The organism is Promicromonospora sp. Populi (assembly GCF_041081105.1).
Classification (GTDB): Bacteria; Actinomycetota; Actinomycetes; order Actinomycetales; family Cellulomonadaceae; genus Promicromonospora.
The window spans coordinates 2452249-2509622 of the sequence record NZ_CP163528.1; the positions used below are offsets into that span (position 1 = coordinate 2452249).

Below are 57374 nucleotides of genomic sequence, written 5' to 3' on the forward strand. Positions count from 1 at the left end.
AAAGGCCCAGGGCCTGCTCGACGAAGCCGAGAAGGAAGTCCTCGGTGTGCTGACCTCGGATCAACGTCAGGTCCTCTTCGAGTCGGTCGGCGTACTCCTGGGCCTGACCCCGGTGCCGCGGGCGAGCTGAGTAGCCCGCCCGCGGACCGAACAGGCTTTCCCTGTCGGAGAGCGAGGTGGCGCGTCAGCCCCTGGCCACCTCGCTCTCGGCCACGTCGCTCTCCGCCACCTCGCTCTCGGCCGGGATCACCGGCTCTCCCGAGCGCGCCGGCGCTCGCCCGCCGAGCAGGCGGAGGATCCGCCCGCGCCCGGCCCAGTCGGTCGCCCCGCCGACGACGCCGTCCGGCCGCACCCAGACGATCGTCGGCCGTCCCGCTGTGCCCGCTGTAGCTGCTGTGCCCGCTGTGCTTGTTGTGCCTGCTGTGCTTGTTGCGCCCGCTCCGGGCGGGTCGGTGACGAGCACACCAGCGGGCGCCTCGCGGATCAGGGCGTCACGCTGCTGCGCCGTCAGGCCGGAGACGACCAGACGGTGCCGCACGGCGCAGCCAAGGTCGTCGCGCGGCGGCACGGGCAGACCGCTCCACCGCCCCACGGCCGGCAGGCCGATTCCCTGGGGTACCTGCCCCTCGACCAGGGCGGGACTGTTGCGCAGCCCGAGGTCGAGCTGCGCGAGCCGGCCGACGGCCGCTCCCTGGAACCGCGCCTTGCCGCCCACGGTCCGCAGGAGGGCGTCCCGCAGCGTGCGCAGCACCGGGTTGGCCACGAGCCACAGCTTGGTCTGCGCGTCGGCCTGCTGGACCGCGCGCTGCGCGGCCGGCCTGCGCTCGGCCTCGTACCCGTCGACCACCGCGGCGTCCGCTCCCCCGAATGCGGCGGCGAGCCGCCAGGCAAGGTCGAAACCGTCCTGGACCGCGGTGTTGAGCCCCTGGCCGCCGGCAGGCGAGTGCCCGTGCGCGGCATCACCCGCCAGCAGGACCGGGCCGCTGCGGAACTGCTTGGCGACCCGCGAGTGGACCCGGAAGCGGCTCGCCCAGCGGACATCGCTGATCGTCGCCGTCGGCTGGCGCAGCCGCAGCGCCGCCAGCGCGTCGTCGAAGACGGTGTCGGGTGTGCCCTCCGGCGGGATCTCACGGTCCGCGAAGACCCGGTGGGTCCCGTCCGGCAGCGGTACGACGACGAGCACCCCGCTCGGCCCCAGGTCATAGCGCGCCTCGTCGACCGGCAGGTCCGGGCTGACGACCCGGCCGTCGACCAGGAGGAACTCCCGGGTGAACGTCCGGCCCTCCATCTCCACCCCGGCGGCCGCACGGACGACGCTGCGCGACCCGTCGGCGCCGACCAGCCACCGGGCCGCGACCTCCGTCGTCGCGCTCGTCGTGCTGGAGCCTGTCGTGCTGGAGCCTGTCGTGCTGGAGCCCGTCGTGCTGGAGCCTGTCGTGCCGAAACCTGTTGTATCGGCGACCTGGACCACCGCGCGGTCCTCGTCGAGGCGCACCTCGGTGACCCGGTGGTTCCACCGCACGTCCACCCCCAGCGCCGTCGCGCGGCTCAGGAGCAGCCGGACCACTACGGGCTGCGGCAGGCAGACGGGGCGCGTGAACCGGGTCCCCGCCAGCCCACCGAACGGGACGGTGAACAGCGGGCGGGTAACGGACGAGTAGCGCGCCCGCTGCAGGACCAGGCCCTCCTGCAGGACGTCGTCCCCGACGCCCAGACGGTCGAGCACCTCCAGGCAGCCGGCCCACAGCACGAGGGCGCGGGGCTGGTCGTCGGGTCCCGGCCGCGCGTCGTACACCCGCACGGGCACACCCTGCAGCGCGAGCGTGCAGGCCGCGACCAGGCCGGCCGGGCCCGCGCCGACTATGACGACCGGCAGCGTGCTGACCGGCTGTGCACTGAACGGCGGCGCGGTCATGACGCGCCCTCGGCGACCGGCGCCGCACCCGTGGCGAGCAGCGCCTCGATCTCCGGCAGGGAGGCGTCCGCGCGCGTCCACACGACGGCGCTGAACCCGAGGTCGCGGGCGGCCGCGCAGTTCTCCTCGAGGTCGTCGACCATCAGGCACTCCGAGGCGGGCTTGCCGAGGCGCTCCAGGAGCCTGCGGTAGATCTCCGGGTCAGGCTTGCGCACCTGCTCCCGGCTGGAGTCGACCACCACGTCGAACAGGGCGTCGGCGTCGACCTGCGCGCGCCAGCGCGGCTCCCACTCCCGCACGTTGTTCGTGAGCAGCGCCGTGGTGTACCCGCGCTCGCGGAAGCCGGCGATGGCGTCGGTCACCGCGGTCTCCGTGCGCCGCCCCTTGAACCACCACTCGCCGAACGGCTTGCCCTCGAGGCGGTCGAGCGTGCCCTCGGGCAGGTAGGTGGCGAGCCGCTTGATCATCTCGTCCTCGGTGATGGCGGCCACCTCGAGCTGGGCCATCGGCTCCGCCCGGTGCTCGTACGCGGAGGCGCCCATGGCTTCCCGCAGCTGCAGCGGCGAGATGCCCACCGCCTTGCAGAAGAGGTAGAACGTCTCCTCGAGCGGGTTCGTCAGCACGCCGCCGTAGTCGAAGACGAGCGTGCTGATCCTCTGGCCGCTGAACTGGTCGCTGATCATGCTGTGACTCCCATCGTGAGGTCGATCTGGGCTGCGACCCTGCCGGCGTGCAGGATCGAAGTGCGGGTGGAGCACGCGACGATCGCGCCACGCGTGGTCAGCTCGGCGACCTGGGTGACGACCTGCGTGGGGAGGTCCAGCTCGACGAAGGCGTCGAACGAACCCGTGCACGCGAGGACGACGAGGTCGGACGGTTGCAGGCCGTGGGAGAGCGACACGGCCGCCGCGGCCGACTGGCGCGCGGCCTCGAGCAGGAGGTTGCCCGGTGCATGGTCGAGGGGATGGTCGAACAGGTAGGGGTGACGGGTGTCGACATGGAGCCAGGACTCCGCCCGACGCTCGCCGGCCGAAGATGGGACCAGGGACACCTGGCTCACCACGACGTTGCGCGGGTCCCGCCGGCCGACAGTCCGGGGGTCGGCGCGCGCCGACGGCTGCGCAGATGTCTGTGCCGACGGCTGTGCCGACGGCTGCGGGGACGGCTGCGGGGACGGCAGGAGCGGCTCGGCGGCGCTCAGGGTCTCGCGCCGGCCGAGCCCGCGCAGGCTCTTCCACTCCGCGGGGGTCATGACCATGAGCGACCCCCGCCCGGTGAGCGCCGCCCGGCCGTCGACCAGGATCTGCCCGGTGAACTCGACGCCGGTCACCCTGCCGCCGATCGTCCGGCGCGCCTCGAGAGCGGTGCCGACCTCCAGGTGCGCCTGCCGGTCCCCGACCCGCAGGGCGTCGGCGTCGTCGATCTGCACGTCGAGGTCTCGGAAGAGGAACGCGAGACCCAGCGGAACCCCGAGGTGCAGGTGCGAGACGCAGACGGCGGCCTGCCGGACGGTCTCGACCAGGAGGGAGAAGTCGAGGACGGGCCCCTCCTGCATGAGGTGGCCTCGTGGCAGCTGAGCTGCCACCCGGTACGTCCCTTCGGTATCGGACGTGTCGGTGACGAAGACCTCGGCGACGGCCGTGCGGTGCACGTACTCGCGGGCGACGGTCGCGGCGTAGCTGAGGCTCATGAGGCCACCGCCCCCGGCGTCGTGCAGACGGGCGCGACGAGCTCTGGCTCGGGGGACGGAAGCCTTGGCGCGTCGCCGTGGGCGGCCCCGACAACCGATGCAGCTGAGGCAACCGAGGCAACCGAGGCAGCCGGAATGTTCAGGGCGCCCGGCCGCAGGCCGTAGCCCAGCTCGCGCAGCCGGTGCGACACGTCCAGGAGGGACGCGTTCAGGCTGGTCCCCCGGCGCATCGACACAAGGCTGGTGACGCGCGCGGCATGCCCCGCGAGCGACTGCTCGGCCACCATCGACAGCGTGGCCTGGGGCCCGAGCTCCAGCAGGACGTCGTGCCCCCTGCCCGACGCCGTACGGATCGCGTCCCGGAACCGGACCGGGCGGATCACCGTGTCGGCCCAGAACGAGGCGTCCAGCGCGGCGACGGGCACCCGCCCGCCGACTGCGCTCGACACGATGTGCCCGTTGCCCCGCGGCGGCGGGACGTCGGCGAGCGCCTCGACGATCGGCCGGCGCATGACGGCCGCCCGCGGCGAGTGCAGCGCGTGCCGCACGCGGAGCGGGAGCCACCAGCCGCCCGCGGCGCGGACGTCCGCGCCGAGTGCGTCGACGGCGTCGTCGCTCCCGGCGACCACAACGACCGCCGGTGCGTTGACGGCGGCGACGTGGACGTCTCCGCCGCGCGCGACCAGCCGGTCGACCGTGTGCGGGTCGAGGCCCGCGACGGCCATGGTGCCGGTGCCGTCGAACCGCTGGACCGCCTCGGCCCGCCGGACCACGATCGTGAGCGCCTGCTCGATGCTCAGCGCGCCGACGGCGTGCGCCGCCGCGACCTCCCCGAGCGAGTAGCCCACGACCTCGTCAGGGATGACGCCGCGACGTCGCCAGAGGTCGGTGAGGCAGGCCTGGATGGTGAAGATCGCCGTCTGGGCGGCGACGGCCTCACCCACCTCGGGCGGCGCCTCGTCGGTGCTCAGGTGCTCCAGCAGCGACCACCCGGTGAGTTCGCGCACGGTCGCCTCGCACCGGTGCAGCGTGGGCCAGACCCCGGGCTCGGACAGGAGCGTCCGCCCCATGCCCGGCCACTGCGACCCGTAGCCGCTGTAGACGAAGGTGAGCCGGCTGCGGGCCCGGTGCCGGATCATGCGCGCTCACCGCCGATCGCCCGGTTGGCGACCTGGCCATTCGTGAGGCTGTTCGCGAGCGCGTCGAGGTCGTCGTCGGGCGACCCTTCGGCGAGCTCGCTGGGCAGGAGTCCGCTGGACAGATGGTCGGCGAGCCGCCGGACCGTCGGGTGGTCGAAGACGACGGTCGCCGGAATCTCGCGCCCGAGCCGTCGCTCCAGCTCGCTGCGCAGCTCGACGACCATGAAGGACGTCAGGCCGAGGTCGAAGAGCGACGCGTCGGGATCGAGCTGGTCGGGCCGGTCGAGGCCGAGGGCCGGGGCGAGCCGCTCCTGGAGGAGCTCGAGCACCTCGACCGAGCTCGTCAGGGGCGCCTCGTCCGCCGGGAGCGCGAGGATGCGGTCGGCCGCTTCCGGGAGCACGACGGCGGGGTAGGCGTCCGGCTGCGCGGGGGGCCACGCCGCGGTCGCGGGGGTGCCGTGCGGTTCATGATTAGCTGGGTGATCGCTCGGATGATTGGTCGGGCGATCGCTCGGTCGACCGTTCAGCTGATCGCTCGGTCCGGCCGGGCCAGCGGGTCCGGCCGGACCGGCCGGGTGGACGGCGGCGGGCGGCGCGACGGCGGGTGCTTGTGCCGGTGCCAGTGCCTGTGCCGGTGCCGGTGCCTCGGGCAGCCAGTAGTCCCGGCCCTGGAACGGGTAGGTCGGCAGCTGCGGCACGTGTGCCGGGCGCGGGGTCACCGCGCTCCAGTCCACGTGGCCGCCCTCCCGCCAGTACTGCGCGTACGCCTCCCGCAACGCCCGAGCCGGCCCCGTCGTCGAGACCGATGCCAGCCCGCGCATGGGACGCCCTCTCTGCGCCTTTCCACGTGTGCCGCTCTGCGACCCGCCTTGCATCCCGCTCTGTACCCCGCTCTGCGACCCGCTCTGTGCCTCTCCCCCGGCCTCGTTCCGGTCGAGGAGCGGGAGCAGGCCGCCCGGACCGAGCTCTAGGACCACCCGAGCTCCGGCGGCGCGGGCGGCGCCGAGCGCCGCGCCGAACTGCACGGGCTCGCGCGTATGCCGGACCCAGTAGTCGCTGGTGGCCACCTCGGGGCCGACGAGCTCACCGGTCGCGTCGGAGACCATCGGGACGGCGGGCAACCGGAGCTGTACTCGATCGAAGGCCGCCCGGAGACCGTCGAGCACCGGGTCCATGTGGTGCGAATGGAACGCGCGATTAACGCCGAGCCGGATGCCCCGCACGTCGCGGCGCGCCATCGTCTCCAGCACCTCGGCGACGCCGTCCGGGTCCCCCGACACGACGGTGTCGTGCGGGCTGTTGTGCACCGCCACCTCGACGGCGCCGGAGACCAGCGGCCCCAGGCCCGCGAGGTCCTCCGGGCGGCAGCGCAACAGCACCATGGCGCCCTCGGGCGCGTCGTCGGCCATGAGCCGACCACGCTCGGTGACGAGCCGGTAGCCGTCCTCAACCGAGAACACACCCGCGAGTGCCGCCGCCGCGTACGCGCCCACGCTGTGTCCCAGCACCATGGAGGGCTCCACGCCGGCCGAGCGCCACCAGGCGCCCAGTGCGACCGCGGCCGCGTACAGGGCCGGCTGGGTGACGTGGGTGGAGGCAAGGGCCTCAGTGGCGGACCGGTCGTTCGTGACGAGCACGGACAGCGGCAGCTCGGCCGGTCCGCCGAGGCTGTCGATCACCTCGGTGATCACAGGGACGCGCCCGTAGAGACCGGCGAGGCAGCCTGCGACGGGCAGGCCGTGCCCCGGGGCCAGGAACGCGACCCGGGGCGGCGAGCCGACGACGCGGTTGAGGTCGCCGTCGCCGATCGCGACGCGGAGCAGCCCGCTGAGCAGCTCGGGGCCGGACTCCGCGACGACCGCCGACCGGACTGCCAGGTCGGCCCGCCCGGCCCCCGCGGCCCACGCGAAGCCGCGCAGACGTTCGGCGTCGGACGTCCCGTCGGCGAGGGACACCGAGACCCGCTCGGCGAGGCGCACGGCGGTCGCCCGCACGGCGGCGTCGTCAGCCCCGCTGAGCTTGACCACTACGGGTTCCGGGGTGTCGGCCGGGGTGTCCGCCGTCGACAGCGCCGGGGTGCCGGTAGCGACGCCGGCGCTGGACCGCGCCGGAGGGCTCTGGACCACTACGTGCGCGTTCGTGCCGCCGAAGCCGAACGACGAGACGCCCGCCACGCGCACCGGGTCCGCCCAGCGCACGCTGTTGCCCGGCACCGTCACGCCGAGCTCGTCCCACGCGATGTGCGGGCTGGGCGTCGTGAGGTTGAGGTGCCGGGGAATCATGCCGCGCTCGACGGCGAGCAGCACCTTGACAAGGCCGGCGATGCCCGCGGCGGCCTCCAGGTGCCCGATGTTGGTCTTGACCGAGCCGATGGGCAGCGGGCGCGGCCGGTCGGCCGTGCCGAGGGCCGCGGCGAGCGCCCGGACCTCGATCGGGTCGCCGAGCGGCGTCCCGGTCCCGTGCGCCTCGACGTACCCGACCTCGTCGGACGTGACCCGCGCGGCGTCCAGCGCCGCCCGGACCACTGCCTGCTGGGCGTTGCCGCTCGGTGCGGTGAGCCCGTTGCTCCGGCCGTCCTGGTTCACGGCGGAGCCGCGGATCACCCCCACCACACGGTCGTCGGGCCCGACGTCGGACAAACGACGCAGCACCACTACACCGCACCCGTCGCCCCGCACGTACCCGTCGGCGGAGGCGTCGAACGCCTTGCACGCCCCCTCCGGGGAGAGCATCCGGCCCTGGGAGAGCGCCACCGTCGAGTCGGGGGTGAGCACGAGGTTGACCCCGCCGACCAGGGCGGAGTCGACCTCGCCGGACCGCAGGCTCTGCACCGCGAGGTGCGCGGCGACGAGCGACGACGAGCAGGCGGTATCGACGACAAGGCTGGGCCCGGTCAGCCCGAAGGTGTAGGAGATCCGGTTGGCGCCGAAGTTCCCGGCGCTTCCCGTGGCCGTGTACGCATCGATCTGCGCGAGGTCGCCCGAGCGCAGGGTCAGCCGCTCGTAGTCGGACCCGCTCATCCCGACGAACACGCCGGTCCGGCTGCCCCGGAGGGAGTCGGGTGCGATGCCCGCGTCCTCCAGCGCCTCCCAGGCCGTCTCGAGCAGCAGGCGGTGCTGCGGATCGATCTTGACCGCCTCGGCGTCAGGGATGCCGAACAGGCCGGCGTCGAACCGCCGTATCCCGCCCAGGGCGCCGAGGTGTCGGGAGTAGGTACGGCCGGGCGCGCCGGGGAGGGGGTCGAAGACGGAACCGAGGTCCCACCGGTCCTCCGGCACGTCGACGACGCCGGACCGCCCCTGGACGAGGAGGTCCCAGAACGCCTCGGGTCCCTGTACCCCGCCAGGGAAGCGGCAGCCGATGCCGATGACCGCTATGGGCTCGGTGCGCGGGTCGGTGTGTGTGCCTGAGTGTGTGCCTGAGTGTGTGCCTGAGTCTGTGCCTGTTCCGGCGCGCGGGTCGGCCGCACCGGCAGGAGCGGGCGCTCGGCCGAGGTCTGGGGTCTCGGCGAGCGCGGCCGCGTCCGGGGACTCCCCGGCCAGCGCCGCGGCCACGGCGCTGATCGATCCGTGCTCCCACGCGAACGTCGGGGGGACGTCCGTGCCGAGCCAGTCCGACAGGATCCCGGCGATCATGACCGCCCGCACGCTGTCCAGGCCGAGGTCGGCCAGGTCGGCCCCGGCGTCGACCTTGGTGAGGTCCAGCCCGCTGTGCTCGGCGACCAGGTGGCGCAGGCGGTCCTCGATCTCGTTGGCCGTCGGTGGGGTTGGTGTCGCCGCGGTGGGTGTCGCTGCTGTTGATGTCGCTGCGGCGGACGGCGCTGCGGCGGGCGTGCCGGTCGGGAGGCCGGCGCCCGCAGGGGCCCGGTCGTCCGAGGTGGCCGGTTCGGGAGCGGTCGGCTCGCCGGCCAGCACGCCGGCCGGTTCCCCGGCTCGCTCGCCAGCCAGTTCGCCGGCCAGCTCGCTGGCTAGTTCGCCGGCCAGGTACGACGCCTTGGTGTCGCGACGGCGGATCTTGCCGCTCGACGTGACGGGAAGGCTCCGCCGGGGCACCAGGACGAGCTCGTGGACCGGGATCCGGTGCTCGCGCAGCACGGCCCGGCGCACGACCGCGGCGATCTCCTGCCGGGCGACAGGATCCTTCAGCGGAGCGGGCGGCACCTCCTGGACGACGACGAGCACCTCGCTCCCATCATGTTCGACGGAGAACGCCGCGGTACGCAGCGCAGCCAGAGCGGGGTGGCTCTCCACGCTCGTCGCCTCCACGTCCTGGGGATAGACGTTGCGGCCGGTGAAGATCATCAGGTCGCTGGCCCGACCGGTGACGAAGAGCTCGCCGTCGATCAGCGCGCCGAGGTCACCCGTGTCCAGGTACGGCCCTTCACCGGTGGCAAGGTGGTTGGCGAAGGTCTGCGCGGTCCGCTCGGCGTCGTCGAAATACCCAGCGGCGACAGCCGCGCCCTGCACCCAGAGGCGACCGACACCGCCGTCGGCGACCGGCAGCAAGGTCGCCTCGTCGACCAGGACTACCTCGACCCCGGGTCCGACCTGGCCGCTGCTGACGAGCCGGAGCGTCGCCTCGTCGCCCGATCGCGGCCGCATCAGCCCCTCACCCAGACCGGGCTCGGAGACCTCCCGGATCACCGGCTCCCCGCCGGATCTCGCGCCGGACTTGGCGCCGGAGACTACGAGCGTGCCCTCCGCAAGGCCGTAGCACGGCTGGAACGCCTCCTTGCGGAACCCGGCGCTCGCGAACCGCTCGGCGAACCGGTCGATCACCTCGGCGCGGACCGGCTCGGCACCGTTGAGCGCGTGGGTCCAGGTAGACAGGTCGAGCTGGGCGCGGACCTCGTCGGACACCCGGTGCACACACAGGTCGTAGGCGAAGCTGGGCCCGGAGCTGTGCGTGGCCCGGAGCCGGGAGATGGTCTGGAGCCACACCGCAGGGTCACGGATGAACGAGGCGGGCGCCATGAGCACCGACTCCATGCGGCCGTACAGCGGAAAGACGATCCCGCCGATGAGGCCCATGTCGTGGTAAGGCGGGACCCAGGTGACACACACGCTGTCGGCGTCGATCTTGAACGTCTCGCAGGCGGTCACGGAGTTCGCCAGCAGGTTCGCGTGGGTCACCATCACGCCCTTAGGGGCCGCCGTCGACCCGGAGGTGTACTGGAGGAACGCCACGTCGCCCGGAGCGACGTCGGGCGGGCGCCAGCCGCGCTCCCGGCCGTCGGCGGGAGCCGCGCCGACGTCGAGCAGGGTTACCCCTGGCATCCCGTCGACACTTCCCGCGGGAAGGTCTGCGTCAGTGACGACGATGCGGGCCCGGGAGTCCGCGACGATGGACTCGATCCGGCGCAGGTGGCGAGTGGCCGTCGGCGGGTAGGCCGGCACCGCGACGAGGCCGGCGTAGAGACAGCCGTAGAAGTAGGTGACGTAGTCCAGGCCCGGTGACGTCATCAGGAGCACGCGGTCACCCGGTTCCGCGGACTCGGACAGCGTGACAGCGACGGCCCGGGCACGGGCGTCGAGCTCGCCGTACGTCATGGACGTGTCCTCGGGCTCGGCGCCCCGGACGAATGTCAAGAACCGGTAACCCACCCGGTCGGGCTCATCCTGCGCACGCCGACGCAGGAGATCCACGACAGTCTTGAGATGCTCGTGCGAGTCCATCCGCAGTCCACCTATCCCCTAGAGACATGGGTAGTCCCGGGGATGAAAACGACGCAGCCTCGGGCTACCGCGTCGTTGTCGATGGCCGAGCAAGATCGTATCCAGTACCTATCGTCCCATGGGGTCGATTATAGGAGAAACCTGGGTGAACTCGACAAGTTCACCCGGAGTTGGCTCGACGTGGGCTCGTAGGAGCGGTCCGGTGCTGGCCGCGCCGTCGTCGGGCGGACGCAAAAGAGGCCCGGATCCGCGGAATTCCGCGGGTCCGGGCCTCTGACCAGGCCGACCACCCAAGGGCGGCCGAGCGACCAACTAGAAGTTGATCATGTGCCCGGCGATACCGTGCACCGTCTCCTGGACCGACTCCGACAGCGTCGGGTGGGTGTGCACGTTGCGCGCCACCTCGTCGGCGGTCAGGTCCCACTTCTGCGCGAGCGTGAGCTCCGGCAGCAGCTCGGAGACGTCCGGGCCGATCATGTGGGCGCCGAGCAGCTCGTTGTACTTGGCATCGGCGACGAGCTTGACGAAGCCCGTCGTGTCGCCCAGGCCGTGGGCCTTGCCGTTGGCCATGGTCGGGAAGGACGACACCTTGACGTCGTACCCCTCGTCCTTGGCCTGCTGCTCCGTGAGGCCGAACGAGGCGACCTGCGGGGAGCAGAAGGTCGCGCGCGGCATCATGCGGTAGTCGCCCAGGGTCTGCGTCTCGGCGCCGGCGATGGTCTCGGCGGCAACGACGCCCTGCGCCTCCGCGACGTGCGCCAGCATGAGCTTGGCGGTCACGTCACCGATGGCGTAGATGTGCGGCACGTTCGTGCGCATGTAGTCGTCGATCGCGATGGCGCCGCGGTCGGTGAGCTGCACGCCCGTGCTCTCGAGCCCGAAGCCCTTGATGTTGGGGGCGAAGCCGACGGCCATGAGGACCTTGTCGACCACGAGCTCGCCGGGCTTGTCGTCCTTGACGCCCTTGTAGGAGACGGTGACGGACGAGCCGTTGTCCTTCACGGTCTGCACCGCGGTGGAGGTCAGCAGGTTGACGCCCAGCTTCTTGTACTGCTTGGCGATCTCCTTGGAGACGTCCGCGTCCTCGTTCGGCAGCGCGCGGTCGAGGAACTCGATGATCGTGACGTCCACGCCGTAGTTCTTCAGGACGTAGGCGAACTCCATGCCGATGGCGCCGGCGCCGACGATGGCGATCGACTTGGGCAGCTCGCGCGTGAGGATCTGCTCCTCGTAGGTCACGATGTTCGAGGACAGCTCGACGCCGGCCAGGAGGCGCACCTCGGAGCCCGTGGCGATGATCGCGTTGTCGAAGGTCACCGTCTCGGTGCCGCCCTTGTTGAGGGCCACCTCGATGGTGTTCGCGTCGCGGAACGTGCCGCGGCCGTCGAGCTCCGCGATCTTGTTCTTCTTCATGAGGAAGTGCACGCCCTTGACGCGGCCGTCCGCGACCGTGCGCGAACGGTCCCAGGCCTTCCCGAAGTCGAACGAGACGTCCCCGGCCATGCCGAAGAAGTCCTTCTGGTGAGTGAAGATGTGCGCGAGCTCAGCGTTGCGGAGCAAGGCCTTCGAGGGGATGCAGCCCACATTGAGGCAGACACCGCCCCAGTACTTCTCCTCGATGATCGCAACGGACTTACCGAGCTGGGCAGCGCGGATGGCGGCGACGTAGCCGCCGGGGCCCGCGCCGAGGAGTACGACGTCGTAGTGGGAAGCCATGGGCCCAGCCTATTAGCGGTATCGGATGCGTGTGACGTGACGTCCGTCTCGGTTCAACGAACCGGCTCGACGACTCGGTTCGACGACTCGGTTCAGCGGACCGAGTCCACACCCTTGTTCGCCAGCATGTCTGCGTGCTCGTTTCCCGGGTCGCCCGCGTGACCCTTCACCCAGACCCAGCTGACGTCGTGCTTCGCGACCTCGGCGTCGAGCGCCTGCCAGAGATCGACGTTCTTGACCGGCTGCTTGCTCGCCGTCTTCCACCCGTTGCGCTTCCAGCCGGCGATCCAGGTCTTCATCCCGTTCATCACGTACGACGAGTCGACGTGGATGGTGACCGAGGTGGGCCCCTTGAGCGCCCGCAGGCCCTCGACGACGGCGGTCAGCTCCATGCGGTTGTTGGTGGTGACCTTCTCACCGCCGAACAGCTCCTTCTCGTGCTCGCCGGAACGCAGCAGCGCGCCCCAGCCCCCCAGGCCCGGGTTCCCCTTGCAGGCGCCGTCGGTCCACATCTGCACGGTCGGGCCTGCTGCACTCTCGCTGGTCACGGGCCTCACCCTAACCGGCGGCGGTGGGGCCGCACGCCGAGTGTCAGTGGCTCGGCATAGCGTGTGTGACAGGCCCCGGAAGACCGCGTTGAAGACAGCATTCGAGGAGGAACGATGAAGTTCGGTTTCATCAGCAGCTTCGGCACGCTCGACGAGCACGTATCTCTCGCCGCCGAGATCGAGGACCACGGCTGGGACGGGTTCTTCACCTGGGACGCGATCAACCTGAGCGGCGAATGGGCGATGCCGGTCTACGACCCGTTCGCCGTGCTTACGGCCGCCGCTTGCGTGACGGAACGCATCACGCTTGGGGCGATGGTGTTCGCCGTACCCCGGCACCGCCCGTGGGAGCTGGCGCAGCGAGCGCTCACCGTGGATCGGATCTCGGGCGGGCGGCTGGTACTGCCTGTCGGTGTGGGCGTCGCCGAAGATCGCGGCTTCACCTCGGTTCCGGGTCAGGCCACGAGCCTGAAGGATCGAGCAGCCCAGCTCGACGAGATCCTGGCCTGGCTCGAGAAATCCTGGTCGGGCGAGGACTTCGAGTTCCAGGGTGAGCACATCAGCACAGGACCGTTCCGGTTTCCCGAGCCGCCGGTCAAGGGCCGGATCCCGGTCTGGCCGGTCGGCGTCTGGGACGCGGCGCGACCGCCCGTCAAGAACCTGCAGCGCGCGCTGCGTTGGGACGGGATAGTCCCGCAGCTACGCGGCACGGCGGATGATCTGACGCCGGACGACGTGGCCGGGCTGGTCGACTGGCTCAAGGCGCACCGTTCGGACGTGACTAGCGCGGGCGAACCGTCGAGCGGGGACGGACCGTCGGCCGCAGGCGAACCGGAGAACCCCCAGGACGGTCGACCGTTCGAGGTGATCCTGCAGGGCAAGCTCTCGACCGACCCGGGCAAGGCCGCCGAACAGGTCAGCGCCATGGCGGACGCCGGGGTCACCTGGTGGATCGAGTCCTGGTGGGACCCCACGAAGGACACCGCGGAGTCCCTCCTGGAGAAGGTGCGCCAGCGGCCGCCGGGGCGGTAGCACCGCCCCCCTTACGACACGACCGCGCGGACACCGTTCGGTGTCCGGGCGGTCGTGCAATGTCCGGGCGGTCGTGCGTCAGGTCTCTGTGCGTCAGGTCTCTGTGCGTCAGGTCTCTGTGCGTCAGGTCTCTGTGCGTCAGACTCTGTGCGCGCTCGGAGCCGCTGATCGACCGCGCAGGTCAGACTGGGCGCGCCGCCTCGATCTCGACCGACGGCAGGTGCCGGGCCGGCAGCGTCTTCGGACGCCACGACTCCCGGGTCTCCTCGAACGCCGCGATCTTGTCGGCCTGCTGCAGGGTGAGCCCGATGTCGTCGAGACCCTCCATGAGCCGCCACCGCGTGTAGTCGTCGATCTGGAACGGCACGGTGACGTCGTCGGCCGTGGCGGTCTTGGCCTCCAGGTCGACGGTCACCTCGGTGCCGGGCTTGGTCTCGAGGATCTTCCACAGGATCTCGATGTCCTCGGGCGAGACGATGCCCGTCACCAGGCCCTGCTTGCCCGAGTTGCCACGGAAGATGTCCGCGAACCGCGAGGACAGGACTACCCGGAAGCCGTAGTCCTTGAGCGCCCAGACAGCGTGCTCACGCGAGGACCCGGTACCGAAATCCGGCCCGGCCACGAGCACCGACCCGGCGGAGTACGCCTCCTGGTTCAGCACGAACGACGGGTCGCCCCGCCACGCAGCGAACAGTGCGTCCTCGAACCCGGTGCGCGTGACCCGCTTGAGGTATACGGCGGGGATGATCTGGTCGGTGTCGACGTTGCTGCGCCGCAGCGGGACGCCGACGCCGGTGTGGGTGGTGATCTTCTCCATGATCAGTGCTCCTCTCAGCGCAGCGCGGGCTGGCCGGCGGCGGACCCGACCGGAGCGGACCCGATCGCTACGGGAATGGGCAGGTCGACGACGGACTCGCCCAGCGGGGACGCGCCCACGCCGTCGAGCGGCGAACCGTCGAACGTGGTGATGTCGATGGCGTCGGGCAGGTCCAGGTCGCTGACGCTGGACAGGGTGCCCCGGATCGCAGTCGCCGCTGCGACCAGCGGCGAGACCAGGTGGGTGCGGCCGCCCTTGCCCTGCCGCCCCTCGAAGTTGCGGTTCGACGTGGAGGCCGACCGCTCCCCCGGCGCGAGCTGGTCCGGGTTCATACCCAGGCACATGGAGCAGCCGGCGTTGCGCCACTCGGCGCCGAACTCCTTGAAGATCACGTCGAGGCCCTCGGCCTCAGCCTGCAGTCGCACCCGCGCCGAGGACGGAACCACCAGCACGCGCAGGGACTCGGCCTTCTGCCGGCCCTTGACCACCTTCGCGACCGACCGCAGGTCCTCGATGCGCCCGTTGGTGCAGGAGCCGATGAACACCGTGTCGACGCTGATGTCGCGCAGCGGCGTCCCGGCGGTCAGGCCCATGTACTCCAGCGCCTTGGCGGCGGTCTCGCGCTCGCCCTCGTCGGCGATGTCCGCCGGCACGGGCACGGACGCCGACAGCGGCAGCCCCTGGCCGGGGTTGGTGCCCCAGGTGACAAACGGCTCGAGGTCGGCCGCATCGAGGACTACCTCGACGTCGAACTCCGCGTCGTCGTCGGACCGCAGGGTCTTCCAGTACTCGACGGCGGCGTCCCAGTCCGCGCCCTCGGGCGCGTGCGGGCGGCCCTTGAGGTACTCAAAAGTGGTCTCGTCCGGGGCGATCATGCCCGCGCGGGCACCGGCCTCGATCGACATGTTGCAGATGGTCATCCGGGCTTCCATGGAGAGCGCACGGATGGCCTCGCCGCGGTACTCGAGCACGTAGCCCTGGCCGCCGCCCGTGCCGATCTTGGCGATGATCGCCAGGATGATGTCCTTGGAGGTCGCCCCGGCGGGCAGCGTCCCGTTCACGGTGATCGCCATGGTCTTGAAGGGCGCGAGCGGCAGCGTCTGGGTGGCGAGCACGTGCTCTACCTCGGACGTGCCGATGCCGAACGCGAGCGCGCCGAACGCGCCGTGCGTGGACGTGTGCGAGTCGCCGCACACCACGGTGAGGCCAGGCATGGTCAGCCCGAGCTGCGGTCCCACCTGGTGGACGATGCCCTGGTCCGCGTCGCCGAGGCTGTGCAGCCGGACGCCGAACTCCTTGGCGTTGTTGCGCAGCGTCTCGATCTGCGTGCGGCTCGTCACGTCGGCGATCGGCCGGTCGATGTCGAGCGTCGGTGTGTTGTGGTCCTCGGTAGCGATGGTGAGGTCGGGCCTCCGCACCGGCCGTCCGGCGAGGCGGAGCCCCTCAAACGCCTGCGGGCTCGTGACCTCGTGCACCAGGTGCAGGTCGATGTAGAGAAGATCAGGCGAGCCGTCCTCGCCTCGACGCACCAGGTGCGCTTCCCAGACCTTCTCTGCCAGCGTGCCGGCCATGGCGGATCGCCTCCCTGTTAAAAAACTGCCCTGTCAAAACTGCCCGTCAGAACTACGTGTCAGAAACAACTTCGGGCCTCGACTTGCAATCTCACGTTCCGAGACGGCAATATCGCGGTATGGACGATACTAGCGGAGTCGGCGTCTTGGACAAGGCGGCATCCGTACTCGGGGCGCTCGAGGCCGGCCCGGCCACCCTGGCGCAGCTCGTCTCTTCGACCGGCCTGGCCCGCCCGACGGCGCACCGCCTGGCCGTAGCGCTTGAGCACCACCGACTCGTTGCCCGCGACATGCAGGGCCGTTTTGTGCTGGGTCCGCGCCTCAACGAGCTGGCCACGGCCGCCGGCGAGGACCGCCTGCTGGCAGCCGCGAACCCCGTGCTCATCGCGCTGCGCGACCACACGGGTGAGAGCGCTCAGCTCTATCGCCGGCAGGGTGACCACCGCGTGTGCGTCGCCGCGGCCGAGCGTCCGGTAGGCCTGCGCGACTCGATCCCCGTTGGCGCAACGCTCAGCATGAGCGCCGGCTCCGCGGCGCACGTGCTCCTCGCCTGGGAGGAGCCGGACCGCCTGCACCGCGGTCTGCGCGACGCGACCTTCACGGCCACGATCCTCTCCGGCGTCCGACGCCGCGGCTGGGCCCAGTCGGTCTCGGAGCGCGAGCTCGGCGTGGCGTCGGTCTCGGCGCCGGTCCGCGGGCCGTCGGGCCGGGTTGTGGCCGCCGTCAGCGTCTCGGGGCCCGTGGAGCGGCTCTCCCGGCAGCCCGGCCGGCTGCACTCGGCCGCCGTCGTCGCCGCGGCCAACAAGCTCACCGAGGTTCTGCACCGGTCCGGCGAGTAATCCTCTGCCGCTTGGCCCGTACTGCTTGCCCGGGCGGGCATTGCCGTGCACACCCGGTGTGCGGCCGGTGAGCGGTCCGTGAGTGTTGGCTCGCCACGCCGAGCCAGGTGATTCCCCAGGTCGGGGTCCTGTCAGTACCCTCATTCGAGACGTGTGCACACCAGGGGCGCACGCGTACGTCGTGAGGAATCTGATGCCACCTAGGGTGAGGCTCATCATCATCTGGGTCGTGGTGATCTTCTTGCTGTACTCGGTCATCAACGATCCCGAACGCTCCGCCGACGTCGTGCTTGCCCTCTGGGATGTCATCTGGGGCGCAATCGCGAACATCGGCAGGTTCTTCGAGGAGCTCTTCACCGGGTCCATCGGCCGCTGACGACGTAAGGTCGGCGACGAGCAGGGTCGGCGACGAGACCGGCCAATCCGAACGCACCCCCCGGGGAGACCCGCATGAGCGCTACAGCGGACTTTGTCATCCGCAACCGCGCCATGCAGCGCTACATCCTCGCGAACGAGAAGATCGTCATCGCCACCCACCGGCACTGGGCCAAGCTGTGGGAGCCGATCCTCACGACGTCCGGTGCGTTCGTCCTCGCCGTGGCCCTGCTCGTCGCCGTCGACCCTGACGTCCGCGACGGGCTGGCCTGGGTGTGGTTGCCGTTCCTCGTCCTGGGCGCGCGGTTGCTTTACAAGTGGCTGGACTGGCGGGCCGAGTGGTTCGTCATGACCGACCGGCGGCTGATGCTGCTCACCGGGTTCCTGGTCCACCGCGTGGCGATGATGCCGTCGGAGAAGGTGACCGACCTCGGGTACGAGCGCACCCCGCTCGGCCAGATTCTCGGCTACGGCACGTTCATCTTCGAGACCGCCGGGCAGGACCAGGCACTCGACCGCGTCACCTGGATCCCGCGCCCCGACTCCCGGTACCGCCTCATCATCGCGACGCTCTTCCACCCCGACGTCGCCGACGCCGAAGCCGCCGCCCAGGCCAACCCGGGCATCCAGCCACAACCCGTCCCGGTGGCGGAGCCGCCCACCGTCACGCCGCCGCCCGCGCTCATGCCGCGGATCGGACGGCGCAGCAACCCGCCCACGCAGCGCATCGAGGTCCCGATCGCCCGGAGCGGTGCCCCGGGGGGCGGTTCTTCTGCGGGCAACTCTGCGGGCAGGCCCGTGAGCGGCAGCGCGAATAATGCCGAGAACAACGCCGCGAGCGGTGCCGTCGGCGGGAGCACGGCACAGGACGCCCCCCAGGAGGGCGAGGACGCCCCGGGCGTCCACTGGTCGCCGACGGGTGCGGCAGCGTCTGTGGCATCCCCTGGGACGGCGTCTGGGGCAGCACCTGGGGCAACGGGAGGCCTGACATCGGCCGATCGGGCCAGGGCGGACTACGCGAGGGCCGAGCGTGCTCGGACCGACCATGCTCGGACCGAGCGGGCACGAGACAGTGCCGACAGCGGGCACGTGCCCGGTGGGCCGACCGCCGACCTGGACACGGCCGAGCAACTGCCCAGCCCGTTCATCGAGGGCGGCAAGGACCCAAAGATCCGCTGACCCGCGAGATCCAGGAACGGCGAAGGGCCCGGTCCGTGTGGACCAGGCCCTTCTGCTGTACCCCCAGTGGGATTTGAACCCGCGCTACCGCCGTGAGAGGGCGGCGTCCTAGGCCGCTAGACGATGGGGGCCTGAACGGACCCGCCGGCCGAAGCCGATGGATCTGCGTACCCCCAGCGGGATTTGAACCCGCGTTACCGCCGTGAGAGGGCGGCGTCCTAGGCCACTAGACGATGGGGGCCTGAACTACCGGTCGTGGACCGGTTTTCGGTGAAAACACTAACGCACCGGACCGTCGACTCACATCGACTACGGGTGCGCTGCGCTCTGCGCTGGGGTACCAGGACTCGAACCTAGACTAAGTGAACCAGAATCACTCGTGCTGCCAATTACACCATACCCCATGGGGGTATGACCGCCTGGATACACCTGTCTCCGACAGGTATTCCGTGGGGGCCCTACCGCTGCAGAACACTACCTGACCCCGGACGATGGGCAAAACGGAAAGAGCGTGCCGTCCGTCACGCGCCGTAATCGAGGGCCGCAGGGAGGTCCGCCAGCGTCTCGATCACCACGACTCCGGCCGCTCGCAGCGCGTCCGGATCCTGCACGTCCCGCACGGCTGCGTCCTGCCCGGCAGGCAGCACAGCGTCTGTACGCCCGACGACGGGCAGCGCAAGACCGCCGTAGCCGGGACCGCGCCTGTGGCCCGCTCGGTCCAGCCAGACGCCCGTCAGACCCGCCTCGTGGGCCGCCAGCGCGTCCACGGTGGGCTCGTCGCCCACGTACGCGGTCCTGGCCGGGTCCGTACCCAGCAGACGCGCCCCCTCGAGGAAGACCCGGGGGTCGGGCTTGCCGAAGCCCAGGGTGTCCACGCCGACGAGCACGGGCAGGTCGGCCAGCCCGGCCAGCTTGAGCTTGCGCTCCTGCAGCTCGGTGGCGGCGTTCGTCACCACACCGACGCGGATTCCCGCAGCGACGACGGCGTCTACCGCGGCGCGGGCGTCGTCGTGCGCCGTCCACGATTTCTCGAACGTGCCCCAGAACAGCTCGTCCCAGGCCTCGAAGGAGGACTCCGTGACGGGCGCGGCGCCGAACGTCTCGTGCAGCAGGGCTGCCCGGTGCCGGCGCTGCGTCAGGTGGTCCATCTCGCCCCGGGTGTATCGGCTGTAGTAGCCGCCCGGGTCGGTGCGCCAGTGCGACAGGATCTCCGGATCGCGGTCGGGAGAGATGTGCGGCAGGTGCTGTGCCCGCACGACCGCGAGCGCGAGCGCGAAGGCGCCCTTGGTGTCGACGAGGGTGTCGTCGACGTCGAAGAGGATGCCGTCCAACGTCATCTGTTCTCCCCCTTCACCGGGCCGACTTCAACCGCGCCGCTAGTTGCGGGGTCGGTCACCATCCGGGCGGGCTTGCGGCGTCGTGCCCACCACAGCAGGACTGCAGTCGTGACGACCGTGATGCTGATGCTGACCGCGCCGTCGAGCGGCGCCACCTCGGTGATCAGGAGCGACTCCGCGAGCCCGTCGTAGGCGATGGCGAAGCCGAACGCCAGCAGGTTGTTCGCCACGTGCAGTGCGACGGCGCACTCCAGCCCACCTGTACGCCAGACGAGCACGCTCGCGAGCAGCCCGAACACGAGGCGGTCGGCGAACAGCCACGGGCTCTGCGCGCCGTGCGCGAACGCGAACAGGAGCGCCGTCACGACGGCGGGCACGATGACGGCGAGCCAGCGCCACCTCAGCATGCTGCCGATCCACTGCGAGAGCCAGCCGCGGAAGAAGTACTCCTCGCCTGCTGCCTGCAGCGGCGTGGTCAGCAGGACCACCAGGGAGAGCGCGACCCAGCCGGACGCGGGGGTGAGCGGCCACAAGCCGGAGTCGTCGGAACTGGCACCGGAACCGGTGCCGTCGTCGCCGGCAGGAAAACCGAGCTGCGTCAGGAGGATGTCGCTACCCAGGTGGAGCGGCACCAGGAGCAGCAGCGTGATGCCCAGGCCGCCGAGGAGCAGACGCCAGCGCACGCGCCCCAGCACCGACGACACCAGGCCCGCCGACGCCCGGCCCGCACGGCGGGTCTGCGCCCAGGTCGCCGCCAGTGCCAGCGGGATGCCGAGCGCGAGGATCAGATTGGTCACGAGCATGCCGACCGGGGAGACGAGGAATGCGTCCGACGCCGGGTCCAGTAGCTGCGCGCCCAGCGACTCCGCAATGACGTAGGCGAGGACGACGAGCAACAGCGCTCCGGTCAGCACCGCGAGGCCGGCCGCCGTCGTGGCCAGCCCGAGCAACGGGCGCCACCACCTGTGCCACGGCCCGCGCAGGGCCTGCGGATACTCGCGCGGGGCCGGGGTAGTCGTAACGGGGATCTGCGCAACGGGGATCTGCGCAACAGGGATCTGCGCAACGAGAGGCGGCGCAACGAGAGGCGGCGCTACAGGGGACGGCGCGGTGTCAGGCGTCATGGCGTCGGTCACGCCCGACACGTTAGACCAGGTCCCCGACACCCCGCTCACCCCAGCCCGCGTCACCCCAGCCCGCGTCACCCCGGCGCGGTCACTCGGCCCCGGTCGGCGCCTCTGCTGCGGTTCGGGTCGCGATCTCGGTGAGGCGGGCCAGAGCTGCGTCGATGCGGGCGAGCGTGCGCTCCCTGCCGAGCACCTCGAGCGACTCGAACAGGGGCAGGCCGATCCGGCGTCCCGTCACGGCGACCCGGACCGGGGCCTGCGCCTTGCCCAGCTTCATGCCGTGCGCCTCGCCCACCGCGGTGACGGTGTCCTTGAGCGTCTCGGACTCCCAGGCGAGCCCCGTCTCCGCGAGAGCGACCCGCACGTCCGCGAGCAGCTCCGGCGCACCGGCCTTCATCGCCTTGTTCCAGGAGTCGTCGTCGGTGATCGGAGCGTCGAGGAAGAGGAAGTCGACGTTGTCCGTGATCTCCGCCAGCAGAGCGATGCGGGAGTGGGCAAGCGGTGCGACGGCGTCGAACACCTTCTGGTCGAACTGCTCCTCGCTCCACGGCGCGTGCGGGGCGTGCAGCCAGGGGTCGCAGGCCGCGGTGAACTCCGGCACGCTCAGCGCGCGGATGTACTCGCCGTTGAAGGCCGTGAGCTTCTTGATGTCAAAGAACGCGGGCGCGGAGTTGACGTCCTCGATCTTGAATCGGCTGATCATCTCGTCGAACGGCAGGATCTCCTCGTCGTTGCCCGGGGACCAGCCGAGCAGCATGAGGTAGTTCACCATCGCGGCGGGCAGGTAGCCCTCCTCGAAGAACGACTCGAGGGACACCTTGTCGCGTCGCTTCGAGAGCTTCTGCCGCTTCTCGTTCACGAGCACCGGCAGGTGCGCCCAGACGGGCGGTGTCGCGCCGAGCGCCGCCCACAAAAGCTGCTGCTTGGGGGTGTTCGGCAGGTGCTCCTCGCCGCGGATGACGTGCGTGATGTGCTCGTCCATGTCGTCTACGACGTTGGCCAGCAGGAACACCGGTGTGCCGTTGCCGCGTGCGATGACGAAGTCCTCGAGAGACTCGTTCGGGAACGTGGGGTTACCGCGGATCAGGTCGACTACGTGCGTCTCCCCCTCGTCAGGGGTACGGAACCGCAGTGCCCGGCCCTCGGCGTACTCCAGGCCACGGTCCCGGCAGAACCCGTCGTAGCCGGCGTGCTGGGAGCCGGTACGCGCTACGAGCACTTCACGCGTGCAGTCGCAGTAGTACGCAGCGCCGGACTCGAACAGACGCGCCGCCGACTCCTGGTGCAGCTCCACGTTCTTCGACTGGAAGTACGGCCCCTCGAAAGCCGGATCCTCAGTGCTGATCCCCAGCGACTCCATGGCCGCGAGGATCCCGTCCACCCACTCGGGCTGGTTGCGGGAGGCATCGGTGTCCTCGATACGCAGCACGAACGTGCCGCCCTGCTGCTTCGCCACCGCCCAGTTGAAGAGCGTGGAGCGCGCGCTACCCACGTGGAACATGCCAGTGGGCGATGGAGCGAATCGGACACGGATCGGAGAGCTGCCAGGAGCGGGGAACGTCACGAGGGCAAGCCTAGGCGGTGGCACCGACACGACGCTCTGTCCGAGCCCGCAGATCGCCGACCAGGAGCCCGACGGCGTAGGTCAGCCACGTGGGAATCGACGCGAACGCGGCCACGTAGAGGACGAGCAGGTCCCACTCCTCGTCGTCGTTACGCCAAGGCTCGTCGGAGACGTAACGGAGCACGAACACGACGGCGACCAGCACGAAAGCAAGGCCCAGCGCGGCCCATGCGTTGCGAACACCCAGCAGCCGGAACAGGCCGACGGCGACGAGGACCGCTATGAGCACGACGGCGGTCACTGCGAACGTGACCAGGAGGAAGGTACCCAACCCGCTCAGCAAGTCAGAGACCGGCGTCAGTCCGGAGACGATTGCCATATAGCCCAGCGACAACACCAGGGTGACGCCGAACGCCACGGGGGTCAGGACGAGGAAGCGCCGCACGGTCTCCATGGGCCAATGGTGACTGGCCGGAGCAAGGATGACCAGCAATCTCCGCCCGCTCGTCGAGCGCGTGCTCCCGCGGTCACTCCACAGCGTCCATCGCCCGGTTCCGGGACCTCCGGTCCCGCCGGCCACGGATCAGGAGCCCGACGGCGTAGCCCACCCAGGTAGGGACCGACGCTGCAGCGGCCGCCACGACGGGAAGCAGGTTCCACCCCTCGTCGTTCTCCGGCAAGGATGCGGCGATCATGGCGTAGATGACCGCACAGATGACGGCGGCCAGGCAGACGGCAACACCGAGCACGGCCCAGTCGTTGCGGACACCCAGCAGCCGGAGCAGGCCGATCGCGAGGAGGATCGTCAAGAAAGCGCCGACAGTCACAGCGAGCGCGGCCACGAGGCCGATCCCGAAACCGGCCCACGAGAAGTCCCAGCTCGTCTGGAGTATCACGAGCACCACCGCGGTGACGCCGAACGCCACGGGGGTCAGCACGAGGAAGCGTCGCACGGTCTCCATGGTTCATGTTGACCGGCAAGCGGCGCGATGACCAGCAATCTCCATCGCACACTGCGGCCAGCTCACGCTGCCGCCCGACTGTCTGTACGCCCGACTGTCTGTGTCAGTGGCGCCTGGTACTCATGTCCTTGACGGATGCGACTACGAACGTGACAGCGGAGGACCTGTATGCCGTTTGCCGAAGAGCTCATCGGAGCCCGCACGGTGCGTGCGCTGGCGGCCGCCCTTGAGACCGCACGGCCAGGCACGGAGCCGACGACGCTGCGCGCCACCGAGCAGGTGCTCGACCCACTGCCTCTGCGGGAACGCAGCGACCTGCTGCGCGACGCCCTGCTCGCTGACCTCCCCAGCGACTACGCCTCGTTCGCCGCGACCGTGCGCGTCGCGGCCGAGCGTGTCCCCTCGTTCACGGGCTGGCTGATCTGGCCGGTCACGAGCGCCGTCGTCGTCCGGGCCCTCGAAGACGGGTCCACGGCGGCCTTCGACGACGCCCTCGCCCTCCTGGCAGAGCTGACCCCGCGGCTGACCGCAGAGTTCGCGATCCGGGGGCTGCTGGACCATGACCTCGACCGCGCGCTGGTGACCGTTCTCAAGTGGACCGCGTCCGACGACGAGCACGTGCGCCGGCTCGCGTCCGAAGGCACGCGCCCCTTCCTGCCCTGGTCGATCCGCGTGCCCGGGATCCTGGCCGCCCCGCGTTCCACCCTCCCGATCCTGCACGCCCTGTACCTCGACGATTCGGAGTACGTACGCCGCTCGGTGGCCAATCACCTCAACGACCTGAGCCGGAGCGAGCCGGACCTGGTCGTCGAGACCGCGACGGCCTGGCTGGCCGCGCCCGGCGACGGCGCGAGCCGCGAGGACACCCAACGGCTGGTGCGGCACGGCCTGCGCACCCTGGTGAAACAGGGGCATCCAGGGGCGCTGGGGCTCCTCGGCTTCACGCCTGCCGACGTCGAGGTGATCGGGCCCGTGCTCACATCCGATACCGTCGGGATCGGCAAGGCCCTGGCGTTCACCGCGTCGGTGCGCAATACCGGGCCGGAGCCCGCACGGCTGGCGATCGACTACGTGGTGCACCACCGCAAGGCCAACGGCGGCCAGACCGGCAAGACGTTCAAGCTGACCACCCGAGACCTCGCGCCGGGTGAGCGCGTCGACATCACCCGCGAGCACTCGTTCCGCGTGATCACCACGCGCAGGTACCACCCCGGCGAGCACGCGATCGAGCTGCAGGTCAACGGGGTCCGGCACGGCCGGAAGACCTTCACCTTGCAGGCGGCTACGCCGTCCGCACAGCCGGCCTAGTCTACGAAGGCACGGAGCTCGTCGAGCATTTCCGGCCGCGCACCAGCGCGGTCGAACGTCTGATCGCGCGTCGATCGGGCTCTACCGACCGGTGCAACGGCTCATGCATCGGCACATGCACCGACTCATCCATCGGCTAGTGCACCGACTGCATCGGCTAGTGCACCGGCTCGTGCATCGGCTCATGCATCGGCTCATGCACCGGCTCATGCACCGGCTCATGCACCGGCTCATGCACCGACTCGTGCACCGACTCGTGCACGGGCGAGTCTCACCGGCTCTGTCAGGTCCCGGTTGGGGAGGGCGTCGACGTCCCACCAGCGCACGTCCAGCGACTCCTCCGAGAGCACCGGCTCGGCGTCAGGAGCCGCGACGGCCACGAACCGTACGTCAAGGTGATGCACCGGCCGATCGGCCTCGCCGGGACTGTCGGTAGTGCCCACACCCTCGCCGGAATCCGGACGGGCAGCAGAGCCCCCGGAAGAGTCCGAGCCCGCAGAGGTCCCCAGGCCGCCGGCAACGCCCGGGCGACAGAACGGCACCTCGTGCTCGTCCAGGTGCACCGGCACGGGATCGACCGACAGCGTCAGTCCCGACTCCTCGCGCGCCTCCCGCTCGGCGGCGCCCGCGAGGGTGCGGTCCCCCGCCTCCAGGTGTCCGCCGAACTGGAACCACCGCCTGGCCTTGGCGTGCATCGTCAGCAGCACCCGCGTGCCGTCGTGAGAGAGCACGAGTGTCGACGCAGTGAGGTGGTCCGGCACGCAGTCGCGGAACACCCCGCTGGGCGACCCTGTGCCTGCATCTGCACCAGTCCCCGCAGAAGGGTCGTGCGTCTCGAGGTGCCAGACATACCGCACGCGGAGGCGTTCCTGCTCCGGCGTCGGGCCGGTCCACGAGCGCAGCACGCGCAGGGCGTCGTCGTGCAGCAGTGCGCCCTGCAGCAGTGCGCCCTGCAGCGGTACGCCGTCGTCCGGCGTCACCTCAGCAGCACCCCTCATCGGCACCCCTCAACGGCGCCGCACCACGGGGTTGGCCAGGACGCCCAGGCCTTCGACCTCGCACTCGACGCGGTCGCCATGGTCGATCTTGCCCACGCCCGCGGGCGTCCCGGTGAGGATCACGTCGCCGGGCAGCAGCGTCATCGCCTCGGAGATGTACGACACGAGGAACGGCACGTCGAAGACCATGTCCCGGGTCCGCCCGTCCTGGCGCAGCTCACCGTTGACGCGCGAGCGCACTCCGACGTCCTCGGGATTGAGGTCCGTGTCGATCCAGGGACCCAGCGGGCACGAGGTGTCGAAGCCCTTGGCGCGCGCCCACTGCCCGTCGGTCCGTTGCGCGTCGCGTGCGGTGACGTCGTTCGCGACGGTGTACCCGAGGATGTACGACCCCACGTTCTGCGGCGTGACGTCCTTGCACACCTTCGAGATGACGACGGCCAGCTCGGCCTCGTAAGAGACCTCCTGGGTGAAGTCCGGCAGCACGATCGGGTCGTCCGGGCCGACGACCGCGGTGTTCGGCTTGAAGAACAGCAGCGGGCTGGTCGGGACGTCGCCACCCATCTCCTTGGCGTGGTCGGCGTAGTTCTTGCCGACGCACACCACCTTGGAGCGCGGGATGACCGGGGCGAGCAGCCGGACGCCGTCGCCCAGCTCGATGCGCTCCCCGGTCGGCATGGCCGGCATGTACATGGGGTCGCCGCCCAGAACGGCGAGGAAGGTCCTGTCACCCTCCCGCTGGACGAGGGCGAAACGGGGGTCGTCTCCGGTGGTGAATCTAGCGATGCGCACGGAGTCAGGGTATGCCCGACGCCGCAGTCCCGGGCGCTCCGGGTCGGTTCAGGGGCCGCTCAGGGCCCTGACCCAGGTCATCCCCGATGACCCGATCCGCGCCGGTCCATAGCGTTCGGACGGGACGCCCCGGCCGGTCGAGACGCCGGGCACTGACGAGGAGCTCGGATGAAGATCGATCGGACCAGGCCGTGGCGGTACGCGGTGCTGCCGGCCGCGCTGATGATGGCCGTGCTGACGGCTGTCGCGCCGACCGCGCCGGCGGGAGCCGCAGTGCACGCCGCCGACAACACGACCAGCGACAGCACGACCGCCGACAGCGCGACCGACATCGACGGCTACCTGGACGAGTACGTCCGGGTCCAGCGGACCCCGGGCCTGGCCCTGGTAACGCTCGCCGACGACGAAGTGCAGGTGCGGGTGCACGGCGTGACCGGCGGCGGCGACCCGGTCGACGAGGAGACGCTGATGCGCATCGGGTCGATGAGCAAGGCGTTCACCGCGCTGGCCGTGCTGCAGCAGGTCGATGCCGGGCGGTTCGATCTCGACGACCCGGTCTCCACGGTGCTCCCGGAGCTACGGATGGCCGACGACCGGTACCGCCGGATCACTGTCGAGGACCTGCTCACCCACCGCTCCGGCCTGGCCGTGACGGCCCTGGAGTACTCGTCCGATCCGGCCTCCGCGCCCGCGGAGACCGTCGCACGGCTGGCCGATGAAGAGCTGGCCGCGGCCCCCGGGACCACGACCATGTACAGCAACGCGGGCTACTCGGTGCTGGCCCGCGTCGTCGAGCACACTTCTGGCACCGGCTTCGACGAGTACCTGGAGCAGCAGGTCTTCGCGCCGCTCGGCATGGACACCACCACGGTGACCGAGCTGTGCGACGCGTCTCCGCCCGGCCTCGCCCGGGGGTTCTCGCTGCTCGGGCCACTCCAGGTGGCGGTACCGGAGCTCCCCCAGGCCTGCGCCGGGAACGGCGGCATCGTCTCCACCGCGCACGACATGACGGCCTGGCTGCGGTTCCAGGTCGGGGACGGGACGTCGCCCACCACGGGCGAGCGCCTGCTCCAGGCGGAGACCTTCCGCGCGTTTCACGACGTACCAGCGGACACCGCCGAGTACGGATACGGATGGCACCGGACCACTACCGAGGGCGAACCGCTGATCGGGCACGGTGGCACGCTGGCAACCTTCGCCTCCGGGATCGAGTTCTCTGCGGTGACCGGGACCGGCGCAGTGGTGCTCGCCAACGCCGCCGGGGAGCCCATGGTGCTGACGCACAACGCCGTCGTGGCGATCGACGGCGGCGCACCGCTGACGACGACGAACGCCTTCGACCCGTTCAACGCAGTCGTCGTCGGGGTCGCGGTGCTCGTCCTGCTGGCCGGGATAGTCGTGATGGTGCGCTCGCGGCGGTGGGCACTCCGCCGAGCGACCGGCTCGCGGCGCGAACTGGTGCTGCGCCTGATCCCGCTCGCGCTGTTCACCGTGCTCGGCGCCGCGTTGCCGTGGCTGGGCGCCACTCTGATCGGCCTCTCCGAACCGGTGGCCGCCTACCGGGTCGTGCTGTGGTTGTATCCGGCGGTCGTGCTGCTCGGTCTGGCGCTCGTCCTAGCCGCCGGTGGCGGGCTCGCGGCCCGCCTCGTGCAGGTCGGGCGCGGGAAGATCAGGCACGGGTAGGTCCGGGTAGGTCCGGCCCAGTCAGGCCGGCCCAGTCAGGCCGGGGCAGGTCAGGCCCGGGCCAGGACCTCGCCGTTGAGCACCGCGAACCAGCCGTCCGGGGCTGCCGCCCACTCGCGCCAGCCCTGGGCGAGCTGTTCGAGCGCGACGTCGTCCGCGAGCGCCGAGTCCTTGGCCTGCACCGCGAAGTTCGACTGGGTGCAGCGCTCGGCCCACAGGCCGCCCCACCAGGTGCGGTCGTCAGGGGTGGCGTAGCACCAGACGCTCGCGCCGGGTTCGATCGAGCCGGGGTCGAACCCGGCGTCGCGTACCCAGGAGGCGAGCCGGCGTCCGGCGTCGGGCTCGAACCCGTAGGTGTGCGTGACCTCGTGGTAGAGCATGTTCCACTCGGTGAGCTCCGGGGACTCCGGGTACCAGGTCATGGCCTCGTAGTCGGCGTCGCGCACCGCGACGAATCCGCCCGGCTTGGCGACCCGCTTCATCTCGCGCAGGGCCGCGACGGGGTCGGACAGGTGCTGCAGGAGCTGGTGCGCGAACACGACGTCGAACGAGCCGTCCTCGAACGGCAGCTCGTAGGCGTTGGCGTGCTCGAAGCTGATGTTCTTGGTGCCGTGCGCGTCGGCGAGGCCGCGGGCGGACTCCAGCACGTCGTCGGACGCGTCGACGCCGACGACGCTGCCCTGCGTGAGCCGTTCGGCCAGGTCGACGGTGACGGTGCCGGGTCCGCAGCCGACGTCGAGCAGCGTCATGTCGGAGAGCAGGTGCGGCAGCAGGAACGCGGCGGAGTTCGCCGCCGTCCGGCGCCGGTGCGAGCGCAGCACGGACTCGTGGTGCCCGTGCGTGTACGACTCGGACTCCTTGGTCAGGTCCGTTCCGGCGACCGGGCTGTCCGCGCCGCCGGTCAGGTTCGAGCGGCTGCTCGGGGCGTCGACCGCATCGATCGGGTCGGTCCCCGCGGGCTGGGCCCGGTCGCGGGACGTGCCGCTGCCGCTCGTGGCTCCCCCGCTCACGACACTCCGGACCGTGCTCCCGGGGGTCTCCCGGGGCAGATTGGTGGACGTGTCGCTGCGGGCCGTGTCGTGCTCGTTGGCGCTGCCGGTCATGGCCGCACTGTATGTGTGCTGTGTGGTGCGGCACATCTGCGTTCTCATCCCTCGGGACGAGCCGCCCGGCGGTCTGCGGTGAACTCGTGGACAGGTAGCAGGTAGCTCGCGGGCAACTCGTGGGAAATTTCGCCCGACGGCGCGGCCCGCGCGCGTCGGCGTCGGCGACACGGAAGGATGCCCGCATGCCCACGCTTGCCCAGCCCACCGACAGGCCGGCCCCGGTCTCCCGTGGCGCCGTCCGCGGAGCCCTCGACCGGATGGGTCGCAACCTGCTCGGCGGCCCTGGCCGCGTCGCCGGGGCGGACATCGCCCGTGGAATCGCCGTGCTCGGGATGTTCACGGCGCACGTAGGCGTCACCTCCGCGGACATCAGCACGCTCGAGGGCTGGCTGAGCCTGGCGCACGGCCGCTCGTCGATCCTGTTCGCCACCGTGGCCGGGCTGTCCCTTGCGCTGGTGACGGGCGGCTCCGCCCCGCTGGTGGGTGCGGCGATGCGTACCGCGCGGTCCCGGATCCTCGTCCGGGCGGTCCTGCTGCTGGCCCTGGTCGCGGTGCTCGACCTCTTGGGGACGCGTGTGCTGCTCATCCTCGGGTTCTACGCCGCGTACTTCGTGCTGGCCCTGCCGTTCCTGCGTATGCCGCCGGGGCGACTGGCCGCGATGGCGGTGATCGTCGCGGTGGTCGGCCCGTTCCTCGTGTACTACGGGCCGGAGGCGCTGGCCAGGTCCGGTCTCCGCGCGCCGCACGACGGTTCTGGCGCCGCCACCGACTTTCTCCTCACGGGCCACTACCCGGCTCTGGTCTGGATGGCCTACGTGCTGGCCGGGCTGGCGGTGGGCCGGTGCAACCTGCGATCGCCGGCGCTGCACCTGGGCCTGGTCGCCGGCGGGTTCGGGCTGGCCGCCGTGAGCTCCATCGTCTCTTCGAGCCTCGTCGCCGGCGCCGGGGGCATCGAGGCCATCGAGGGACAGCTCGCGCTGACGTCGTCCGAGTACGTCATGCCGCCGCCCACGTGGTCCGACCCCTGGCCGCCCCTGGCGGGCCTCTACCTGGAAGGGCCGCACGACGACACGATGTTCGAGGCGCTGGGGTCCGGCGGGTTCGCGCTCGGCGTCCTCGGGCTGTGCCTGCTCATCGGTTCCGGCATCGTGGGCAGGGCCTCGGGTCGAGCTGCGGACAACGCTGCGGATGGCAGTGCGGATAGCAGTGCGGATAGCAGTGCGGGCGGCACAGCAGCGGGCAGTGCAGCGGGCGGCTCAGCAGCCACCACAGCAGGCGGCGCCGGGGGCTCGGGGGTTGTCGGTCGGGTCGTGCGGTGGATCGTGCTGGTGGTCACCGCGCCGCTGGCCGCCGTCGGCGCAATGGCACTGACCGTCTACTCCGTGCAGATCGTCGTCATCTGGTGGTGGACCCTCACCTACTGGGACCTGCTCGACCCCCCGACCAACGAGCCGCTCGGGTGGATGGTGCTCATCACCCTGGCCGTCGCGACACTGTGGCGGGCGCTGTTCGGCCGCGGGCCGTTGGAGCGGCTGTTCGCCGGGGTGGCACAGACGGCGTTTCCCACGCTGCCCTCTGAGTCCCGCCCGTCTCCAGAGTCCCGCCCTGTCTGAGTACCGCCCTGCCTCCTGAATACCGCCCACCTCGCACTTCGGCGGTGTCAGTCTGACGGCGCGGTGTCCAGCCTGACGGCGTGGCCCGCGCGCACCGGCGTCGGCGACACGGAAGTATGCCCGCATGCCGACGCCTGAGCCCTCAGCCGGACCGCCCCCGGTCTCACGTGGCGCCGTCCGCGGCACTTTCGACCGGATGGGCCGCAACCTGCTCGGCGGTCCCGGCCGAGTACCGGGGGCGGATATTGCCCGGGGTATCGCCGTGCTGGGGATGTTCACGGCGCACGTGGGCACCACCTCCGACGACATCGGCACGCTGGAGGGTTGGCTGGGCCTGGCGCACGGCCGCTCGTCGATCCTGTTCGCCACCGTGGCCGGACTGTCCCTTGCGCTGTTCACCGGCGGAGGCACCCCGTTGACGGGCGACGCGATGCGCACCGCGCGGTCCCGGATCCTCGTGCGAGCCGTCCTGCTGCTGGCGTTGGTCGCCGTGCTCGACCTGCTCGGGCCGACCGTGATGCTCATCCTCGGGTTCTACGCCGCGTACTTTGTGCTGGCCCTGCCGTTCCTGCGCCTACCGCCGGCACGGCTCGCCGTCGCCGCGGTGATCGTCGCGGTGGTCGGGCCGTTCCTCGTGTACTACGGGACAGAGGCGCTGGCGCGGGCGGGGCTGCGAGCGCCGCACGACGGTTCGGGCGCAATCACCGACTTTCTCCTCACCGGGCAGTACCCGGCCCTGGTCTGGATGGCCTACGTGTTCGCGGGGCTGGCGGTGGGGCGCTGCGACCTACGGTCGCCAACGCTGCGCCTGGGCCTGGTCTTCGGCGGGTTCGGGCTGGCCGCCGTGAGCGCCATCGTCTCTTCGAGCCTGGTGGCCAGCGCCGGCGGCATCGAGGCCATCGACAGGCTGCTCGCCATGACGTCGTCCGAGTACCTCGGGGAGGTGCCCGCGTGGTCCGACCCCTGGCCGCCGTTGGCGGGACTGTTCCTGGACGGGCCGCACAACGACACCATGTTCGAGGCGCTGGGGTCCGGCGGGTTCGCGCTCGGTGTGGTCGGGTTGTGCCTGCTTGTCGGGGGTCGCGGCGGTGCGGGTGCCGGGGCTGCTACCAGCCGTAGCGCTCGGCAGATCGCGCGGCGGGTGGTGCGGGCGGTGACAGCCCCGCTGGCCGCCGTCGGCGCAATGGCACTGACCGTCTACTCGGTGCAGGTCGTCATCATCTGGTGGTGGTCCCGCGCCGACGTCGACCTGCTTGCCTACCCGATCAACGGGCCGCTCAGCGTGATGGTGCTCAGCGCCCTGGCAGCGGCCACGCTGTGGCGGGCGCTGTTCGGGGGCGGGCCGCTGGAGCGAGTGTTCGCGCGGATCGCGCGGACGGCGTTCCCGACGTCGGAACGCGCGTGGAATGCCGTGTCGGACACCGTGTCGAATGCCGTGTCGGACACCGCGTCGGGTGCATCGTCGAATGCAGCGTCGAATGCCGGGCCGGACGCCGGGCCGGACGCTGCATCGGACCCTGCATCGGAACCGACGTCAGATCCCGTGTCAGATCCCGTGTCAGACCCCGTGTCAGACCCCGTGTCAGACCCAACATCGACGCTCAGAACTCCACCTGACCGACGATCGTCGTGACGGCGTCGCCGCCGACCCACACCTCGCCGTCGGACCGCTTCTCGACGTATACGCGGCCAGCGCGGCCCAGCACGGTTCCCTGCGACGCGACGTAGGACGACGGCAGCACGTCCCCGGCGAGCCACTGCCCCAGGCCGGCGTTGAGGCTGCCGGTCACCGGGTCCTCCGCAGACCCGAGCGCCGGGACAAACGCACGCACCTCCACCGCCGGTCCGCTGGGCTCGCGACTCCCGGCGGTGCCGTGCTCACCGACCTTTTCCTCACTGACCACGCCCTCTCCGGCCACGCCCTCACCCACCGTGTCCTCACCGACCGTGTCCTCACCAACCGTGTCCTCACCAACCGTGTCCTCACCAACCAAGTACTCGCCGACGACGCCGAGCTTCAGGTCTCCCATCGCCACGAAGTCCGGCTCCAGCCCGAGCACTACCTCCGCGTCACGCAGCTGGACCGCCACCCAGCCGGGGCCGTTGTCTACCCAGGCCGAGCGGACGACGTCGGACACGTCGATGCGCAGCGAACGCGCGATCTGGGCGACATCGGCGTCGTCGACGGCTCCGGAACGCACGAGGGGTGGTGCGGCGAACGCCAGTCGCTGCCCGCGAGCTGTAGAGCCGACTGCGGCGTCCCGACGCACCCGGACAAGGCCCACGCCGCACTCCTGGATCACGTCCTGCTCGGCAGGCTCGCCACCGGCCTCCAACCAGGCGTGCGCGGTGCCGAGCGTCGGGTGCCCGGCGAACGGCAGCTCGCCGCCCGGGGTCCAGATCCGCACGCGGTAGTCGGCGCCCCCGTCTCGTCCCGCCGCGGTCGGGGCGAGCAGGAACGTGGTCTCCGACAGGTTGGTCCACCGCGCGAAAGCGGCCATCTGATCGTCGGTGAGACCATCGGCGTCGTGCACGACGGCGACGGGGTTGCCGCCCGTCGGAACCGGCGAGAAGACGTTGACCTGGCGGAACGGGAGGCTCATGCTGCCCACGCTACCGACCTGGGCTGCCGAACGAAGCCGTCGACGGAGCTCAGGCTGGGCCCGTCTCAGGCTGGGCCCAACTCAGGCTCGGCCCAACTCAGACCCGGCCCAACTCAGACCCGGCCCAACTCAGGCCCGTCCTAGGCCCGGCTCAGGCCGGGAAGATCTCGTCCAGCTCCGCGAGGTCCTCCGCCGTCGGCGTCCATGACCAGGCCTGGGCGTTGCTCCGCACCTGCTCGGGCCGGGTGGCCCCCGCGATCACGGACGACACCTCGGGCCGGGACAGCAGCCACGAGAACGCGACGGTGGTCTCGGTCACGCCGCGCTCCCGGCAGAACACGCCGAACCGATCCAGCGCCTCCCACGGCGCGGTCTCCAGCAGGTGGCGCTTCGAGAGCACCAGGCGGGACCCGTCGGGCCGGGCGCCACCCGAGTACTTGCCCGTGAGCAGGCCGTCCGCCAGGGGGAAGTACGGCAGGACGCCGATCCCGAACGCCTTCGCCGCGGGCAGCACCTCACGCTCCAGGCCGCGGGCCAGCAGGGAGTACTGGTTCTGCGCGGAGACGAACCGGGTACCGGCGGCACCCGCCCCGCCGGATCCCAGCGAACGGGCCACGTGCTCGGCGTCGGCCACCTGCCAGCCCGCGAAGTTCGAGTGCCCCACGTAGCGGACCTTGCCGGAGCTGACCAGGTCGTCGAGCGCCGCAAGGGTCTCGTCGATCGGAGTCGCCGGGTCGGGCGTGTGGAGCTGGTAGAGGTCGATCCAATCGGTGCCGAGCCGGCGCAGCGACGCCTCCGCCGCCCGCACGATGTAGCGGCGCGAGCCGCGCGCCCCGAAGTCCACCCCGTTCACGCCGAGCATGTCGAGGCCGAACTTGGTGGCGATCAGCACGTCGTCGCGGCGGCCCTTCAGCGCGGCGCCGAGCAGCTCCTCGGACAGGCCGGGCCGGGCGCCGTACCGGTCGGCGGTGTCGAAGAACGTCACGCCGGCGTCGATCGCGGTGTCGATAAGGGCTTTGGAGCCCTCCTCGGTCTCGGTGACGGCGCCGGGACGACCGAGGTTGTTGCACCCCAGGCCGACGACGGGAACGGACAGGCCGGAGCGCCCGAGGCGGCGCAGGGGAAGATCGGACATGCTCGCACCCTACGACGGCTCCGGGCGTGTGCCGCACCCGTCTTACCCTGGACCCGTGAGCACACTCCTCGGCGGGCCGACGGCGCCCGGTGCGCGCGACGCCGTCGTGCACCAGTCCGAGACGAACCCCGCCGGCAAGATCCCGGGCGACGCACTACGCCCCGAGGTGTGGCTGCCCGTCGCGGCCGCGCACGCCGATCGAGCCGACGCGCTGACCGCCGTCTGGCGCGCGGCCCGCGCCGCGGGCCGCAAGCACGCGATCGAGGACTTCCTCTTCACCTACTACCCCACGCGGATCGCGCACTTGCGACGCTGGCACCCGGGGGCAGGGGTCGCCCTCGCACTGCCCGACGGCGGCTCGGGCCCTGTCGACCGGGACATTGTCGACCGGGGCACTGCCGACCGGGGCACTGCCGACGCCGACGACGCCGGCCAGGGCACGGTCGACTGGGGCATCGCCGACCCCGACGCCGCCGGCCAGAGCGCCGTCGGCCCGGAGACCATCGACCCGGAGTCCATCGACCCGGACGACCGCACCAACTGGCGATGGCACACGGCCACGGCACTCAGGACCACAGCACGGATGACCACGACGCCTTGGACCTCAACGCCCACGACCGGCGCGCCCAGGACCGTCGCGCTCGACATCGACGCCTTCCTTGCCGACCGCGGCGACACCGTGCGGTACGTGCGGGAGCTCCTGTCAGCGACGGCGTCGCGACCCGGAACGTTCGGCTGTTTCGGGCTCCACGAGTGGGCGATGGTCTATCGCGACCGGGAGTCGGGTCGTGACCAGCGGCACCCGCTGCCGCTGCGGCTCGGGCACGCCGGGACGGACGCAGTCGTCGAGGCGAACCCTGTGCGCTGCTCGCACTTCGACGCCTTCCGCTTCTTCACGCCGGAGGCGACCGCCCGGAACCAGCTCCAGCCGTCGCGCGCTGCACAGGTCTCGATGGAGCAGCCGGGCTGCCTGCACGCCAACATGGACCTCTACAAGTGGTGCCTCAAGCTCGGCCCTGCGGTGCCGGGCGACTTGCTGCTCGACGCGTTCGAGCTGGCCCGTGACATCCGCTGGACCGACATGGCCGCCTCCCCGTACGACGTGTCCGAGTACGGCGTCGCGGCGGTCGAGATCGAGACACCGCAGGGCAAGGCGGAGTACGTGCAGCGGCAGCGTGACTATGCGCGACGGTCCGGTGAGCTCCGCCGTCGGCTGCTGGCGGTCTGCGACGCGGTGCTCGGCGACGCGGTGCTCGGCTCGGGTAGCGAGAACTACGTGCCGTCGCCTGCGTAGGTAGTTGCCCTACTTGTCGCCAGGGCCTGCATTTTCTACCGTCGAGACCATCGCACTCAGCACACAGGAGTACATCAGGAACTTTCCAACTTCACACCCGAGGTGAGCCCCATGAGAGTCACCGCACTGCGTACGCCCGCCATGAGAGTCCTGCTCGGCGTTCTCGCCGTCCTGGCTCTGACCGTGACCACCCTGGTCGCCGCACCGAGCTTCATGACCCCCCGGGCCGAAGCCCACGGCTGGGTCGTCTCACCGCCGAGCCGCCAGGATCATTGCGCCAAGCGGACCGTCAGCTTCGACTGCGGCGGCCTCCAGTGGGAGCCGCAGAGTGTCGAGGCTCCAAAGGGCTCGATGCTGTGTTCCGGCGGCAGCCGCTTCACCGTGGTCGACAACCATTCCCTCGCCTGGCCGCGCACGACCATCGGCAGCACGCATACCTTCCGCTGGACGCTGACGGCCTTCCACCGCACCACGAGCTGGGAGTACTTCGTGGACGGGCGGCTCTTCAGGACGATCAACGACGGCGGCGCCACGCCGCCCGCGACCGTCACGCACACGCTCACGGGTCTGCCGAGCGGCAACCACAGGATCCTCGCCCGGTGGAACATCTACGACACGGCCATGGCGTTCTACGCCTGCATGGACGTGAACATCAGCGGCGGCACCGCGAGCGCGGGTACCGGTACGACCGCGGTCGACGCCGGGAAGTCGGTGGCCGGCGGACGCCTGGTGGCGGCGCACCTGTGACGGGTTGTGACTGAGCAGTACGCGTTGTCGTGAACTGGACGCGCAGCACGAACGGCCGGTGTCCGAACGGGCGGTTTCTAGCGGTCTTCGCAACACCTGATGGTCCTAGACGGCTGTCAGTAGATCACGCAGACGCTCGGCTGGAGTTCTCCAGTCGAGCGTCTTGCGTGGTCGGCCGTTGAGTCGCTGGGCGACACGCTCGAGGTCTGTGGCTGTGTGGACTGACAGGTCGGTGCCCTTGGGGAAGTACTGGCGCAGGAGCCCGTTGGTGTTCTCGTTGCTGCCGCGCTGCCATGGAGAGTGCGGGTCGCAGAAGTAGACCGGCACGCCGGTCGCCACGGTGAACTGCTTGTGCGCAGCCATCTCGCAGCCCTGGTCCCAGGTCAGCGACCCGCGCAGGTGCTCGGGCAACGTCTTGATCAGCGGCACGAGCACGTCGCGGACTTCCTCGGCGGTGTGCCCGCCGGGTAGGTGCCCGAGCATCACGTAGCGCGTCGAGCGTTCAACGAGAGTCACGATCGCGGACTGGGAGCCGGTGCCGACGATCAGGTCGCCTTCCCAGTGGCCGGGCACGGCCCGGTCGGCGACCTCGGCAGGGCGCTCGGAGATCATGACCATCTCGTCGACGAACCGGGGCGCGCGCTGCTCTGGGCTCCTGTGCGGTTTGCGGCGAGTGCGTCCGGTGCGCAGCGCATCGGTGACCTCACGTCGTAGCCCGCCACGGGCCTGGACGTAGATCGCCTGGTAGATCGTCTCCGTGCTCACCCGCATGCTCTCGTCGTGGGGAAACTCCTGCACCAGAGCGTGGCAGATCTGCTCGGGCGACCACTGCTCGGCCAGCCGGGCCGCGACATAGTCGCGCAGCGGACCGTCCTGGGCGAGCTTGGACGTCCTGGACCGTGCGCGGCTGGTCGCCCACGCCCGCTGCGCCCGGTGCGGCCGGTAGTCACCCTGGGTCGAGCGGGCGTCGAGCTCGCGCTTGATCGTGGACGCCGGCCGGCCCAGCGCCCGCCCGATCGCCCGCAGCGACTGACCTCGTCGACGCAGATCCGCGATCTGTTCCCGTTCCGCCACCGTCAGGAACCGGGGATGCAGCTGCGCCTCGAGGGCCGCGAGAGACGGCGCCAAGGACGTGGGGACGATGGTGGTCACACCGGTCTTGTAGTCGATCAGACGACCGTCGGGGCGCAGGCGCGTGTGTTTACCCTTGCGGATCCCGTGGTCCCAGTCCTCGGCCGTGCGCTCATGGACCCCGACCTGCGCTGCAGCATCACGTCGTCGAACACCGGCCGCGCGAAGCCGGTCGTACTCCGCCCGCCGCGGATGCCCGGCCCTGCCGGGCTTGCCACGCCCGCGAACACCAGCCCTGCGCGCCCACCCGCCCGCCGTCGCGCGGTTCACACCGACAACCCGAGCAGCACCCGAGATGCTGCCATTCTCCCGGTCCAAGGCCTCGAAGAACCTCGCTCTCAACTCCTCAGAAACCACGATCCCCGCAACTCCCTGAAATCCAGGGTGTTGCGGGGATCGGTAGAACCCGCCACGTCGGACGCCGGCCGTTCGTGCGTTCTCCGGCGGCTGGGCGGCCGACGGCGGGGTGGTTTTACGGCGGGGCGGTTTTACGGCGGGGCGACTGGGGGCAACCGGACGGCGGGCAGGGCGCCGTACCGGCGAACTACGAGGAACCGCGTACGAATTCACCCTCATTGTCAGCAAAGCGAACATTTCCTATGTTCGATGTGTAGGAAATTTCACCCGCAAAATTTCACCCGCGCACGGGTCGTCCCTCACCCTCAGGCCGGCCCACACCGCGAGCCCCGCCCGCGCAACGGAAGGCAATAACCGTGAATCGTGCACGCATCGCCACCCCCCAGCCCCGAATCCTGCTGTCCGCCCTCGCAGCCCTTGCGCTCGCTGCGGCCTTCCTCGTCGCCGCCCCGAGTGCGCTCGTCCCGCAGGCGCAGGCCCACGGCTGGATCACCAGCCCGCCGAGCCGAGCGGACCACTGCGCCAAGGGCACCGTCAGCTTCGACTGCGGTGGCCTCCAGTACGAGCCGCAGAGCATCGAGGCCCCGAAGGGTTCCACACAGTGCTCTGGCGGCAGCCGCTTCACCGTGGTCGACAACGCTTCACTGCCGTGGCCACGCACCAACATCAGCAGCAGCACCACGTTCCGCTGGCAGATCACTGCGAACCACGCCACGTCCACATGGGAGTACTTCGTGGACGGCCAGCTCGTCAAGACCGTGAACGACGGCGGCGCCCAGCCCGGCTCGACCGTCGAGCACACCCTGACCGGCCTGCCCGCCGGGAACCACACCATCTTCGCCCGCTGGAACATCGCCAACACCGTCAACGCCTTCTACCAGTGCGTGGACGTCACCGTCACCGGCTCGGCGTCGGCGAGCTCGGGGGCCGACTCGCAGGCAGAGACTTCGCAGACACAGCTCTCGAGCCTGGGCGCTAGGGGCGCGCTTAGGGCCGTCTGACGCTCGGGCCGGGTGACCCGACGGGGCCGACACCTGACGGGGCCGACCTGACGGGGCCGACCTGACGGACTGACTCGACGGGGCCGACCCGATGCGGCCGACCCGATGCGGCCGACCCGATGCAACCAGCCCAACCGCCCACTGAGGCCGGGTGCCCGACGCCGATCCGCGCGTCGAGCGCCCGGCCTCCATGCTGCCCGTTCGGTCTGCCCCGTCTGGTTGGCCAACCGTGCGGCCCTCTCAGGTTGGCCACTCAGGCCGCCCTCTCAGGCCGGTCGCTCGGTTGCCCTGTCGGGTTGGCCACTCGGGTTGGCCACTCGGGTTGGCCACTCGACTGCTCCCGTGTCGCCCTGTGCCCAAGGAGGCCACAAACCGGGAGCCCTTTTTCACCCGCTCTATGGGACGATGATGGTGTGTCGAGCGCGCTCGTCGGCATCAGTCCGACGCCCGTCGAAGTACCGCCCGTCGTATTTGCCTTGGCCGCACGGTTGCGGTCCGGAGCGACGGTCGTACCCGTGTGGCGCAACGAGTACGGCGGGTTCACGGTCCGGCTCGAGGATCGCCGGAGCGGACCGACCGCGCAGGGCGGCCAGGCGCACGGTCAGTTACCCGCGCCGATGCTGGATCCAACAATCCATGCGGCACCAGATCCGGGACTCGATCCAGCAGGCGTTCCAGTACTGGACCCGCCGTCCGATCCAGCACCCGGGCGCGCCCGTCGGTCCGATAGCGGGACGGTGCGACGGCTGGCCCAGCTGAACTCCACGCTCCAGAACACGGCGCACCAGAGCACCGCACGTCAGAGCACGGCGTACCCGGACAGCAGGCACCAAGACGGTGGCTACCGAGACGGCAGGCATCACGACAGCGGGCACCAAGACAGCGGACACCACGACAGCGGGAACCAAGACGCCCTGCACCAGTTCGAGGCGCCCCAGCATGCAGAACACCCGCACGGGGACCACCAGCACGCGGCACACATGGACGCCGCGCACCAGAACAGCGCGCACCAGCTCAGCTCGAGCACAACAAATCAGTTCGCGGCAGAGCAGAACGCGATGGGACGGAACAGCGTCGGGCGCAAGAACGTCCGGCGCAGGGCGCGGAGCTCGTACCTCAAGTGGGTTCCGTACGCCGCGGCCTGTCCTGACCCGCTCGCTGAGGCCGACCGTCTGATCTGGGCCGGCTCGTACACCCCGGTCCCGCGGGTGCTCGACGTCGGCTGGGACGAACACGGCTCGTGGCTGCTCACGGCAGCGGTCGAGGCCGGCGGTGCGATAACGACGTCGGCCATCGAACCCCAGTGGCGCGCACTGGCGGAACGCTCCGCGATCGCGGTGGGAGTCGGGCTGCGCCGGTTCCACGACGCGCTCCCCACGGACACCTGTCCCTATCTCCGCACAGCGGAGGTGCGGGTCGCCGACCTCGCAGCCGGCCTGACGGCACCGCGCACCGCCACGAAGCGACTCCGAGGGCGACTCCGGGAGCGAATCGCGAATCGAGTCACCGAGCGTGATGCTGAGCCCGCCACTGAGCCTGCCACGATCAGCAGCGCCCTGCGCAACCCACCGCCGGTCGACCGGCTCGTCGTGTGCCACGGCGACGCGACCGTACCGAACACCCTTCTCGACGAGGTCGGCCGGTTCGCGGCACACGTCGATGTCGGCGACCTGGGCGTCGCGGACCGCTGGTCCGACATCGCGGTGACCACGCGCAGCGTCACCCGTCGCTACGGTCCGGGTCTGGAGCCGCTGGTGCTCGCCGCGTACGGCGTCGCCCCGGACCACGAGCGCACCACGTACTACCGAGCACTGTGGGACGCCGAAGAGGCGGTCCGCACCCGGCGCGTGGCATCGCGGTAGGTCGCGAGGCCCGCGAAGCCCGCGAAGCCCGCGAAGCCCGCGAAGCCCGCGAAGCCCGCGAAGCCCGCGAAGCCCGCGAAGCCCGCGAAGCCCGCGAAGCCCGCGAAGCCCGCGAAGCCCGCGAGAGCATCATCAGCGAGATCACCGACGACGCGTGTCATAGACGCGGTGCATCAGCAGCTCGATCGGCCCGCGCGACCACCGACGCAGCCACAGTGGGGCCGCCACCATCAGCATCGTCGAGATGACCGCCCAGATCGCGACAACCTGCCACGGGCTGCCACCGGCGAGCCCCAAGCCCCAGTCGTAGCAGATCGCCGAAGCCAGCACGTTCTGCAGCACGTAGCACGACAGCGCAGTCCGGCCGACCCCTTCGACGCCGCGGTGCAGCAGGCCAGCCAGCCTCCGGCCCGGCGACGGAAGCGGTGAAAGCGCCCGTACTTGTTCCTGTTCCTGCCCCTCTTGTTCCTGCCCCTCTTGCTGGGTCTGTTGCTGGGTCTGCGCCAGTTGCTGGGTCTGCGCCAGTTGCTGGGTCTGCGCCAGTTGCTGGGTCTGCGCCCGTTCCAGCGCCTGCGCCTCTACTTGCGCACGCGCCTGCGCACGCCTCTGTGCCCGGTCAACGAGGGTCGTACCCAGCGCCAGGATGCCGAGAGCGACCAGTGGCGGGACCAGGTATCGGTCCACCAGGAACCAGTCTTGCCCGGCCCAGGTTGTCAGCGCGTTGAGCGGCACACCCGCGCCCAGCCCGACCCACGCGAGCCGACGACGCAGCCGCGCTCCGTCCTCCGTCATGGAGAACATGCCCGCGCGAACGAGGCGTGAGCCCACAAGGAACAGCACGGTGGCCGACGGCACGATCAGGAGGAGCTCGATCCGGAACACCTCCATATGGGTGATCCGGAGCAGCACCTGGTCCAGCCAGCTGGCTGTCGACACATCCGCAGCAGCCCCAGCACCCGAAGCACCCGCTGCAGCGCCGCCCGCACCGGCGGAGACATCAGGCATGGCAACGAGCAGCGCGGTGAGGCCGAGGATCGCCGTCACATAGATCGCAGCAATTACCCCGCCCCAGGCGCGCACCACTCGATCGCTGCGCCCGATCAGGTACGCGGCCAGCACTGACGCGATCGCATACCCCATTAGGACGTCGAACTCGAAGACCAGGATGTAGTGCACCAGACCCTCGACGAACAGGATCGAGGCCCGCAGGGCGTAGCGGCCGGGCCACGGCATGCCGCGCCGGACCATGGACCGGTACTGCAGCTCCAGGCCCACCCCGAACAACAGGGTGAGCAGCCCAAGGAACTTTCCGTTGGCCAGCGCCTGGAGCACCCGCTGTATGGGGTCGGCCATGGCGAAACCGTCGGAGAACCACTCGGCGGGACCGCCAGGCGTGGAAAATATCCAGACGTTGCTGGCGAGCGTCCCCAGAATCGCGATCCCCCGCAGGACGTCGAGCGCGATGATCCGTCCGGCCGGGCTCACCGTGGCGCTCACGGGCGCGCCGGTCGTCGCTCGCTCGGTCGTACCGAAATCGGACGGCGCGGGTTCCGACGTCGCAGGTTCCGACGTCGCAGGTTCCGACGTCGCAGGTTCCGACGTCGCAGTGTCCGACGTCGCAGTGTCCGACGTCGCAGTGTCCGACGTCGCAGTGTCCGACGTCGCAGTGTCCGGACCAGCTGGTGTGTTGGTTGGCATGTGCCGACCCTGCCGTCGCCGGCTCGCGACGTCGTCGGCCAAACTGGCGATCACGCGGGACCCGCGTACATCGTTCGGAGGAGATCCTGCCGTGCAGGCAGGCACCCAGGTGGGTGTGGAGGTAGGTGGACGGGGCGCGGGCCAAGGGCCGGAAATGACGTCGTTTCGCGCAGCCGAACCTGACAACCTAGCCCTATGACCATCCCCACCGGCGCAGTCCCCGTGCCCGACGCCGTGCGCGAGCTCGCCGGCAATGCGCTTGTGACGCCGGTGTGGACCAACGAGCTGGGCGGGTTGACGTTCCGGGTCGATCCGTCCGACGAACCGGTACCCGATCCGAGCGCGGCGCCAGGCCCAGGTGGAGCGGCAAGGCAAAGCCCCTTCTTCGTGAAATGGGCACCTCGCACGGACCGGTCGGTGGCCGAGGGTATCGACCTCGCCGACGAGGCCGCCCGGATGCGCTGGGCGGCGCAGTACACGCCGGTACCGCAGGTGCTCGAAGCCGGTGCCGACGAGAACGCCGAGTGGCTGGCGACGGTCGCGATCGAGGCGCGCTCCGCCGTCGACCCGCGCTGGCTGGCTGATCCCGAGACTGCGGCCAGCGCGATCGGATCCGGACTGCGGGCGCTGCACGATGCACTGCCCATCGACAGGTGCCCCTGGACCTGGAGCGTCAGCGACCGGATCACGGGCGCCGAGCTACGAGCGGCACGCGGCCACGCGGCCGACGGCTGGGCGGTGGAGACGCGTGCCCGCCTCCTCGAGACCCCGGACCACGACAGGCTCGTCGTCTGCCACGGCGACGCCTGTGCCCCCAACACCCTGCTCGACGACGACGGCCGCTGGGCCGCGCACGTCGACCTCGGCGCGCTCGGCGTCGCCGACCGGTGGGCCGACCTCGCTATCGCGACGTACAGCCTGGACTGGAACTACGGCCCTGGGTACGAGCACCTGGTCTATGAGGCCTACGGGATCGACGAAGATCCCGAGCGCGTCGCGTACTACCGGCTCCTGTGGGACCTGGGATGACCGGTCAGAACGAGACCAGCACGAACGGGACCAGCACTAACGGAACCGGCACGAACGGAACCGGCACGAACCAAGCCGGCAGGAACGGAACTGACATGAACCAAGCTGACATGAGCCGGGCTGACATGAATGCTGCACCAGGACTGCTGGTCGTGACCGGGCCACCTGGCTCTGGAAAGTCCACCGTGTCCGAGGCACTCGCCGACCGCTGGGAACCAAGCGTCCTCGTGGAGGGTGACGCGTTCTTCGCGTTCCTGCGTCGCGGGAGCATCGCACCCTGGCTGCCCGAGTCGCACACCCAGAACGACACGACGATCCGTGCGGCGGCCGCAGCTGCCGGGCGCTTCGCCGCGGGTGGCATGACGGTGGTGTACGACGGCGTGGTCGGCCCGTGGTTCCTGCCCGCCTTCGCTGCCCTGGCCGGAATCGACGTGATCGACTACGTGGTGATCCTGCCGCCGGTCGAGACCTGCCTGGATCGGGTCGCGACGCGCACCGGCCACGGCTTCACCGACCTCGATGCCGCTCGGCACATGCACGACGACTTCGTGCGGGCGACGGCGCCGGGCTCGAACCCGCCCGGCGTCGTGCTGACCGACCTGCCGGACGACGTCGCCGGGGTGACCGACACGATCCTCGCGGCGGTGGCGTCCGGGCGGGCCCGCTACAAGGTTGACGGCTGAACGGTCGGCGGCTGAACAGTCAACGGCTGAACAGTCAACGGCTGAACAGTCGGTCGCTGAACAGTCGGTCGCTGAACAGTCGGTCGCTGAACAGTCGGCGGCTACACAGTCGCCGGTTGATCCGCGCGTCGAGCCCGATGGGCCGCCTGGGCATTGCGGTTGCTGCACGTCGTCGAGCAGTAGCGGCGTGACCGGTTGCGGGAGAGGTCCAGGACGATCCCCTCGCAGTCGCTGTCGGCGCACAGGGCAAGGCGTGAGAGCTCGTCCTCCCGGATGACGTCGATCATCGCCATCGCCGTCTCCACCAGGATGCGGGTGGCAAGCGGCGCGTCGGCCGGGACGGCGTGGATGTGCCAGTCGACGGGCGGGTGGCGGACGAGCTGGGGTACCGCGCCGGCGTTGGCCAGCATGCCGTTCACCAGGACCGCAGCCGAGTCCCGGTCGGCGGTGAGCAGCTCTCGCAAGCTCGGCTGCAGCGCGAGCACCTCGTGCAGCTCGGGCTCCGTCCGGTCGTGCCGTCCCGTGTAGTTCTGTTCGACGAAGAACGCGTCGAGGTCCCGCACCGTAGCTATCGAGACCGGCGGTTCGCCCGCGTTCACCAGTGTCACGGCAGCCTGGAGCGATTCCTCGGTGTCATGAGCAAAAACCATGTTGACACATTACTCCATGGTCCCCTAGCGTCATTGGTCATGAGCATCGTGACACCTGACACCAGCCGGCCAGGCGTCGTCGACGTCGGTCGGCAACAGCGTGGACAGCGCAGCCAGACCAGCACACGAGGGTTCGGCCCTGCCAAGTCGCCGTCCGCGCGCCGTCTCTCCGCAGGCCTGGTGCTCGCCGCCGTCTCCGCCGCGACGTTCAGCCTCTCCGGGGTGTTTGCGTCCGGGCTGCTCGACACGGGCTGGAGCCCCGGCGCGATGGTTCTCGCGCGGGTCGCGATCGCGGCGGTCGTGGTGCTCCCGCTCGGCATCGTGTCGCTGCGTGGTGACTGGCGCCCCGTTCGCCGCAATCTCGGGCTCATCGCCATCTACGGAGCGGTCTCCGTCGCAGGCTGCCAGTTCGCCTACTTCTCCGCCGTCCAGTACATGTCGATCGGCCCGGCTCTGCTCATCGAGTACACCGCGCCGGCGGTAGTGGTGCTCTGGTTCTGGTTGCGGCACGGCCAACGCCCGACCAGGGCGACCATCATGGGCACGCTGCTCGCCGCCGTCGGGCTGGTGCTCGTCCTGGAGCTGTTCTCCGGCGCTCCGGGGACAGCCTCCGTCAACCCTGTCGGGGTCGGCTGGGCCCTGGTCGCGATGCTCGGGGTCTCGACATACTTCGTCATCAACGCCAACGTCGACACGGGCCTGCCGCCGCTCGCCCTTGCTGCCGGAGGTCTGACGACCGCCACTCTGGCGCTGGGGCTGCTCGGCGTGACTGGACTCATGCCGCTGGAGTACAGCTCTGCACCGCCGGTCTATGCGGGCACCGCGGTGCCCTGGTGGCTACCGGTGCTTGGCCTCGGTGTGGTGACCGCTGCACTCGCCTACGTCACCGGGATCGGCGCGGGCCGTCTCCTGGGTCCTCGGTTGTCCTCCTTCGTCGGGCTGTTCGAGGTCGTCTCCGCGATCGGGTTCGCCTGGCTGCTTCTCGGCGAGCTGCCCCGGACGATCCAGCTCGTCGGCGGCGTCTTGATCCTTGCCGGCGTGATCGCTGTCCAGGCCGGCGAGAAGCGAGTGAAGGAAGGACCGGCAAGCGGCGAGCCAGTGAACGAGGTGGTGGTCGACGAACTGGTGGTCGACGAGGCGCGGGCGCTCGAAGACCGGATCATCGAAGAACCGGGTCTCCAAGAACCAGCGATCGAGGAACCGGTCACCGAGGGATCGGCCACAGACGCGCCTTCCGTCGAAGAACGGCCTCTGCCCTAAGCGTGCCGCCCGGGCGGATCACCTGGCCCGAATGAGCACGCCCGCAGTCCGCCCAACGCACAGTCCCACCGACGCACATCCGCCCAACACGCAGTCCGCCCAACGCACGGTCCAACCAGCGCACGGGCCGGCCAACGCACGGTCCAACCGGCGCACGGGCCGACCGACGGACCGGCGGACCGACCGACCGACCGACCGACCGTCCGTGGTCGGCGGTCCGCTCGGCCACCGGCCCGAGCCGACTGACCAGTCCATTCGGCCTGCCCCAAAGCGGCCGGCGCGCCAAGCCCCAGGCCCTCGACCTTCGGCGTGCGATCCGCTCGATCTCAGACCACGCGACAGTCAGCCTGCCCAGTCCGGCGGTGCAACCGTGCCGGACCGGACCACAGCCTCGGTCTGCCAGCCAGGCTGGGCGATCGGCCGGCCGTGTCGGTCCGTGAACGCCCACCCTCCGACCCGTTCGCGCCACCGCATGGTGATGCCGGTCGTATCGACCAGGTCATGGTGGTGGTAGCAGAGCAGCGCGCTGTTGGCCACGGAGGTCTCGCCGCCGTCAGCCCAGTGCCGGATCGCGTGGTGAACCTCGCACCGTGATGGCGGCTGATCGCAACCCGGGTACACGCAGTGCCGGTCCCGGGCGATCACGGCTCTGCGCATCTGCCCGGTCACCGTTCGGTGCGCCCTGCCGACGTCGAGCACCGAACCCTCCGGACCGAACACCACCCGGGTGATGGCGCTGTCGCACGCCAGGCGGCGGAACAGGCTCCGCGGAAGCACGCTGTCCCGCCCGTTCCCGGTCAACGTCGGCGGGACCGACCCGAATGCAGCCCCGGCTCGGACGGGCGCAGACCCGGTGCCGGCACCCGCGCCTCCGCCCGCACCCGCGCCTAGGCCTCCGCCCGCCCCTCCACCTCCACCTCCACCGGCACCGGCACCGGCACCGGCACCGGCGGAATCGCGATCGTTCGTGCCACCGACGAGCCGGTCCATCTCGCTCAGCGATACCAAGACGGTGATCTGCGGTCGCACCGCGGCACCAGAACCGGTCCGACCGTTGTCGAGCGCCGTGCGTGCGAGGTCGGCGAGCGCCTGAGCCCGCCGCTGGGTCGCCGTCCGGTCGTCACCCGGGGTGGGCTTGCCCATCACCGACTCGAGAGCTGTGCTCAGCGCGTGACCGTGCTCGTCGGTGAGGAACCCTCGGACATGGAAGCCGTCCAGGGTCTTGGCGAGCTCAAGGTGCTCGCGCTCCTTGGCGAACCGGTATCCCCGCTCGTCGGCGTCGGGGTCGGCCTGGTCGGCGAACCGGTCCACAATCCGCCGGAAGCCGTCCGGGGTGTTCAGGTCGATGTGGGTGAGCAGCAGCTCCTCCCGCGTCATCACGTCGCCCTTCGGCCCGTCGCCCTCGCCCTCGCCCTCACCGGCTCCAGTCTCGGCCTCGGCCTCGGCCTCAGGCTCGGGCTCGCCGTCCCCGGGCTCGCCGCTCCCGATCACCTCGAGCTCGGTCACACCGGGGTCCACCAGGACCTCCTCGCTCAGTGCCTCGGCGCGCGCCTCAGAAGTCGGAGCCTTGTCGATCATCGCGCGCAGCTGCTCCGGCCCTACCCGACCGGCGAGCGCACCCGCCAGCGTTGCCGGCAGATACGCGGCGAGCCGACGACCGGCCTTCACGTCCCTGCTCGCGGTCCCGTACCGCACTCCCTCGCGCCGGGACAGCCAGGCCGGGAACGTTCGGGACCCGTCTGTGGCCCACAGGCCGTGCACCTCGATCCTCGGCAACCAGGACACTCGCAGGACATCGAGACGGTGCACCGCCTGACGCAAGACGGGCGACAGCATCGTCAGCCGATCTGCCACCGCGCCGACGCCAGCACCAACGCTCTCCAGCGCATCAAGCGCTCCCGGGCCCGCTACCGCCACCAGCTCGTCCACGACTCGCTCGAGGTCGGCTACGACGTCGGCCACCGCACGCGGGGCACCGGACGCTTCACCCGCAGGCTGCGGCATCTCGATCACCACAACCATCACCTCCCCTCGCCTGGTCACATCGCACTCGGGCGCCTCCGCACAGGAGACCCCACACAAGCCCGCCAGCTCAGGCCCGCCCGCTAGGGCGCACCCGCTCAGGCACACCCGCCTTGGCCCAACCCACCTTGGCCCCCACAATATGGAACAACCGTCCGCACGGAAGCCATAACTTCAGATCTGTGCACAACACTTCAGAGAGGCAACCTGTGGTCGAGCTCTCTCGGCGTCATGACGGCACGAGGGTCTCGAACCCGAGCCGCCTGACCCGACTAGCCCCACCTCACCCCGAACACCTCAACCGAACGCCTCACCCCAACACCCACCCGAAGCCCGCCGACCCGACAGCGCCCTTCACCCGCCTGCAAGAATGGGCAGCATCATGACCGCGCCCTCTTCGACGACCTCCACGCCATCCGCAGCCCCCTCGACAGCTCCCTCAACCGCCGGCCAGCCCGGCTCGGCGTCGGGCAACCCGAAGCCCGCCGGGACGCTGATCCCATACCTGCCCGCACCGACGGGCAAGGACCCCGATCCCGATGTCCTGTTCGAGAGCTTCAGCGAGTGGGCCGCCGCAGGCGGGCGGACGCTCTACCCGCACCAGGAGGAGGCGCTCCTGGAGGTCATGACGGGCTCCCATGTGGTGCTTGCGACCCCTACCGGCTCCGGAAAGTCAATGGTCGCCATGGGGGCGCAGTTTGCCGCCCTGGCGGCCCACCGGTCAGGACGGGGCGGCCGCACCTACTACACGGCCCCGCTGAAGGCGCTGGTCAGCGAGAAGTTCTTCGACCTGGTGGCGGCGTTCGGCTCGAAGAACGTCGGCATGATGACCGGCGACTCCGCGGTCAACCCGGACGCCCCGATCATCTGCTGCACCGCTGAGATCCTCGCCAACGTCGCGCTCCGCCGCGGCAGCAGTGCCACCAGCGACAGCAGTGCCACCAGCGACAGCAGCACGAGCACCACCAGCAGCAGCGACACCCCCGATGACGCCATCTCGCAGGTAGTCATGGACGAGTTCCACTACTACGGCGACCCGCAGCGCGGCTGGGCCTGGCAGGTGCCGCTGCTGGAGCTCAAGGACACGCAGTTCATCCTCATGAGCGCCACGCTCGGCGACACGACCCTCCTCCGCGAGGACATCGAGGAGCGCACGGGCCGACCCGTCGCCGAGGTAGCGGACGCCGAGCGCCCGGTGCCGCTCACCTTCTCCTACGTGATCGAACCGCTCACGGACGTCATCCAGGAGCTCGTGACGACCCATCGCGCCCCGGTGTACGTGGTCCACTTCACGCAGAAGGACGCCGTCGACCGCGCGCAGTCGATGCTGTCGATGAACGTGTCGAGCAAGTCCGAGAAGGAGGCCATCATCGCGGAGATGGGCGCCTTCCGGTTCGGCACCGGGTTCGGCAAGACGCTCAGCAAGTTCCTCCGGCACGGCGTCGGCGTCCACCACGCCGGGATGCTGCCCAAGTACCGCCGCCTCGTGGAGCGCCTCACCCAGAAGGGCCTGCTCAAGGTCGTGTGCGGCACGGACACCCTGGGCGTGGGCATCAACGTGCCGATCCGCACGGTCCTGTTGACCAGCCTCGTGAAGTTCGACGGCGAACGCATGCGACACCTCAGCGCGCGCGAGTTCCACCAGATCGCCGGGCGCGCGGGCCGTGCCGGGTACGACACGGTGGGCGAGGTGCTCGTCATGGCGCCTGAGCACGTCATCGAGAACCGCAAGATCCTGGCGAAGGCCGGCGACGACCCGAAGAAGCTCAAGAAGATCGTGCGTAAGAAGGCACCGTCCGGCTCCGTGAACTGGACCGACGCCACCTTCGAGCGCCTGCGCGACGCCGATCCCGAGCAGCTCGTCTCCCAGTTCCGCGTGAATCACGCGATGGTGCTCAACGTCCTGGCCCGGGCAGGCACCGGCGGCCGGTCCGGCACGGGAGACGACCCGATCGACGCCATGCGCCACCTCCTGACTGCGAACCACGACACCGAGACGCAGCAGGCCGAGCATGTGCGCCAGGCGTTCCGTATCTACCGGTCGCTGCGGCTCGCGGGTGTCGTCGAGAAGGTCCGGGTCCCAAGCACAGGCTCAGACGGCGCAAGGTCCGACGGCGCAGGGTCCGACGGCGCAAGCCTCCGCCCGTCGGCCCGCCTCATGGTCGACCTCCCCCGCGACTTCGCACTGAACCAGCCCCTGTCCCCGTTCGCCCTGGCGGCCATGGATCTGCTCGACGTCGAGAGCGCGACGCACCCGCTCGACGTCGTCTCCGTCATCGAGGCGACCCTCGACGATCCCCGCCAGGTACTCATGGGGCAGCAGAACAAGGCGCGCGGCGAGGCCGTCGCCGCGATGAAGGCCGAGGGGATCGAGTACGAGGAGCGCATGGAGCTCCTCGAAGCGGTGACCTGGCCCAAGCCGCTGGCCGACCTCCTGGAGCCGGCGTTCCAGACCTACCGCCGCACCAACCCGTGGGTGGCGGACGCCGAGCTCTCCCCCAAGTCCGTGGTCCGCGACATGGTCGAGAAGGCCATGACGTTCGCCGAGATCGTGAGCGTGTACGGGCTGGAGCGCACCGAGGGCGTGGTGCTGCGCTACCTTGCCGACGCCTACCGCGCCGTGCGCCAGGTGGTCCCCGACGAGCACCGCACCGAAGAGGTGCAGGAGATCATCGAGTGGCTCGGCGAGCTAGTGCGTGGCGTGGACTCGTCGTTGCTCGACGAGTGGGAACGCTTGGCGAACCCAGTGGACGATGATGCAGACCTCGTGACGGACGGCGAGCTGGCCGACGCCGGGGCCGAGGCCCCCGTCAGGCCGGTCACCGGCAACCCGCGCGCGTTCCGCCGCCTGGTCCGCAACGCGATGTTCCGCCGCGTCGAGCTGGCCGCACGCGAGTCCTACGGGGCGCTGGCCGCGCTGGGCGGCGGCTGGGACGCCGACGCCTGGGGCGACGCCCTGGACCCGCTGTTCGAGGAGCAGGGCGACGACGCCATCGGGATCGGACCGGAGGCGCGGTCCGCCGCGCTGCTGACGATCCTCGAGTCAGGCGCGGAGCTGCCCGGCCGCGCGAACGACAGCGCGAACGACAGCGCGAACAGCGCAAGCGACGGTGAGCAAGCCAGCGACCACGACGGCACGACCGGCCGCGTCGCGACCGGGACCTGGTGGGTGCGACAAGTGCTCGACGACGCCGACCGCAATCACGACTGGGCCATCACCGCGCAGATCGACCTGGCGGCCAGCGACGAGGCGGGCGAGGTCGTGCTGACGGTGGTCGCCGTCGGGCAGATCTGACAAGCAGACCTGACGGGCAGGCCTGACCGGGCAGATTCGACCACCCAACTGCGAGGTTTGCGAACTATTTACCTTAAAGCGGTCTTGACTTAGACTCCTGCTATTAGAGTCCCGGTCAGCAGTGCCGCGCGGGCACTGCTGTGGACACAGGAGTGCCAATGACGACGCACCTGCCAAGCCCCGACCGCCACCTCCGCCACCTCACCCCGCTCTTCACCGCCGGCCTCAGCGCGTTCAGCCTGCTCGCCGCCCTCGTGCTCACCGCAACCCCGGCGTCTGCAGCACCGGCGCCCGCCGCACCAGCCTCCACAGCACCAATCTCCACAGCACCCTTAGCCGCCGACGGCCCCGGCGTCGGGACACCGTGGGTCGTGACCCTCGGCGACTCGTACATCTCCGGAGAGGCCGGCCGCTGGGCCGGCGCCTCCAACAGCGACTACCAGCGCGCGGACGCCCTCGGGCCGACCGCCTACTTCGACAACCCCAGCGGCACCGGCGAGACCATAGAACGCTGCCATCGCGCGTCCTCCGCCGAGGCCTACATCGGCGGCGGCGTGAACGGCCTCAACCTCGCCTGCAGCGGTGCCCGCACCGCCACCGCGACCGGCACGAACTTCAAGCCCGGCATCGACTTCTACAACGGCTCGGCGGGCCAGGGTCAGGCGCTCGCGCTCCAACAGGCCGCCACCTCAAGGAACGTCCGCATGGTCGTGGTCTCGATCGGCGGGAACGACTTCGAGTTCGCGAGCGTCGTCCAGACCTGCGTGGTCAACTTCCTGACCTCGCCGACCTGGTGGAAGAACTACTGCCACGACGACAGCTCGGTCACGGCCAACTTCACCGCCGCGAACGTAGCCGCCATCCGGTCCCGGGTGGCGGGGACGCTCCGCAACGTGGCGACCGCGATGAGCAACGCCGGGTACAGCACCTCGCAGTGGACGCTCGTGGTCCAGACCTACCCGTCGCCCGTGCCGAACGGCTCCGGGTTCCGGTACTCCGAGTCCGGATACACGCGCCAGTCCACGGGCGGGTGCGGCCTCTGGAACCAGGACGCCGACTGGGCCAACTCCACGGCCCTGCCCACCATCAACGGTGCGCTGCTCGGCGCCGCGTCCGACGTCGGGATGCCGAACGTCCGCACCCTCGACATGACGCACGCGTTCGACGGCAGGCGGCTGTGCGAGACCGGCGTCGGGCTGTACGAGGAGGTGGGCCTGCCCAACTGGCAGTCGGCAGGCGCGGTCAACCGGACCGAATGGGTCAACCAGATCCGGACGGTCACCACGATCGGCGACTCGCCGTACTTCGTCCAGGAGTCGCTGCACCCCAGCTACTGGGGGCAGCTTGCGATGCGCAACTGCCTGCGCCAGGTCTGGAACGCCGGCAGCCCGCGTAGCGGAAGCTGCTCGGTCGGCAACCTCGGGGTGGCCGAGCTGACGCCGTCGGGCGAGCCTGCGATGGTCCTGGGGCCGCTCGCCAAGGGCTGACCAGTCAGCCGGCCAGCCCGAGCAGCCCCCGGCCCAGCGTCGCGAACCCACCCACATAGGCGAGCGCCACGAGCACCTTGCGCGTGGCGCTCGCCGACACCCGCCCGACGAGCAGCTCGCCCAGCCCGATGGACGCAACCAGCGCGACGAAGACCGCCACCCACTCCCAGACGGCGAAAGCCGGGAAGGTGGCGTCCGCCACCAAGAGCTTCGCCGCCATCGCCGCGAGCGCGTTGGTCAGGAAGATCGGCTGGGCGGTGGCCGCGAACGCCCGCGGGTCCCAGCGGTCGAGCACGGAGTACACGGCGATGGGCGGGCCCCCGATCCCGGCCGCGACACTGCCGAACCCGGCCGCCGCACCCGTGATGAGCAGCGGCAGCCGCGCCTCCGGCGCGAAGGGGCGCCGCGGCCCGCGCAGACGCGCGGTGACCAGGGCGAGCGTCATGGCAAGCACGATGATGCCGCCGACGCCGATCTCCAGGGCGGACGCGCTCGCGTCGCGGATGAGCAGCGCCGCCGGAACGCTGACCAGGATCGACGCCGACACGAGCCACCCGTAACGACGCCAGTCGACGCTGCGGATCGTGCGCCCGAGCACAAGCAGCGCCATCATCGCGCCCACGAGGTTGACGAACAGGACACCCTCGATCGGGCCGATGAGGAGCACGATGAACGGCCCGGCGACGAGCCCGAAGCCCATCCCCGCCACACGTTGCAGAGAGCCACCTACGAGGATGGCGAAGATCAGGAGCACGAGCACGGCTCCTACGCTAACCGCGGAGTTTCCGACCGGGTTCTACGGGCTTCAGTTCTACGGGTTTCAGCCCGCACGGTCCGACGACGGCGGTGGCTCGCGCGCGAGTTCCGTGCGCGAGTTCCGGGCGCGAAATCCGGGCGCGAAATCCGGGCGCCTTCGCGTCCCCGAAGCGGCAGAATCGCGTCGTGACCAGAAACGCGGAGAAGAGATCCGAGAAGAGAGCTTCGCGTGTGACCGGCGGGACCCCCGCGGTCGTGTCGCTCGAGAAGGCGGGCGTACCGCACACGCTGCACCCGTACGAGCACGACCCCGCGAGCGACCTCAGCTACGGCATGGAGGCGGCAGAGGCCATCGGCGTCGACGCGCCGCAGGTGTTCAAGACGCTCCTGGCCGACGTCGACGGGAAGCTCGTGGTCGGTATCGTCCCGGTGGACCGCAAGCTGGACCTCAAGGCCCTGGCCCGCGCCGCAGGCGGCAAGAAGGCGTCCATGGCCGAGCCCGCGGCGGCCGAGCGGGCTACCGGCTACGTGGTGGGTGGCATCTCGCCACTCGGGCAGAAGACGCGGCACACCACTGTGCTGGACGAGTCCGCCGAGCTGTACGACGTGGTCTACGTCTCCGGGGGCCGGCGCGGGCTCGACGTGGGCCTCGCGCCGGCCGACCTGCTGCGCCTGACCGGCGGGACGACGGCGCCGATCGCGCGCGACTGAGCCGCCGGACCAAGCCCTGCCGGACCAAGCCGCATTCGACCGGGCGCCGGCGGATCAAGCCGCATCCGACCGGGCGCCGCCGGATCTAGCGGCGCCCGATCAGGCCGAACCAATCAGGCCGAACCGATCAGGCCGCGACCTGCTTGCGGTAGGTCGGCAGCAGGGCGTCGCTGGGCACGATCTGCTTGCCGAGCGGCATGAGCGAGACCGGGATCAGCTTGAGGTTCGCCCAGGCCATGGGGATACCGATGATCGAGATGACCAGCGGGATCGCGGTGATGATGTGCCCCAGGGCGAGCCACCAGCCGGCGACGATCACCCAGATCACGTTGCCGATCAGGGCGAACACACCGGAGCGCGGGCTCTCGACGACCTCGCGCCCGAACGGCCACAGGGCGTACCCCGCGATGCGGAAGGAGGCGACGCCGAACGGGATGGTGACGATGAGCAGGCAGCAGATGATCCCCGCGAGCATGTATCCGAGCCACAGCCCGAACCCCGCGAAGATGACCCAGATGATGTTCAGCAGCGTCTTCATGGACCCCATCCTTCCGTAGTGCGGCCCGTCCGCGGAACCGGGTTACCCCCTGAAACCGACCCTGAGTCCGAACCTGAGACACGGCCAGAGACACACCCGGAGGCACAGCTGAAACACGGCCCGAGACAGCAGCTGCGACAGGGCCCGGGACGGCGAATGAGACAGCGCCCGCCACCCACCGAAATAGACTCACCCCGTGCCCGACCAGCCCCAGCCCGCATCCGGTTCGATCGCCGACCGTCTCGCCGCCGTCCGCGGGCGCATCACCAAGGCGGCCGACGCCGCGGGGCGCAACCCGGACGAGGTGCGGCTGCTGGTCGCGACGAAGACGCAGACGGCAGACGCCGTGCTCGAGGTGCTCGCCGCGGGCGTCGATCTGATCGGCGAGAACCGCGTGCAGGAGCTCGTCGCGAAGGCACCCGCCGTGGCCGACCGCGTGGCGGACGGCACGTTGCAGGTCCACATGATCGGGCACCTGCAGCGCAACAAGATCAACCAGGTGCTGGCCACGGCCACGGGCCTGGAGACGCTCGACTCACTGGACCTCGCGCAGGCGATCTCGGACCGCTGCGTGCGCGACGGCCGCACCGGCCCCCGCGCCCTGGACGTGATGGTGCAGGTCAACGTGACGGGTGAAGCGACCAAGTCCGGCATCGAGCCCGACGACGCCGTCGCGCTCGCCACCGCCGTCGCCGCACTGCCTGGCCTGCGCCTGACCGGGTTGATGACGATCGGCGCCCACCTTGCCGACGACGCGCAGCCGGGCGAGTCCGGCGAACACGGCGACTCGAGAGGGGGCAACTCGAGAGAAGGCGACTCAAGAGAGGACACTGTCCGCGCCGGGTTCGCCCGGCTGCGCGGCGTCCGCGACGAGGTCCTCGCGTCGGACGCGCCAGGGACGGGCTCGGCGACCGAGCTCTCCATGGGCATGACCGGCGACCTGGAGCTAGCGATCGCCGAGGGCGCGACAGTGGTGCGGGTCGGCACGGCGGTCTTCGGCCCGCGCCCCGCACCCGCGTGACCGAGCCCCGCCTGACCGAGCCCCACGTGACTGCCGCCACTGTTTGACCCAGGTCACAGACGTGCGGGGGCCCCGACGGCTAAGGTCCACGGGTTCCCCTGCCAACTCTTGGAGTGATAGCGCCATGTCTACGGCCACCCTGCTGCGCCCCGCCACTGACGCCGACATCGCTCGTTTGGTCAGCCTCAACAACGCGGCGATCCCCGCCGTCCCGGACACCCCGGCCGACGACATGTCCGAGCTCCTGGACGCCTCGTCGCTCGCCCTGGTCGCGGTCGACCCTGAGACCCCCGCGGACCCCCTCGGTTTTGTCGTCGCGCTCGACGGCGGCGAGGACTGGTCGGGCGAGAACTACGCCTGGTTCGAGGAGCGCGGCCTGGACCACCTGTACGTCGACCGCATAGTGGTGGGCGAGGGTGCGCGCGGCCGCGGCATCGGAAAGCTCTTCTACGACGCGGTGTTCGACGCCGCCCGCACGGCCGGCCACGACGTCGTCACCTGTGAGGTCAACCTGGACCCGCCGAACCCCGGTTCGCTGCGCTTCCACGGCCGCCTCGGGTTCTCCGAGCGCGGGCAGCAGCTCACCAAGGGCGGCGACATCCTCGTCGCCAAGCTTGCGGCCGAGGTCGCCACCGCCCCGTCCCCGACAGGCAACCTCCAGCTCACGGCCCCCGCCTGACCCAGCCCTCCGTTGTGGGCAGCCTCCGTGTGGCCAGCCCTTCGTTGTGGGCAGCCTCCGTTGTGGGCAGCCTCCGTTGTGGGCGTGACCGTTGCGCCTATAACGGTCGCGTAGTCACAACGGTCACGCCCACAACCAAGGACGGCGTCAAGCCGGGGTGATGCCTAACGTCGCCAGGGCCTCGCGGACGGACGGGCCGCCGATCCGTCCCGGGACGACGGCGAGGGCCCTCGTCGCCACTGACCGGTCCACCCCCGCCACGAGCATCACGAGGGCGGCCCGCAGGTCGCCGTCGGTAGCGGCCAGGGCGTTCTCGCACACGTCTGGCTCCAGGTCGGTCGCCTGCGTGAGCAGGCGCACCAGCCGGATCCGCAGCTTCATGTTCGTGGCGAGCACCTCGACCATGAGGTTGGAGTACGTCTTCCCGAG

Annotated in this window: 49 protein-coding genes and 3 tRNA genes (2 of these 52 only partly in view); 22 read left to right on the forward strand and 30 right to left on the reverse strand. The window is 70.6% G+C overall.

All coding sequences use genetic code 11. From position 1 onward, the window contains the following. A protein-coding gene (locus AB1046_RS11210; protein ID WP_369375288.1) for a MarR family winged helix-turn-helix transcriptional regulator crosses the window boundary here: on the forward strand, positions 1-130 show its 3' end. The gene continues 323 nt to the left of window position 1, outside the view; only the last 130 of its 453 coding nucleotides appear in the window; the start codon falls outside the window, past its left edge; it ends in the stop codon at positions 128-130. Between the two features lie 54 nt (positions 131-184). Here AB1046_RS11210 and AB1046_RS11215 read toward each other — a convergent pair whose 3' ends face one another. The 7 genes from AB1046_RS11215 to rnhA form a co-directional block, all read right to left on the reverse strand. Continuing rightward, a complete protein-coding gene (locus AB1046_RS11215) occupies positions 185-1915 on the reverse strand; it encodes an FAD-dependent oxidoreductase (RefSeq protein ID WP_369375290.1) in 1731 nt (576 codons plus the stop codon). Then, complete coding sequence (locus AB1046_RS11220) at positions 1912-2598, reverse strand: HAD family hydrolase (RefSeq protein ID WP_369375292.1); 687 nt, start codon at positions 2596-2598, stop codon at positions 1912-1914. The genes AB1046_RS11215 and AB1046_RS11220 overlap by 4 nt, the downstream gene beginning before the upstream one ends. Beyond that, the gene (locus AB1046_RS11225) at positions 2595-3605 is read right to left on the reverse strand and encodes a ScbA/BarX family gamma-butyrolactone biosynthesis protein (RefSeq protein ID WP_369375294.1); all 1011 of its coding nucleotides are present in this window, start codon (positions 3603-3605) and stop codon (positions 2595-2597) included. Before AB1046_RS11225 ends, AB1046_RS11220 begins: the two co-directional genes overlap by 4 nt. Further along, on the reverse strand, positions 3602-4744 hold the full coding sequence (locus AB1046_RS11230; RefSeq protein ID WP_369375296.1) for an acyltransferase domain-containing protein: 1143 nt from the start codon (positions 4742-4744) through the stop codon (positions 3602-3604). The genes AB1046_RS11225 and AB1046_RS11230 overlap by 4 nt, the downstream gene beginning before the upstream one ends. Then, positions 4741-10419 (reverse strand): beta-ketoacyl synthase N-terminal-like domain-containing protein, encoded by a 5679-nt coding sequence (locus AB1046_RS11235; protein WP_369375298.1) that lies wholly within the window; start codon positions 10417-10419, stop codon positions 4741-4743. The genes AB1046_RS11230 and AB1046_RS11235 overlap by 4 nt, the downstream gene beginning before the upstream one ends. Positions 10420-10731: 312 nt before the next feature. After that, positions 10732-12135 carry a dihydrolipoyl dehydrogenase gene (gene lpdA, locus AB1046_RS11240; protein WP_369375300.1) on the reverse strand — a complete coding sequence of 468 codons (1404 nt, stop codon included), beginning with the start codon at positions 12133-12135 and terminating at the stop codon, positions 10732-10734. 92 nt (positions 12136-12227) lie between these two features. Beyond that, positions 12228-12647 (reverse strand): ribonuclease HI, encoded by a 420-nt coding sequence (rnhA, locus tag AB1046_RS11245; protein WP_369375665.1) that lies wholly within the window; start codon positions 12645-12647, stop codon positions 12228-12230. A gap of 150 nt (positions 12648-12797) precedes the next feature. Between rnhA and AB1046_RS11250 the strand changes: the two genes are divergently transcribed. Then, a complete protein-coding gene (locus AB1046_RS11250) occupies positions 12798-13715 on the forward strand; it encodes an LLM class flavin-dependent oxidoreductase (protein ID WP_369375302.1) in 918 nt (305 codons plus the stop codon). 181 nt (positions 13716-13896) lie between these two features. On the opposite strand, the gene leuD is transcribed toward AB1046_RS11250, so the two are convergent. Continuing rightward, positions 13897-14532, reverse strand: coding sequence for a 3-isopropylmalate dehydratase small subunit (gene leuD, locus AB1046_RS11255; RefSeq protein WP_369375304.1), 636 nt, complete (start codon positions 14530-14532; stop codon positions 13897-13899). 14 nt (positions 14533-14546) lie between these two features. Next, positions 14547-16103 carry a 3-isopropylmalate dehydratase large subunit gene (leuC, locus tag AB1046_RS11260; protein ID WP_369375306.1) on the reverse strand — a complete coding sequence of 519 codons (1557 nt, stop codon included), beginning with the start codon at positions 16101-16103 and terminating at the stop codon, positions 14547-14549. 119 nt (positions 16104-16222) lie between these two features. Here leuC and AB1046_RS11265 point away from each other — a divergent pair, with 119 nt between their 5' ends. The 3 genes from AB1046_RS11265 (at position 16223) to AB1046_RS11275 (ending at position 18496) form a co-directional block, all read left to right on the forward strand. After that, a complete protein-coding gene (locus AB1046_RS11265; protein ID WP_026365378.1) occupies positions 16223-16942 on the forward strand; it encodes an IclR family transcriptional regulator in 720 nt (239 codons plus the stop codon). A gap of 205 nt (positions 16943-17147) precedes the next feature. After that, the gene (locus AB1046_RS11270) at positions 17148-17318 is read left to right on the forward strand and encodes a hypothetical protein (protein WP_369375308.1); all 171 of its coding nucleotides are present in this window, start codon (positions 17148-17150) and stop codon (positions 17316-17318) included. A 74-nt stretch (positions 17319-17392) separates the two neighbouring features. Beyond that, the gene (locus AB1046_RS11275; RefSeq protein ID WP_369375310.1) at positions 17393-18496 is read left to right on the forward strand and encodes a PH domain-containing protein; all 1104 of its coding nucleotides are present in this window, start codon (positions 17393-17395) and stop codon (positions 18494-18496) included. Between the two features lie 58 nt (positions 18497-18554). Here the strand turns inward: AB1046_RS11275 and AB1046_RS11280 are convergent. From AB1046_RS11280 to AB1046_RS11315, 8 genes are all read right to left on the reverse strand, one after another. Further along, positions 18555-18627 (reverse strand) — tRNA-Glu (locus tag AB1046_RS11280). 37 nt (positions 18628-18664) lie between these two features. Continuing rightward, a tRNA-Glu gene (locus tag AB1046_RS11285) sits at positions 18665-18737 on the reverse strand. A gap of 91 nt (positions 18738-18828) precedes the next feature. After that, a tRNA-Gln gene (locus tag AB1046_RS11290) sits at positions 18829-18900 on the reverse strand. 117 nt (positions 18901-19017) lie between these two features. Beyond that, positions 19018-19833: an HAD family hydrolase gene (locus AB1046_RS11295; protein WP_369375312.1), complete on the reverse strand. Its 816-nt coding sequence runs from the start codon at positions 19831-19833 to the stop codon at positions 19018-19020. Beyond that, positions 19830-20969 (reverse strand): lysostaphin resistance A-like protein, encoded by a 1140-nt coding sequence (locus AB1046_RS11300; RefSeq protein WP_369375314.1) that lies wholly within the window; start codon positions 20967-20969, stop codon positions 19830-19832. Before AB1046_RS11300 ends, AB1046_RS11295 begins: the two co-directional genes overlap by 4 nt. Before the next feature lie 79 nt (positions 20970-21048). Beyond that, positions 21049-22554, reverse strand: a complete 1506-nt coding sequence (gene gltX, locus AB1046_RS11305; protein WP_369375316.1) for a glutamate--tRNA ligase — start codon at positions 22552-22554, stop codon at positions 21049-21051. Beyond that, on the reverse strand, positions 22535-22978 hold the full coding sequence (locus AB1046_RS11310; RefSeq protein ID WP_369375318.1) for a hypothetical protein: 444 nt from the start codon (positions 22976-22978) through the stop codon (positions 22535-22537). Before AB1046_RS11310 ends, gltX begins: the two co-directional genes overlap by 20 nt. Before the next feature lie 73 nt (positions 22979-23051). Beyond that, positions 23052-23477, reverse strand: coding sequence for a hypothetical protein (locus AB1046_RS11315; protein WP_369375320.1), 426 nt, complete (start codon positions 23475-23477; stop codon positions 23052-23054). Between the two features lie 177 nt (positions 23478-23654). On the opposite strand from AB1046_RS11315, the gene AB1046_RS11320 reads away from it, so the two are divergent. Continuing rightward, positions 23655-24794: a DNA alkylation repair protein gene (locus tag AB1046_RS11320; RefSeq protein WP_369375322.1), complete on the forward strand. Its 1140-nt coding sequence runs from the start codon at positions 23655-23657 to the stop codon at positions 24792-24794. A gap of 230 nt (positions 24795-25024) precedes the next feature. Here AB1046_RS11320 and AB1046_RS11325 read toward each other — a convergent pair whose 3' ends face one another. Together AB1046_RS11325 and AB1046_RS11330 are read right to left on the reverse strand one after the other, a co-directional pair. Further along, on the reverse strand, positions 25025-25792 hold the full coding sequence (locus tag AB1046_RS11325) for an NUDIX hydrolase (protein WP_369375324.1): 768 nt from the start codon (positions 25790-25792) through the stop codon (positions 25025-25027). Positions 25793-25801: 9 nt separating this feature from the next. Beyond that, entirely contained in the window at positions 25802-26584 is a 783-nt protein-coding gene (locus AB1046_RS11330; RefSeq protein ID WP_369375326.1) for a fumarylacetoacetate hydrolase family protein, read from the reverse strand. 168 nt (positions 26585-26752) lie between these two features. On the opposite strand from AB1046_RS11330, the gene AB1046_RS11335 reads away from it, so the two are divergent. Next, positions 26753-28267 (forward strand): serine hydrolase domain-containing protein, encoded by a 1515-nt coding sequence (locus tag AB1046_RS11335; RefSeq protein ID WP_369375328.1) that lies wholly within the window; start codon positions 26753-26755, stop codon positions 28265-28267. 50 nt (positions 28268-28317) lie between these two features. Here AB1046_RS11335 and AB1046_RS11340 read toward each other — a convergent pair whose 3' ends face one another. Then, positions 28318-29370 carry a class I SAM-dependent methyltransferase gene (locus AB1046_RS11340; RefSeq protein WP_369375330.1) on the reverse strand — a complete coding sequence of 351 codons (1053 nt, stop codon included), beginning with the start codon at positions 29368-29370 and terminating at the stop codon, positions 28318-28320. A 185-nt stretch (positions 29371-29555) separates the two neighbouring features. Between AB1046_RS11340 and AB1046_RS11345 the strand changes: the two genes are divergently transcribed. Together AB1046_RS11345 and AB1046_RS11350 are read left to right on the forward strand one after the other, a co-directional pair. Continuing rightward, complete coding sequence (locus tag AB1046_RS11345) at positions 29556-30986, forward strand: heparan-alpha-glucosaminide N-acetyltransferase domain-containing protein (RefSeq protein ID WP_369375332.1); 1431 nt, start codon at positions 29556-29558, stop codon at positions 30984-30986. 124 nt (positions 30987-31110) lie between these two features. Beyond that, positions 31111-32619: a heparan-alpha-glucosaminide N-acetyltransferase domain-containing protein gene (locus AB1046_RS11350; RefSeq protein WP_369375334.1), complete on the forward strand. Its 1509-nt coding sequence runs from the start codon at positions 31111-31113 to the stop codon at positions 32617-32619. Here the strand turns inward: AB1046_RS11350 and AB1046_RS11355 are convergent. Both AB1046_RS11355 and AB1046_RS11360 read right to left on the reverse strand, forming a co-directional pair. After that, entirely contained in the window at positions 32588-33589 is a 1002-nt protein-coding gene (locus AB1046_RS11355) for a PhzF family phenazine biosynthesis protein (RefSeq protein WP_369375336.1), read from the reverse strand. The genes AB1046_RS11350 and AB1046_RS11355 overlap by 32 nt on opposite strands. 151 nt (positions 33590-33740) lie before the next feature. Continuing rightward, positions 33741-34724 (reverse strand): aldo/keto reductase, encoded by a 984-nt coding sequence (locus tag AB1046_RS11360; RefSeq protein WP_369375338.1) that lies wholly within the window; start codon positions 34722-34724, stop codon positions 33741-33743. A 55-nt stretch (positions 34725-34779) separates the two neighbouring features. Here AB1046_RS11360 and AB1046_RS11365 point away from each other — a divergent pair, with 55 nt between their 5' ends. Continuing rightward, a complete protein-coding gene (locus AB1046_RS11365; protein WP_369375340.1) occupies positions 34780-36018 on the forward strand; it encodes a 3-methyladenine DNA glycosylase in 1239 nt (412 codons plus the stop codon). 111 nt (positions 36019-36129) lie between these two features. Beyond that, positions 36130-36765, forward strand: coding sequence for a lytic polysaccharide monooxygenase auxiliary activity family 9 protein (locus AB1046_RS11370; RefSeq protein WP_369375342.1), 636 nt, complete (start codon positions 36130-36132; stop codon positions 36763-36765). 105 nt (positions 36766-36870) lie between these two features. Here AB1046_RS11370 and AB1046_RS11375 read toward each other — a convergent pair whose 3' ends face one another. Next, positions 36871-37908: an IS30 family transposase gene (locus AB1046_RS11375; RefSeq protein WP_369375639.1), complete on the reverse strand. Its 1038-nt coding sequence runs from the start codon at positions 37906-37908 to the stop codon at positions 36871-36873. Positions 37909-38609: 701 nt separating this feature from the next. Between AB1046_RS11375 and AB1046_RS11380 the strand changes: the two genes are divergently transcribed. The 3 genes from AB1046_RS11380 to AB1046_RS11390 all read left to right on the forward strand — a co-directional run bounded on the left by AB1046_RS11380 (position 38610) and on the right by AB1046_RS11390 (position 41116). After that, complete coding sequence (locus tag AB1046_RS11380; RefSeq protein WP_369375344.1) at positions 38610-39254, forward strand: lytic polysaccharide monooxygenase auxiliary activity family 9 protein; 645 nt, start codon at positions 38610-38612, stop codon at positions 39252-39254. Between the two features lie 636 nt (positions 39255-39890). Continuing rightward, a complete protein-coding gene (locus AB1046_RS11385) occupies positions 39891-40013 on the forward strand; it encodes a hypothetical protein (protein ID WP_369375346.1) in 123 nt (40 codons plus the stop codon). Between the two features lie 299 nt (positions 40014-40312). Then, positions 40313-41116 carry a phosphotransferase gene (locus AB1046_RS11390; protein WP_369375347.1) on the forward strand — a complete coding sequence of 268 codons (804 nt, stop codon included), beginning with the start codon at positions 40313-40315 and terminating at the stop codon, positions 41114-41116. Here AB1046_RS11390 and AB1046_RS11395 read toward each other — a convergent pair. Beyond that, complete coding sequence (locus AB1046_RS11395) at positions 41056-41277, reverse strand: hypothetical protein (protein WP_369375349.1); 222 nt, start codon at positions 41275-41277, stop codon at positions 41056-41058. The two genes, AB1046_RS11390 and AB1046_RS11395, sit on opposite strands and share 61 nt — an antisense overlap. Continuing rightward, entirely contained in the window at positions 41258-42613 is a 1356-nt protein-coding gene (locus tag AB1046_RS11400) for a DUF418 domain-containing protein (RefSeq protein ID WP_369375351.1), read from the reverse strand. Before AB1046_RS11400 ends, AB1046_RS11395 begins: the two co-directional genes overlap by 20 nt. A gap of 396 nt (positions 42614-43009) precedes the next feature. Between AB1046_RS11400 and AB1046_RS11405 the strand changes: the two genes are divergently transcribed. Together AB1046_RS11405 and AB1046_RS11410 are read left to right on the forward strand one after the other, a co-directional pair. Then, a complete protein-coding gene (locus AB1046_RS11405; protein ID WP_369375353.1) occupies positions 43010-43843 on the forward strand; it encodes a phosphotransferase in 834 nt (277 codons plus the stop codon). A 95-nt stretch (positions 43844-43938) separates the two neighbouring features. Then, positions 43939-44526, forward strand: a complete 588-nt coding sequence (locus tag AB1046_RS11410) for an AAA family ATPase (protein ID WP_369375355.1) — start codon at positions 43939-43941, stop codon at positions 44524-44526. Between the two features lie 101 nt (positions 44527-44627). On the opposite strand, the gene AB1046_RS11415 is transcribed toward AB1046_RS11410, so the two are convergent. Next, on the reverse strand, positions 44628-45176 hold the full coding sequence (locus AB1046_RS11415; RefSeq protein ID WP_369375357.1) for a CGNR zinc finger domain-containing protein: 549 nt from the start codon (positions 45174-45176) through the stop codon (positions 44628-44630). 39 nt (positions 45177-45215) lie between these two features. Between AB1046_RS11415 and AB1046_RS11420 the strand changes: the two genes are divergently transcribed. After that, positions 45216-46436 (forward strand): DMT family transporter, encoded by a 1221-nt coding sequence (locus AB1046_RS11420; RefSeq protein WP_369375359.1) that lies wholly within the window; start codon positions 45216-45218, stop codon positions 46434-46436. A gap of 342 nt (positions 46437-46778) precedes the next feature. On the opposite strand, the gene AB1046_RS11425 is transcribed toward AB1046_RS11420, so the two are convergent. Beyond that, positions 46779-48458, reverse strand: a complete 1680-nt coding sequence (locus AB1046_RS11425) for a DUF222 domain-containing protein (protein ID WP_369375361.1) — start codon at positions 48456-48458, stop codon at positions 46779-46781. A gap of 382 nt (positions 48459-48840) precedes the next feature. On the opposite strand from AB1046_RS11425, the gene AB1046_RS11430 reads away from it, so the two are divergent. Both AB1046_RS11430 and AB1046_RS11435 read left to right on the forward strand, forming a co-directional pair. Next, on the forward strand, positions 48841-51753 hold the full coding sequence (locus tag AB1046_RS11430) for a DEAD/DEAH box helicase (protein ID WP_369375363.1): 2913 nt from the start codon (positions 48841-48843) through the stop codon (positions 51751-51753). Between the two features lie 158 nt (positions 51754-51911). Next, the gene (locus AB1046_RS11435; RefSeq protein ID WP_369375365.1) at positions 51912-53240 is read left to right on the forward strand and encodes a hypothetical protein; all 1329 of its coding nucleotides are present in this window, start codon (positions 51912-51914) and stop codon (positions 53238-53240) included. 4 nt (positions 53241-53244) lie between these two features. Here AB1046_RS11435 and AB1046_RS11440 read toward each other — a convergent pair whose 3' ends face one another. Next, the gene (locus tag AB1046_RS11440; protein ID WP_369375367.1) at positions 53245-54000 is read right to left on the reverse strand and encodes a TSUP family transporter; all 756 of its coding nucleotides are present in this window, start codon (positions 53998-54000) and stop codon (positions 53245-53247) included. Between the two features lie 182 nt (positions 54001-54182). Here AB1046_RS11440 and ybaK point away from each other — a divergent pair, with 182 nt between their 5' ends. Continuing rightward, positions 54183-54707, forward strand: coding sequence for a Cys-tRNA(Pro) deacylase (gene ybaK / locus AB1046_RS11445; RefSeq protein WP_369375369.1), 525 nt, complete (start codon positions 54183-54185; stop codon positions 54705-54707). A 127-nt stretch (positions 54708-54834) separates the two neighbouring features. On the opposite strand, the gene AB1046_RS11450 is transcribed toward ybaK, so the two are convergent. Further along, on the reverse strand, positions 54835-55245 hold the full coding sequence (locus AB1046_RS11450; protein WP_369375371.1) for a YccF domain-containing protein: 411 nt from the start codon (positions 55243-55245) through the stop codon (positions 54835-54837). A gap of 196 nt (positions 55246-55441) precedes the next feature. On the opposite strand from AB1046_RS11450, the gene AB1046_RS11455 reads away from it, so the two are divergent. Together AB1046_RS11455 and AB1046_RS11460 are read left to right on the forward strand one after the other, a co-directional pair. Further along, positions 55442-56266: a YggS family pyridoxal phosphate-dependent enzyme gene (locus tag AB1046_RS11455; RefSeq protein WP_369375373.1), complete on the forward strand. Its 825-nt coding sequence runs from the start codon at positions 55442-55444 to the stop codon at positions 56264-56266. A 124-nt stretch (positions 56267-56390) separates the two neighbouring features. Further along, the gene (locus tag AB1046_RS11460; protein ID WP_369375375.1) at positions 56391-56945 is read left to right on the forward strand and encodes a GNAT family N-acetyltransferase; all 555 of its coding nucleotides are present in this window, start codon (positions 56391-56393) and stop codon (positions 56943-56945) included. Between the two features lie 147 nt (positions 56946-57092). Here the strand turns inward: AB1046_RS11460 and AB1046_RS11465 are convergent, their stop codons facing one another. Continuing rightward, positions 57093-57374, reverse strand: partial view of an N-acetylmuramic acid 6-phosphate etherase gene (locus tag AB1046_RS11465; RefSeq protein ID WP_369375377.1) — the end only. Its footprint extends 678 nt past the window's final position; the window shows 282 of its 960 coding nt (coding positions 679-960); the start codon falls outside the window, past its right edge; its stop codon occupies positions 57093-57095.

Bases quoted from the DNA above. Each gene is read 5' to 3' on its own strand.
- AB1046_RS11350 (WP_369375334.1), top strand. From the start codon at position 31,111: ATGCCGACGCCTGAGCCCTCAGCCGGACCGCCCCCGGTCTCACGTGGC.
- AB1046_RS11390 (WP_369375347.1), top strand. From the start codon at position 40,313: ATGGGACGGAACAGCGTCGGGCGCAAGAACGTCCGGCGCAGGGCGCGG.
- AB1046_RS11405 (WP_369375353.1), top strand. From the start codon at position 43,010: ATGACCATCCCCACCGGCGCAGTCCCCGTGCCCGACGCCGTGCGCGAG.
- AB1046_RS11320 (WP_369375322.1), top strand. From the start codon at position 23,655: ATGCCGTTTGCCGAAGAGCTCATCGGAGCCCGCACGGTGCGTGCGCTG.
- AB1046_RS11275 (WP_369375310.1), top strand. From the start codon at position 17,393: ATGAGCGCTACAGCGGACTTTGTCATCCGCAACCGCGCCATGCAGCGC.
- AB1046_RS11265 (WP_026365378.1), top strand. From the start codon at position 16,223: ATGGACGATACTAGCGGAGTCGGCGTCTTGGACAAGGCGGCATCCGTA.
- AB1046_RS11215 (WP_369375290.1), bottom strand. From the start codon at position 1,915: ATGACCGCGCCGCCGTTCAGTGCACAGCCGGTCAGCACGCTGCCGGTC.
- AB1046_RS11230 (WP_369375296.1), bottom strand. From the start codon at position 4,744: ATGATCCGGCACCGGGCCCGCAGCCGGCTCACCTTCGTCTACAGCGGC.
- AB1046_RS11395 (WP_369375349.1), bottom strand. From the start codon at position 41,277: ATGACACGCGTCGTCGGTGATCTCGCTGATGATGCTCTCGCGGGCTTC.
- AB1046_RS11355 (WP_369375336.1), bottom strand. From the start codon at position 33,589: ATGAGCCTCCCGTTCCGCCAGGTCAACGTCTTCTCGCCGGTTCCGACG.
- AB1046_RS11410 (WP_369375355.1), top strand. From the start codon at position 43,939: ATGAACCAAGCTGACATGAGCCGGGCTGACATGAATGCTGCACCAGGA.
- AB1046_RS11420 (WP_369375359.1), top strand. From the start codon at position 45,216: ATGAGCATCGTGACACCTGACACCAGCCGGCCAGGCGTCGTCGACGTC.
- rnhA (WP_369375665.1), bottom strand. From the start codon at position 12,647: ATGTGGACCGACGGCGCCTGCAAGGGGAACCCGGGCCTGGGGGGCTGG.
- AB1046_RS11370 (WP_369375342.1), top strand. From the start codon at position 36,130: ATGAGAGTCACCGCACTGCGTACGCCCGCCATGAGAGTCCTGCTCGGC.
- AB1046_RS11425 (WP_369375361.1), bottom strand. From the start codon at position 48,458: ATGGTTGTGGTGATCGAGATGCCGCAGCCTGCGGGTGAAGCGTCCGGT.
- leuC (WP_369375306.1), bottom strand. From the start codon at position 16,103: ATGGCCGGCACGCTGGCAGAGAAGGTCTGGGAAGCGCACCTGGTGCGT.
- AB1046_RS11325 (WP_369375324.1), bottom strand. From the start codon at position 25,792: ATGAGGGGTGCTGCTGAGGTGACGCCGGACGACGGCGTACCGCTGCAG.
- AB1046_RS11435 (WP_369375365.1), top strand. From the start codon at position 51,912: ATGACGACGCACCTGCCAAGCCCCGACCGCCACCTCCGCCACCTCACC.
- AB1046_RS11295 (WP_369375312.1), bottom strand. From the start codon at position 19,833: ATGACGTTGGACGGCATCCTCTTCGACGTCGACGACACCCTCGTCGAC.
- AB1046_RS11250 (WP_369375302.1), top strand. From the start codon at position 12,798: ATGAAGTTCGGTTTCATCAGCAGCTTCGGCACGCTCGACGAGCACGTA.
- AB1046_RS11360 (WP_369375338.1), bottom strand. From the start codon at position 34,724: ATGTCCGATCTTCCCCTGCGCCGCCTCGGGCGCTCCGGCCTGTCCGTT.
- leuD (WP_369375304.1), bottom strand. From the start codon at position 14,532: ATGGAGAAGATCACCACCCACACCGGCGTCGGCGTCCCGCTGCGGCGC.
- AB1046_RS11450 (WP_369375371.1), bottom strand. From the start codon at position 55,245: ATGAAGACGCTGCTGAACATCATCTGGGTCATCTTCGCGGGGTTCGGG.
- AB1046_RS11415 (WP_369375357.1), bottom strand. From the start codon at position 45,176: ATGGTTTTTGCTCATGACACCGAGGAATCGCTCCAGGCTGCCGTGACA.
- AB1046_RS11220 (WP_369375292.1), bottom strand. From the start codon at position 2,598: ATGATCAGCGACCAGTTCAGCGGCCAGAGGATCAGCACGCTCGTCTTC.
- AB1046_RS11310 (WP_369375318.1), bottom strand. From the start codon at position 22,978: ATGGAGACCGTGCGGCGCTTCCTCGTCCTGACCCCCGTGGCGTTCGGC.
- lpdA (WP_369375300.1), bottom strand. From the start codon at position 12,135: ATGGCTTCCCACTACGACGTCGTACTCCTCGGCGCGGGCCCCGGCGGC.
- AB1046_RS11340 (WP_369375330.1), bottom strand. From the start codon at position 29,370: ATGACCGGCAGCGCCAACGAGCACGACACGGCCCGCAGCGACACGTCC.
- AB1046_RS11460 (WP_369375375.1), top strand. From the start codon at position 56,391: ATGTCTACGGCCACCCTGCTGCGCCCCGCCACTGACGCCGACATCGCT.
- AB1046_RS11385 (WP_369375346.1), top strand. From the start codon at position 39,891: ATGCGGCACCAGATCCGGGACTCGATCCAGCAGGCGTTCCAGTACTGG.
- AB1046_RS11235 (WP_369375298.1), bottom strand. From the start codon at position 10,419: ATGGACTCGCACGAGCATCTCAAGACTGTCGTGGATCTCCTGCGTCGG.
- AB1046_RS11430 (WP_369375363.1), top strand. From the start codon at position 48,841: ATGACCGCGCCCTCTTCGACGACCTCCACGCCATCCGCAGCCCCCTCG.
- AB1046_RS11345 (WP_369375332.1), top strand. From the start codon at position 29,556: ATGCCCACGCTTGCCCAGCCCACCGACAGGCCGGCCCCGGTCTCCCGT.
- AB1046_RS11225 (WP_369375294.1), bottom strand. From the start codon at position 3,605: ATGAGCCTCAGCTACGCCGCGACCGTCGCCCGCGAGTACGTGCACCGC.
- AB1046_RS11335 (WP_369375328.1), top strand. From the start codon at position 26,753: ATGAAGATCGATCGGACCAGGCCGTGGCGGTACGCGGTGCTGCCGGCC.